Below are 57,671 nucleotides of genomic sequence, written 5' to 3'. Positions count from 1 at the left end.
ACGGCAGCCGGATGTTCTCCCGCACGTCGAGCGTCGGGACGAGGTTGAAGGACTGGAACACGAACCCGAGCCGGCGACGGCGCAGTTCGGTGAGCTCGCGGTCCCCGAGGCCGGTGATGTCGACCCCGTCGATCGTGATCCGCCCGGTGCTCACCGCGTCGAGCCCCGCGGCGACGTGCATGAGCGTCGACTTGCCGGAGCCCGACGGCCCCATCACGGCGGTGAACTCCCCCGCCCCGATGTCGACGCTGACGTCGTCGAGCGCGGTGACGCGGCGGGCGGCGTCGCCGTAGTGCTTGGACACGTGGTCGAGCCGGATGATCGGGGTGTGGTTGGTGGTCATGCTCCGAGCCTGGCGGCCGGGAGGCGCGTCCCGCGTCCGTCGCGCGGCTCCTGTGGATGGTCCGCTCGGCTCGACGTGCTGTGGAGGGGTCATCCTGTCGGATGACGGCGGGTCGCTCCGCCGGTCGACGCCGGGGTCAGTCGGCCCTGGGCACCAGCCCGTGCTCATGCGCGAACACGACGAGCCGGACGCGGTCCCGCAGGTCGAGCTTGCTGAGCACGCGCGAGATGTGCGTCTTCACCGTCGCCTCGCTGACGTACTCGTGCTGGGCGATCTCGCTGTTGCTGTACCCGCGTGCCGCGAGGTCGAAGATCTCCCGCTCACGGGGCGTCAGCTCGGCGAAGGCGGCGGGCACCGCGGCGGCCTGGGCCGCGCCGTCGTCGTACCGGCGGAGGAGCTCGCGGGTGGCGGAGGCGGCGAACACGGCGGTGCCGGCGTGCACGGTCCGGACCGCGGCGAGCAGGAACTCCGGGTCGGCATCCTTGAGCACGAAGCCGCTCGCGCCCGCCCGGATCGCCTTCGCGGCAGCCTCGTCGAAGTCGAAGGTGGTGAGCACGAGCACCTTCGCGGCGTCTGCCCCGCCCTGCTCGACGATCCGTGCGGTCGCGGTGATCCCGTCCATCACGGGCATCCGGACGTCCATGAGCACCACGTCCGCCCCGGTGCGCCGCACGAGCTCGGCGCCCTCGGCCCCGTCACCGGCCTCACCGACGAACTGCAGGTCGGGCTGTGAGTCGATGAGCATCCGGATCCCGGTGCGGAAGAGCGCCTGGTCGTCGACGAGGGCGACCCGGATCGGGCCACCGGTCGGCTGGGACGTGGTCATCTGGTGCGCTCCTGCTCCATCTGGGTGATACGGCCGCGGGGGAACTGGCCGCTCGCGGGGACCGCGGGCATGCGCACGGCCACCACGAAGTCGTCACCGCGGTGCCCAGCCGTCATCGACCCCCCGGTCATCGTGACACGCTCGCGCATGCCGACCAGTCCGTGCCCGGTGCCGGGGCCGCTGGAGCCGTCGTCGGCGCGCCGGTTCACGACGGTGATCTCGACGGTGTCGGGACGGTAGGTCAGCGCGGTGTGGACCGGTGTCCCGCTCTCCCCGTGCTTCCACGCGTTCGTCAGGCTCTCCTGGACGATCCGGTACACGGCGAGCTGGGTCGTCGTGGGCAGACCGGTCGGGTCGCCTTCCCGGTCCACACGGACGTCGAGGCCGACCTCGCGCATCTCGGCCACGAGCACCTCGAGGTCGGCTGCCTCGGGCGTCGGGGCGGTCCCCTGCTCGTGCCGCAGGGCGCCGAGCAGCTCGCGGACGTCACCGAGGGCACTGCGAGCGGTGCTCGAGATGGTCTCGAGCGCCTGGTCCGCGATCGCGGGGTCGGTCTTGGCGGCGTAGCGTGCCCCGTCCGCCTGGGCGATGACGACAGCCAGCGAGTGTGCGACGATGTCGTGCATGTCGCGGGCGATCCGCACCCGCTCCTGCTCGACCGCGACCGCACGGTCGGCGCGTGCGGCATCCCGTTCGGCGACCAGCTGGGCCTCCCGGCTCATGCTCGCGGACCGGCGGGCGCGGCGGACGAGTCCGGCGAGCCACGGCAGCAGGAGCAGCAGCAGGACGCCGGCGAACGTCGCGAGCACGACCTGCAGGGTCTCGAGCGTGGGCGACGAGGCGGTCTCGATGCCGGAGCGGCGCTGGTGGTCGTACAGCCCGACGTACGCCGCCGCGACCGCGGATCCGCCGATGGCCGAGACCAGGCCGGCGATGCGGACGCGCTTGCTGCCGTAGGCGCTCGTGGTGAAGAGCACGCCGGCGAGCAGCGCGTTCGAGTAGTCCGGCACCTGCATGGTCACCATCTCGAAGACGGCGATCACCCACGAGAGTGCGAGCGACAGCCCCGGCGACAGGCGACGGATCGCGAGGGCGATGCTCAGTCCGACCACCGTCACCAGCCAGAGGGACGGCAGGTCGGCGGACGCACGCAGGAGCGTCAGCAGCCCTCCGAGCAGCACCGCTGTGGTGACGTCGGTGACGAGCTGCGCGCGCAGCAGGGGGCGGAACACCACCCCACGGTACGACGCGGCCGGAGGACGCGCGTCCGACCAGGGGATGACCCGGATCAGAAGCCCAGACGGCCGAGCTGCTTCGGGTCGCGCTGCCACTCCTAGGCGACCTTGACACGGATGTTCAGGTAGACGTGGCGACCGCCGAGCAGCGACTCGATCTCCGCGCGCGCCCGGGATCCGACGTCCTTCAGCCGTTCCCCGCCGCGGCCGATGACGATCGCCTTCTGGCTGTCGCGCTCGACGAACAAGTTCGCGAAGATCCGCAGCGGTCCGTCGGGGTCGTCCTCGTCGTCGGGCTCGACGACGTCCTCGATGACGACCGCGAGCGAGTGCGGCAGCTCGTCGCGGACGCCCTCGAGCGCTGCCTCGCGGACGAGCTCGGCTATGCGGTCCTCGTCGGTCTCCTCGGTGACGGTGGAAGCGTCGTACAGCTGCGGCGACTCGGGCAGCAGCTTCGTGATCTCGGCGAGCAGCACCTCGAGCTGCAGGCCCTTCGTCCCCGACGTCGGGATGATCGTGTCCCACTCCCGCAGCTGGGACACCGCGAGGAGCTGCTCGCCGACGCGGTCCTTCGGAGTGCCGTCGATCTTCGTGACGATCGCGATCTTCCGCGCCCGCGGGTACTGGTCGAGCGACTCGTTGATGAACCTGTCGCCCGGCCCGATCGGCTCGTCGGCCGGCACGCAGAAGCCGATCACGTCGACGTCACCGAGCGTCGACTGCACGAGGTCGTTGAGCCGTTCGCCGAGCAGGGTGCGGGGGCGGTGCACGCCGGGGGTGTCGACGATGATGACCTGGCCGTCGGGCCGGTGCACGATGCCCCGGATGGCGCGTCGCGTGGTCTGGGGCTTCGACGAGGTGATCGCGACCTTCTCGCCGACCAGGGCGTTCGTCAGCGTCGACTTGCCGACGTTCGGACGCCCGACGAAGGAGACGAAGCCGGCGCGGTACGGCTGGCCCGGTGTGTCGGTCCCCGTGGTCGCGTCGGTGTCCGTACCCGTGTCGGTGCCGTGGTCGGGTTCGTGATCGGTCATGCGTTCGGGGTTCCCGTCGTGCTCGGAGTGGTCTCGTCGAGGGCGTCCTCGGCGTCCTGCAGGGCGGCGCTCCGCTCGGCCAGGACGGTGATCAGGTGGCGGCGCTTGCCCTCGACACGGTCGGCGGTCAGCGCGACCCCGGAGACGGTGACCTGCTCGCCGCGGACCGGCAGCCGGCCGAGCTCCTTCGTCAGCAGGCCACCGGCGGTGTCGACGTCGTCGTCCTCGAGCTCGACGCCGAAGAGGTCGCCGAGCTCGTCGATCGGCATGCGGGCGGAGATGCGCCAGACGCCCGGGCCGACCTCGGTCCGGTCGACCACGGTGCGGTCGTACTCGTCGGAGATGTCGCCGACGAGTTCCTCGATGAGGTCTTCCATCGTCACGAGCCCGGCGACCCCGCCGTACTCGTCGACCACGAGCACCAGGTGGTTCTTGGCGACCTGCATGTGCCGGAGGGTGTCGTCCGCGGGCTTCGACTCGGGGACGAACTCGGCCGGTCGCAGCAGCGCCGTCACCGGTTCCCGCTCGCTGCCGGGCTGCTCGTACAGGGCGCGGGAGACGTCGCGCAGGTAGAGCACGCCGAGCACGTCGTCGCTGTCCTTGCCGGTGACCGGCATGCGCGAGACGCCGGCGACCAGGAACCGTTCCATCCCCGCGGCCAGGGTGGCCTCGCCGTCGACCGTGAGCATGTCGGTCCGGGGCACCATGACCTCGCGCACCAGGGTGTCGCTGAACTCGAAGACCGAGTGGATGAGCTCGCGGTCGTCCTGTGCGAGCACGTTGCTCTCGGTCGCCTCGTCGACGAGCGAGAGCAGCTGCTCCTCGCTCGACACCGTCGATGCGCTGCGGCCACGGCCGGGGGTCACCCGGTCCCCGATCGCGACGAGGAGCCCGGCGAGCGGACCGAGCACGATCCGGACGGCGCGCACGAGTCCTCCGGTGGCGCCGATGAGGCGCTCGGCGTGTGCGCGTCCGACGCTGCGCGGGCTCGACCCGACGAGCACGAACGACACGGCCGTCATGATCGCAGCGGACACGACCAGGGCCACCCACCAGGTGTCGAACACCGTGACGAGGGCGATCGTGACGAGCACCGCGGCGGCGGTCTCGGCGAGCACGCGGACGAAGTTCAGGGCGTTGACGTGCGCGCCGACGTCGTCGGCCACGGCCTCGATCGCACGACGGTTTCGGCTGCCGCGGGCGATCTCGTCGAGGTCGGCGCGGGACAGCACGGTGAGCGCGGCGTCGGACGCGGCGAGCAGACCGCCGACGACGACCAGGACGAACGCCGCCGCGAGCAGGACGGCGACGAGCACCATCAGGTCACCGCCCGCGTCGCTGTGCCGCGAAGGCGGAGAGGATCTCGCCCTGCAGCCCGAACATCTCGGCCTTCTCCTCCGGCTCGGCGTGGTCGAAGCCGAGCAGGTGGAGGATGCCGTGGCACGTGAGCAGCAGCATCTCGTCGGTGGTGGTGTGCCCCGCGGTCTTCGCCTGCTCGGCGGCGACCTGCGGGCACACGACGATGTCGCCGAGCAGCCCGGCCGGTGTCGGCTCGTCCTCGGTCCCCGGGCGGAGCTCGTCCATCGGGAAGCTCAGGACGTCTGTCGGACCCGGCTCGTCCATCCACCGGACGTGCAGCTGCTCCATCGCGCCCTCGTCGACCAGGACGATCGCGAGCTCCGCGTCCGCGTGGACGTGCAGCGCGTCGAGCGCGAAGGCGGCGAGGCGCTGGACGGCCTGTTCGTCGACCTCGACACCCGACTCGTTGTTGAGCTCGATGCTCACCGGTTGCCTCCTCGGGCGTCGTTCTGGGGGTACGGGGACTGCTGGCGGTCCTGCGGCGGGCGCCCGCGACGCTCGGCTCGGTTCGCTCCGGCGGGGTTGCCCGTCGGCGCGGTCCCCCGGCCGGCGGGGCGGTGCCCGGCCTGCTCCGCCAGACGTTCCTCGTCGTACACGGTGTAGGCGTCGACGATCCGTCCGACCAGGGTGTGGCGGACGACGTCCTCGCTGCCGAGCCGGGCGAAGTGGATGTCGTCGACGTCGCCCAGGATCCGCGTGACGAGCCGGAGACCCGACAGGTTGCCGGGCAGGTCGACCTGCGTGATGTCACCGGTGACGACCATCTTCGAGCCGAAGCCGAGGCGCGTCAGGAACATCTTCATCTGCTCGGGCGTGGTGTTCTGCGCCTCGTCGAGGATCACGAACGAGTCGTTCAGCGTCCGACCGCGCATGTACGCCAGCGGTGCGACCTCGACGGTGCCGGCTGCCAGCAGCTTCGGGACCAGCTCGGGGTCCATCATCTCGTTGAGGGCGTCGTACAGCGGGCGCAGGTAGGGGTCGATCTTGTCGGTCAGCGTGCCCGGCAGGAACCCGAGCCGCTCGCCCGCCTCGACCGCGGGACGGGTCAGGATGATGCGGGTGACCTCGCGCCGCTGCAGTGCCTGGACGGCCTTCGCCATCGCCAGGTAGGTCTTGCCGGTGCCCGCGGGGCCGATGCCGAAGGTGATGGTGTGCTGGTCGATGGCGTCGACGTAGGCGCGCTGCCCGTCGGTCTTCGGCCGCACCGACTTGCCGCGGCTCGCCACGATCGGGGTGCCGAACGTGTCCGAGGGCTTGCGGTCCTCGTCGAGGATCCGCGCCGACGTCGGGATGTCGGCCGGACCGATGTCCTGCCCGCGCTTCACCATGCCGACGAGCTCGTCGACGAGCGCGTGGGCACGGGCGACGTCGCGCTCGGGTCCGGTGAGCGAGACCTCGTTGCCGCGGACGAGCACCCGGACGCCCGGGTACTGCCGCTCGACCGTCTTGAGCAGGCGGTCCTGCGGGCCGAGGAGCTGGACCATCGCGATGCCGTCGACCCGGATGTCGACGACGACGTCGGACGGGTCGGACACGGGTCGGGTCGTGGGTCGGTCCGGTGCGGGCGCGTCGGACGCGGGGTGGACGGAGTCGTCAACCGGCAAGGAGATTCCCTTCGTGCAGATCACCTGCGAGGACGTGCGCGTGCACGTGGAACACGGTCTGACCGGCGGCTTCGCCGGTGTTGAAGACGAGACGGAACTGGCCGCCGGCCCGCTCGTCCGCGATGCGGCGGGCGGTCGCGACGACGTGCGCCAGCAGCTCGGGGTCACCGGCGGCGAGCTCGGTGACGTCGCGGTACTCCTCGGTCTTGGGCACCACGAGCACGTGGACGGGTGCCTTCGGGGCGATGTCCTCGAACGCGATCACCCGGTCGTCCTCGGCCACGATGGTCGCGGGGACCTCGCGCGCGACGATCCTCGAGAAGATGCTCGGCTCGCTGCTGCTCATGGAGACCATCGTAGGACCCGCCTCCGACGCCGCTACCAGCGCCCGAGCATGGTCTGCAGGACGGCCAGGGCGGACGGTCCGGCGGTCGAGGTGCGGAGCACGGTGTCCCCGAGCCGCACGCGGACGGCGCCGGCGGCCTCGAGCCGGTCGAACTCGGGACCGTCGATCCCGCCCTCGGGTCCGACGACCAGGACGATTTCGTCGACGTCGGCCGGCGGCTCCCACGCCGAGAGCCGCACCGCGCCGACCGGGTCCAGCACGACCAGCGCACGCCGCGCCTCCCGGCCGACCGCGGCCAGCTGCGCCGTCGTCACCGGTGCGTCCACCGTCGGGACGCGCGACCGGACCGCCTGCTTCGCGGCCTCCTGCGCGATCGCCGCCCACCGGGCGCGTCCCTTCTCGACCTTCGCGCCGTCCCACCGCGACACGCTGCGCGCTGCCGCCCAGGGGACGATGCGGTCGACGCCGATCTCGGTGGCTGCCTGCACCGCCATCTCGTCACGCCCGCCCTTCGCGAGCGCCTGCACGAGCACCAGCGCCGGACGCGGTTCCGCCTCGACGTCGACGTCGGCGACCGTCAGGGTCAGCGTGTCCTTGCCGGTCGACGCGACCGCGCCCGTGACGACCGTGCCCCGGCCGTCGGAGAGGCGCAGCGTCTCGCCGACGCGGACCCGCGCGACCGAGACGGCGTGTCGGCCCTCCGCGCCGTCGAGCGACACCGCGTCACCGGCGCCGAGGTCGTCGAGGGTCCCCGGACCGACGAGGTAGAGCGATGCCATCAGAAGTTGAAGAAGCGGTCGCGGAGCTTGCCGAACATGCCCTGCTGGAAGCGGGCGAGCTGCGGTCCCGGTGCCTTGTGCGTCTTCGCGAGCTGCTCGACGAGCCCACGTTCCTTGTGCGAGAGCTTGGTCGGGGTCACGACCTGCACGCCGACGCGGAGGTCGCCCCGGCCGGTGCCGCGCAGCTTCGTCACGCCGCGGTCCTTGATGACCAGGACGTCGGCGCTCTGCACGCCCGGACGGATCTCGAGCTCGACCGGCCCGTCGAGCCCGTCGATCGTCGTGTGCGCGCCGAGGATCGCATCGGTCATCTGGACCTCGAGCGTCGCGAGCAGGTCGTCGCCGTCGCGGCTGTAGACGTCGTGGTGGCGCACCTTGACCTCGAGGTACAGGTCGCCGGACGGGCCGCCCGCGGGTCCGACCTCGCCCTGGCCCGGCATCTGCAGGCGCAGCCCGGTCTCGACGCCGGCGGGGACGTCGACGGGGATGGTCCGGCGGGCGCGGACGCGCCCCTGGCCCTGGCACGTCGGGCAGGGGCTCGGGATGACGGTGCCGTAGCCGCGGCACGTCCCGCAGGGCGCGCTGGTCACGACGTTGCCGAGGAGCGAGCGGACCTGGCGCTGGATGTGCCCGGAGCCACCGCAGATGTCGCAGGTGCGGGGGCTGGTCCCCGGCGCACAGCACGAGCCGTGGCACGTGTCGCAGACGACGGCCGTGTCGACCTCGACGTCCTTGTGGGTGCCGAAGACGACCTCGTCGAGGTCGACCTCGATGCGCAGCAGGGCGTCCTGCCCGCGCTCGGCACGGCTGCGCGGACCGTTGCCGCGTCCGCCGCCGCCACCCCCGCCGAAGAAGGCGTCGAAGATGTCGCTGAAGCCACCGGCGGCACCGCCGCCGAAGGGGCTCTCCTGCGGGCCGGCGTCGTAGCGTCGGCGCTGCTCCGGGTCGCTCAGCACGTCGTACGCGTGCGTCACGTCCTTGAAGCGCTCGGCCGCGTCCGGGCTCGGGTTGACGTCCGGGTGGAGCTCGCGCGCCAGCCGTCGGTAGGCCTTCTTGATGTCGGCATCGGAGGCGTCCGGCTGGACGCCGAGGACGTCGTAGTGGTCTGCCACGGTTCCCTCAGTCGGTTTCGGTTCGGTCGGTGGGTCGCGGCGGTCGCCGCGGTCCGGTCTGGAGGCGCGGAGCCGGTCCGCTGGACACCGCGCGTCGGGCGCAGGGTCCGGTCAATGTTCGCCCAGCAGCTTGGACAGGTACCGTGCGACCGCACGGACGGCCGCCATGTTCGTGCCGTAGTCCATGCGGGTGGGGCCGAGGACCCCGAGTCGGGCGACCGCTCCGCCGCCGGCGAGGTAGCCACCGGCGACGATGCTCGTCGCGTCGAGGCCGTACTCGGCGTTCTCGACGCCGATGCTCGCGGCCACGGCCACGTCGTCCACCTGCATCTCGCCGAACAGGCGGAGCAGGGTCACCTGCTCCTCGATCGCCTCGAGCACGGAGAACAGTCCGCCGGAGAAGTCGCGTTCGCTCTTCGCCAGGTTCGCCGCGCCGGCCATGACCAGGCGGTCCTGCCGGTTCGCCGCGACCTGCTCGATGAGCGTCGCGACGACGACGCCGCCGAGGGTCTGCGCGTCCGGACGGAGCTGCTGCGGCACCTCGCGCAGGGCACGCGGGACGTCCTGCAGCAGGAGCCCGACGCTCGCCCCGTTCACGACGGTGCGGAGCTCGGTGAGCGACCCCTCGTCGAGGGGGACGTCCGTCTCGACCACGCGCTGCTCGACCCGGGCGGTGTCGGTGATGAGCACGACCATCAGGCGGGTGTCACCGAGCCGGACGAGCTCGACGTGCTGCACGCGTGCGCGCACCATCGACGGGTACTGCACCAGCGCGACCTGGTTGGTGAGCTGGCTGAGCAGGCGGACCGTGCGACCGAGGACCTCGTCGAGGTCGTTCGGCGTGCCGAGGAAGGTCTCGATGGCGTGGCGCTGCGCGCTCGACAGCGGCCGGGCTGCGGCCAGGTGGTCGACGAAGAGTCGGTACCCCTTGTCGGTCGGCACCCGCCCCGACGAGGTGTGCGGCGCCACGATCAGCTGTTCGTCCTCGAGCTGCGCCATGTCGTTGCGGATCGTCGCGGCGCTGACCCCGAAGGCGTGACGCTCGACGATCGTCTTCGAGCCGACGGGCTCGCGCGAGGCGACGTAGTCCCGCACGATCGCCTTGAGGACCTCGAGGGAGCGTTCGCTGACCATCCGGACCCCTTCCGTTCGATGCTGGCACTCGGACGTGTCGACTGCTGATCCTACGCCCGACCGCCGACCGACCGGGACCGCCGGGGCCCACGCCGGTACGCTCACGGCATGAGCTACGGACAGCAACCGGGCGGCCCGCAGGACGGCCGCTACGGCCAGCAGCAGGGCGGACCCCAGAACCCGCAGGGACCGCAGTACCCGGCCGGCTTCACGCCGCCCCAGCCGATGGCGCCGGAGGACCAGCGACTCTGGGCGACGCTGACGCACGTCGGCGGCATCTTCTTCAGCCTGGTCGTGCCGATCATCGCCTACCTGGTGCTGCGCGACCGCGGGCAGTTCGTGAAGGAGCACACCCGTCAGGCACTGAACTTCCACATCACGATGGCGATCGCCGGGTTCGTGTGCAGCCTGTTGGCGTTCGTCGTCATCGGACTCGTGCTGCTGCCGATCCTGTACGTGATCGTGATCGTCTTCGCGATCATCGCCGCCCTCGCGGCGAACCGCGGTGACTTCTACCGCTACCCGCTCACCATCGAGTTCATCAAGCAGTAGCGCGCGAGCGACCGCCGGCGCGTCAGTCGAGCAGCTCGCGGACGACCGCGTCCGCGAGCAGCCGGCCCTGCAGGGTGAGCTCGATGCGTCCCCGCACCGCGGCCGTACCGTCCACGAGGCCACGCGCGATGAGACCGGCGACCCGGCCACGTGCCTCCCGGCCGAGCTCCGCGGTGGTGAGCTCGCCGCGGACGCGCGCGGCGAGCAGCACCCGTTCGACGTACCGGGTGTCGGCGTCGAGCGTCTCGCGCCCCGCCGCGGGCGACTCGCCTGCCAGCACCCGGTTCGCGTACGCGGCCGGGTGCTTCACGTTCCACCAGCGGGTGCCGGCGACCGCGGAGTGCGCACCCGGGCCGACGCCCCACCAGTCGTGGCCCTTCCAGTAGGACAGGTTGTGCCGGCTCGCGTGGCGCTCCGGACCACCGGCCTCGTCGGTGCGCGCCCAGTTCGAGACCTCGTACCAGGAGTACCCGGCGTCGGCGAGGGTCCGGTCGGCGAGCTCGTACATGTCGGCGGCGAGGTCGTCGTCCGGGGCCGGCAGGTCGCCGCGGGCCACCATGCGCCCCATCGCCGTGCCGTCCTCGACGATGAGCGAGTACGCCGACACGTGGTCGGGCGCGCAGGCCAGCGCGGCCTCGAGCGAGGTGCGCCAGTCGTCGAGCGACTCCCCCGGGGTCGAGTAGATGAGGTCGAGGCTGACGTCGAGGCCCTGCTGCTTCGCGAGGTCCACCACGACCGGAACCCGCTCGGGGTCGTGGGTCCGGTCGAGCGTCGCGAGGACGTGCGGGACGGCCGACTGCATGCCGTAGCTCATCCGGGTGAACCCGCCGCGCTGCAGGGTCGCGATCGCGTCCGCGTCCACGGAGTCCGGATTCGCCTCGGTGGTGACCTCCGCCCCCGGCAGGATGCCCCACGTGTCGTCGATCGCCCGGAGGATCATCACCAGGTCGTCCGCCGGCAGCATCGTCGGCGTGCCACCGCCGAAGAACACCGTCGAGACCGGGCGTCGCGGCACCCCGGAGCGGTCGAGGACCTCGGCCGCCCACCGGATCTCCTGCACCGCGTGGCCGGCGTAGTCGTCACGGCGCACCCCGCGCAGCTCGGACGCCGTGTAGGTGTTGAAGTCGCAGTAGCCGCACCGCACCCGGCAGAACGGCACGTGGACGTAGACGCCGAAGGGGACGTCGCCGGCGCCGGGGCCAGGGGTGAGCAGGCCGTCCGCGGGAGCGGGATCGGCGATCGGGAGCGCACTCGGCATGGACTCCATTCTCGGCCATGATGGAGCCATGGAGCACCACACCGTCCCCACCACGGTGCTGTGGGACATCGACGGCACTCTCGTGCTGAACGCGGCGTCGCCCGGCAACCTGTACCACCTGGCCGTCGAGCGCGCGGTCGGCCGCGACCTCGTGCTGAAGGTCGGACACCAGCACGGCCGGACCGACGCCGGGCTCATCGCGGACCACGTCCGGGCACACGACCTCGACGACGCGCTCATCCCCACGGTCAGCCGGCACCTGCGCGACCTGACCGACGAGCGCTACGGCCGGGGCGAACGCCGCTCCCCCGCCCCCGGAGCCGCCGCGCTCGTCCGCCGGTTCGCCGGACTCGGCTGGCGGAACGGCCTGCTGACCGGCAACTCCGAGCACCGGGCCCGCGTGAAGCTCGGCGGGGCGGGCTTCGACCTCGGCGCCTTCGACTGGGAGCACTCGTACTTCGGGGACGCGGAGGTCGAGCGCACCGGCGTCACCGCACGCGCCGCCGCCGCCCTGTCCGGGGAGCGAGCCGTCATCGTCGGCGACACCCCGCGGGACGGCGAGGCGGCCGACGCGGTGGGGATCCCGTTCGTCGCGGTCGCGACCGGGGTCTACGAGGTCGACGCCCTGCGTGGGACGAGCGCGGTGTGCGTCGCGCGGGACTGCGTGCAGGACGCCCGACTGCTCGAGGAGGCGATCGCCGCGCTGCCGCCGCTGCGCTGAGCGGCGGCGGCGGTGGCGGTCGGTCGGTGCGCCGTACCGAGCACGCGGTCGGACGCCTCGTGTCGACCGGTCAGTCGCCGCGCAGTGCGCTGAGGTACTTCGCTGCCATGACCCGCTGCTGTCGACGGAGCAGCGGCGCCACGAACGCCCACTTCCGGCTCGACGGCTGCGAGAACTGGCGGACCTGCAGCCACACCGAACCGTCGCTCGTGCGCTCGACCACGAAGGACTCCTCGCCGGACAGCGGGTGCCCCTCGAGCGTGCCGTAGGCGAAGCCCTTGCGGTCGGTCTCGTCGATGATCGACACGACGCGGACCGGCGCGTGCACGGTCTGCCCGAACGCGTGCATCTCGAGCGTCGCCGTGGTGCCCGCCGTCAGCAGCGGGGTGCCGTCGGCGGCGAACTTCTCCACCCGGGGCGTGCCGATCGAGGCCGGTGCGATCGGGACACCGTGCTCGTCGAACGTCACCGGGTTGTAGCGGACCTCGTCGTCGTCGGGATGGTCCTCGACCTGCACCCGGATGCCGCTGCGCTCCTGGATCTGCCAGGTCAACGCCTGCGTCACCGCGGTCTCGAACCGGGCGTCGCCGTGGCCGATGCGCGCCCGCGACTCCGCCGGGGTGAAGCCCTCCGGCGGGTAGGTCATGAGGTCCGCCGCCTGCGTGGCACCGACGGCACCGTAGGTCAGGGCGGTCCGGTAGCTGCCGCGGGAACTCATGGAGCCATCGTACCGGGGCCGCTCGGCCCGACCTGTGTCAGCGTGGCGTGACGGCGAGGTTCCGCCACTCGGCCTCGGTGCCCTGCTCGCGGATCCCGACCGCGCCGCTCGTCGACGAGCAGGCACCGAAGGACACGCGACCCTGGACGGGTGTCCCGCCGTCGGCCGGTGACGCGGTGGCCGTGATCGTGCAGCCGACCGCCTCGACGGTGAGGTGCCACCACTCCTCGGCCTGCACCGTCCGACCGAAGGACACGAACGACCCGACGAACCCGGGCGACCGGTGCTCGCCGATGGTCATCCCGGTCGCGGTGATGCCGACGGAGTAGGCGCGCATCGAGTCGATCCCCGTGGACGGGTCGTTCACCCGGACGACGAGACCCGCGTCGCTGCCCGACCTCGGGGTGCGCATCAGGCGCACGTCGCCCGTCAGGGTCATGTCGCCCCAGACCCGGTTCAGGACCTGCTTGTCCCCGGTGTTCGCGTAGGCCGTGCTGCGGATCCGTTCCTCCTGCTGGTCGATCGCCCACGTGCCCCCGAACACCCGCGCGGGCGCTCCGTCCTCGAACCGGCCCGTGGCGAGGGTCGAGTTGTACGGGTCCGCCGCGAGCGAGGGTGCGAGGGCACCCGCTGTGGCCGTCACGAAGCGGTAGCCGGCTGCGCTGCCGTTGCCGCGCAGCCCGATCGCGCCCGACGTCAGGCAGTCGGCCGACGACTCCGAGACGCTCGCCCGCGTCCAGTCGTTCGCGCCGACGGTGGTCGACCAGGCGGTGATGCCGCACCCGGCGGCCTGCACGACCACGTGGTAGAACTGTCCGTTCGCGAGCCTGCCGGGGATCGTCGCGGACGCCAGTCGGTTCGTCGCACCGTGCTTCGTCCGGCTGATCGACAGCGTGTTGTCCGTCCGGTCCAGACCGATCGAGTACCCCGTGAACGCATCGGCACCCGGAGCGGGATCCGTGACGCGGACCAGGAGCCCGGCGTTCGTCCCGCTGTTCACCTGGACGTCCGCCTGCATCGTGTAGTCCGTCCACGACGGGTCACCCGTGACGGCCTTGGGCCCGTCGGAGGAGCCTGCCGTCTCGGTGAACGTGCCGTAGCCGAACTGCGTCCGGGTCGTCCAGGAGCCGCCGTAGGTCCTCCACGCCCCCTGCCCTCCGGCGAAGGAGTCACGGAACGGCAGGCCCGTCAGGGCGTAGTCACCGACCGTGCTCGCGGTGCTCCGGTTCGACGACGCCGCCGTGTACGCGGCGAGGGTGGGATCGGCCGTCGTGGTGACACCGGTCGCCACGGTGAGCGCCACGACGAGCGCCCCGGTGAGCACGCCCGCCGTCCTGGCACTCACGACGACACCGCCGGGAGGTCCGTCGCAGGGTCCTCCGTGTGCCCGGGATCGGGGACACGGAGGCTCTGCGACCGGGCCAGGAGGGCCCCGACGACGAGGGGTGCGGCGCAGAGCAGGGCGAGCACCGCCCAACCGAGCGGGGAGAGGTCGAGTCGAGCGGCGAGCGCGACCGCGCCGTCCGACCCCGGAGGCAGGGGCACCTGACCGACGGCACCGCTGACGAGCCGGTCGGACGCACCGGACGGTCCGACCACCCGGATCGGCAGCAGACCGGTCGAGACCACGTGTGCCACCGGCCGCGTCCCCGGGTCGACGCCGGTCACGACGAGGGCGGCGAACGGTCGGAAGACCGTCACCACGCCGGCCAGCACCGCGGCCGAGCCGAGCAGGCGAGCGGCGGTCCGCGGAGCGCCCGCGCCGAGGAGCCCGGTCAGGAGCCAGACGAGACCGACCCCGCCGACGGACCACGGCAGCATGCGGAGCGCCCACCCCGCACCGGGCAGGACTGCGACGACCCTGCCGACCACGTCAGCGCGGCTGACGGTCCAGCCGTCGGCAGCACCGTTCGCGTCGCCCTTGGTGGTGAACGCGCCGTCCTCCACCGCGCTGATGCGGTGCGTGTAGGGCAGTCGAGGCGCCGTCCCCCCGCCCTCGGCGACCGGTGGGACGAAGGTGATGACGTCGCCGACGGCCAGCCGGTCCGGTCCGGGCGGCAGGGTGACGACGAGCGAGCCGACGGGTGCCGTGCGGCCCATCGACGGCGTCCGGACGTCGAACGTCCGGACGCCCGCGGCCGTCGCGGCCCCGACACCGAGCAGCACGAGCAGGACGACGGCGGCGGTGGCGACGAGCCGCACCCGCACCGCGCGGCCGGGAGCACGCCGGCGACCAGTCGCGGGGACGCCGATCGCGTCCCCGGTCTCCGCCACCGTCATGCGGTGAACGTCCACACGAGCGACTGGCTCATGCTCTGCGCCTGCGAGTCGTTCGGAGCCGCCGGGTCGAGGGCGACCGACACGACGGCGGTACCGCCCTGACCGGCCGCAGGCGCCGGGCTGACGGGGAAGGTCCGCCCGCCGACCGCCGCGGCGCTCTCCCCCGAGACCACGGTCGTGGTCCCCGTCGGCGTCGTCCACGTCACGGTGACGCGCAACCAGGAGCAGATGCTGTTCGACGTCGAGACGGTGCCGATGCAGGTGCCGGGGGTGAGCGAGAAGGCGGACGCGGCGACCCCTCCGGTGTTCCTGATCACCGTGGAGGTGCCGCGCGTCGTGTCCCCCGGCCGGAGGTCCTTGCCCGCGTAGAGGTCGGTCGAGCAGGTCGTGGTGGCCGTGGCGGTGCTCCTGCACGCCACGGTCGAGGCGTCAGGGCCCTGCGTCATCTCGATCGAGACGGTGTTGGCGGTGTTCGTGGTGTTCGAGATCGACGCCGTGTACGCCGACGTCGTGCCGGTCGCCGTCAGTGCGAGGGCGACCGAGGCGACGAGTCCCGCCGCCGTGAGGAGCCAGCCCGTGCGCACCGAAGCCCGCGGGACGATCGTCGAGTGCCTTCCCACGACGGCACCGTCAGGCCGAGAACGTGAACGTGAGGGCCTGTGAGAGGGTCACACCCGACGTCGGCGCGGTCGCCCCGTCCGGGAGCGAGACCTGCACGGCCAGCGGGTAGCGCTCGCCTGCGGCGGGTGGGTAGGGCAGCGTGATCGCGTTCGCCGCGAGGTACGCGGGCGTCGTGGACGCGGGCAGCACGTCGGCGCCGCGCCAGGTCATCTTCACGACGAGCTGGCGGCACAGGTCCGACCCGCTCTCGGGCGTGGTCGCGCACGGTCCGCCGGTCAGCCGGAAGCCGGTGGGCGTCGCCGTCCCGGTGTTCTCGAAGAAGATCGTCTGGGGTTCCGACCGGCCCCCTGGTCGCAGGGACTGGCCGCCGTAGAGGTCCGGGTCGGTGCAGCTCGCCGTGCCGTCGGCCGCGGTCGTGCACGCACCCGGCGAACCGTCCGCCGTCGTCTCCACGATCTGGATGGTCGAGGTCGCGACCGTGTTGGTGCCGTGCAGGAAGGCCTGCGTGAAGACCGACAGCGTGCCGCTGAAGCTCATGGCGAGCACCACCGCAGCAGCGACGCCGGCGGCGACCAGGACGAGTTCGGACCGTCGGCGCCGTGCGCGGGGGACGGTCGTTGCGTGACGGGACATCGTGGTTCGCACCTCCGTGTGCACCCCGGGTCCTCGAGCGCCGTGGCGCAGGAGCACGCACGGTCCGGGCGGCCGGGTCCACCCTGAACTGAGGGGTCTTCAGTCGCCCTCGGTACAGATGCGACCGTACAGATCGGGTGACCTGCCCGGTCCCCCAGAGTGCGGGCAGACTGCCCGGTCCACCCACCGCATCCGCGGAGGACCAGGCCGGCCGCCCCCGAACCCCCGGCGGACTGCGCCCCGATCTCGTCCGCTTCGCGCACCGGGACGAGCGGATCCGGGAACGACGGAGCCCCGCTCGTGGCGGGGCTCCGTCGTGCTGCTCGTGCTCGCTGCGGCTACTTCTTCTTCTCTTCGACGTCGCCCGAGAGCGCTGCGATGAAGGCTTCCTGCGGGACCTCGACGCGACCCACCATCTTCATGCGCTTCTTGCCCTCCTTCTGCTTCTCGAGGAGCTTGCGCTTGCGGGTGATGTCACCGCCGTAGCACTTCGCCAGGACGTCCTTGCGCATCGCACGGATGCTCTCGCGGGCGATGATCCGCGCACCGATCGCGGCCTGGATCGGCACTTCGAACTGCTGCCGCGGGATGAGCTTGCGGAGACGCTCGGTCATCAGCGTGCCGTACGCGTACGCCTTGTCGCGGTGGACGATCGCGCTGAACGCGTCGACCCGCTCGCCCTGCAGCAGGATGTCGACCTTGACGAGGTCAGCGGCCTGGTCGCCGGTCGGCTCGTAGTCGAGCGAGGCGTAGCCCTGCGTCTTGCTCTTCAGCTGGTCGAAGAAGTCGAACACGATCTCGCCGAGGGGCATCTCGTACCGGATCTCGACGCGGTCCTCGCCCAGGTACTCCATACCGAGCAGGGACCCGCGTCGCGACTGGCAGAGCTCCATGATCGCGCCGACGTAGTCCTTCGGCGCGAGGATCGCCGCGCGGACCATCGGCTCGCGGACCTCGACGATGCGACCGCCCGGGAACTCGGAGGGGTTCGTGACCTCGGTCACGGTCGTGTCCTCGTTCGTGACCTCGTAGATCACGCTCGGGGCCGTCGTGATGAGGTCGAGGCCGAACTCCCGCGACAGGCGCTCGGTGATGATCTCGAGGTGCAGCAGGCCGAGGAAGCCGCAGCGGAAGCCGAAGCCGAGCGCCACCGAGGTCTCGGGCTCGTACACGAGGGCCGCGTCCGACAGCTTGAGCTTGTCGAGCGCCTCGCGCAGGTCCGGGTAGTCGGAACCGTCGATCGGGTACAGCCCCGAGAACACCATCGGCTTCGGGTCCGTGTACCCGGGCAGTGCCTCGGTCGCCGGCTTCTGCGCCGTCGTGACCGTGTCACCGACCTTCGACTGCCGGACGTCCTTCACACCGGTGATCAGGTAGCCGACCTCGCCGACCGACAGTCCCTTCGTCGGCTTCGGCTCGGGCGACGACACACCGATCTCGAGGATCTCGTGCGTCGACCGGGTCGACATCATCTGGACCTTCTCGCGCGGGTGGATCGTGCCGTCGATCATCCGGACGTACGTCACCACGCCGCGGTAGCTGTCGTAGACCGAGTCGAAGATCATCGCGCGGGGGGCCGCCTCGACGTCGCCGACCGGCGCCGGCACGGTCCGGACCACGCGGTCGAGGAGCTCGGCGACACCGACACCGGTCTTGCCCGAGACGCGGAGGACGTCCTCCGGCTTGCCACCGATGAGCTGCGCGAGCTCGGCGGCGTACTTGTCGGGGTCGGCCGCCGGCAGGTCGATCTTGTTGAGGACCGGGATGATCTCGAGGTCGTTCTCGAGCGCCAGGTACAGGTTGGCGAGCGTCTGGGCCTCGATGCCCTGCGCCGCATCGACGAGCAGGATCGCGCCCTCGCACGCCGCGAGCGAGCGCGAGACCTCGTACGAGAAGTCGACGTGCCCGGGGGTGTCGATCATGTTCAGGGCGAAGGTCTGTCCGTCGAGCTCCCACGGCATGCGGACGGCCTGCGACTTGATCGTGATGCCGCGCTCGCGCTCGATGTCCATGCGGTCGAGGTACTGCGCACGCATCGCCCGCTCCTCGACGATGCCGGTGATCTGCAGCATGCGGTCGGCCAGCGTGGACTTGCCGTGGTCGATGTGCGCGATGATGCAGAAGTTGCGGATCGCCTCGGCCGGGGTCGCGGCGGGCTCGAGCGGCGCGGATGCTTGTGGGCTCACGGTTCCTCAGGGGGTCGGTGCGGTCGAACGATTGTCCCACGGTTGCACACGGGCAGCGCGCACCACAGGCCGACCTGTGGAGGCGCGCCGGGGCCCTGGACGGTGTGCAGGACGGACCGGAGGCGCGTGGTCGTGCCCGTCACGGGCCTCCCGTCCGTCAGACGGTCACGCTGGCGGGCGCCGGCAGCGCTCCCAGGCCGCGACGGAGGTCGTCGACGGTCGCGGCCAGGCAGACCCGGATCCACCCCTCACCGGACCGACCGAAGGCGCTGCCCGGCGCGACCGCGACGTGCTCGCGGTGCAGGAACGCCAGCGCCCACTCAGCGACGTCGCCCTGCGACGCGTGCGAGACGTCGATCCACAGGTAGAAGGCGCCGCGCGGGTCGAGGTAGCGGATGCCCGCTGTGTCGAGGACCTCCTTCGCGACGGCGAGGTTCGCTCGGTAGTGCTCGCGTGCGTCCTGCACCGCCTGGTGGTCGCCCACGATCGCCGCCAGCGCCGCCCACTGGTCCGGCTCCGCGACGCAGCTGATCATCGCCTCCTGCGTCGTGCGCATCGTGGGCCCCATGCCCTTCGGCGTCACCAGGTAGCCGACCCGGACACCGGTCATCGCGTACGTCTTGCTCAGCGAGAAGGCGGTGAAGACCCGGTCGTCGTCGTCGAGGGCCGCGATGCTCACGTGACGCGTGCCGTGGGTGAAGTACTCGTAGACCTCGTCGCTGATCACCCACAGGTCGTGCCGCTTCGCCAGGGCCAGGAGCGCGCGCAGGGTGTCCTCGCCGAACACCGAGCCGAGCGGGTTCGACGGCGAGTTCACCACGATCGCACGGGTGTGCTCGGTGACGCTCGCCTCGAGTGCCGCGAGGTCGGGTTCGAAGTCGTGCTGCGGCTCGAGCCGGTACGGCACGGGGGTGGCACCGATGATGTGCGCGTTCATCGTGAAGGTCGTGTAGCCGGGGTCGGGCACCAGGACCTCGTCCCCGGGGCTCAGCACGAGGGTCATCGCCTGGAACAGCGCCTGGGTCGCGCCGATCGTCGTCCAGACCTGCTCGACGTCGACCTCGATGCGGTTCTCGCGACGGAGCTTGTCGCGGATCGCCGCACGGAGCGGTGCGATGCCGCCGTTCGGCGTGTAGTCCGTGCGGTCCTCGGTCCACGCGCGGCGCGCGGCCTCGCCGATGTGCGGCGCGACCGGGACGTCGGGCTCACCGATCACGAGCATCGCGACGTCGGTGTCGTCGGCTCGCAGCAGGGCCGCCTGCTCGTAGACGCGACGGATGCCGGAGGCGGGGACGGAGTCGATGCGTGGAGCGAGGGATGGCACCTCGTCACGGTAGCCCGTCCGTGTTGCGAGGGCGTTTCCGCCGTGGGGCCCTGCGAGGAAGCGCGGCGCGTCGGGGCTTTGGCGGTCCGTGGGTCTGCTGGTAGGGTTGGTGGCTGGCTTCCGCGTTCCCCGCCCACGGGTGGAACGCGATGCGACAGAGGGCCCCTCTACCCGACGTCGCGACCACCCGTAGCAGACGAACAAGGAGCAACACGCATGGCGAACATCAAGTCGCAGATGAAGCGCATCAAGACCAACCTCAAGGCCCAGGAGCGCAACAAGGCCTACCGCTCGGAGCTCAAGACGGTCATCCGCCACACGAACGAGGCCGTCGTCGCCGGCGACAAGGACAAGGCCGTCGCAGCGCTTGCCCTCGCGTCGAAGAAGCTCGACAAGGCCGTGAGCAAGGGCGTCATCCACAAGAACCAGGCGGCGAACCGCAAGTCGGCCATCGCCAAGAAGGTCTCCGCGCTCTGAGCGTCTGACACCTGCACGAGAGCCCCGCACCGATGGTGCGGGGCTCTCGTCGTTGCGGGGCGTGTCCGGGCGGGGCGGTGTGGTGGCCGCGCGGCGCGCTCGTGGCGCCGCGGCGGCAGCGGCGCCGCGCTCGTGGCGGCAGCGCGGCGGCAGCGCCTGGTCGGCCGCGGCGCGACTCGCTCGAGAACAACCGGAAGCACCTCGCGCCACGGAGATCCGTGGCGCGAGGTGCTTCTCGTTGTGCCGCAGCCTCGTCGCCGCGCGCGGTACCCCGTGCGGATCGAACCACGGATCCGACATCGAACCAGCCGATGGTGCTGGTTCGATGTCGGATCCGTGGTTCGTCCCGTGCGAGAACGAGCGGGCGCGTGCACGGGCGCCGCACCGGCACGAGCGGGCACGGGCTTGGCGGCCGCGGCTCGGCGCCCGGGTGCGGCCTGGAGGCGCGTCCCGCCTCAGCGCTCCTCGCCGCGACGGGCGATGGTGCGGACCATGACCTCGAGCGCGTATTGCGCGTCGCGCGAGCCGCCCTTCACCGCCGTGTCCGCCGCCGCGATGCTCGTGATCGCGTTCGCCAACCCGGCCTCGCTCCACCCGGCGACGTCGCGCTGCGCGCGCTGCACCTGCCACGGCGCCATGCCGAGTGCGGATGCTGCCTGGCCGCTCGGCCCTCGGAAGGCGCTGACCTTGGCCATCGTGCGGATCTTGCTCGCGAACGCCGCGACGATCGGCACCGGCGCCTCCCCCGTCGCGAGGGCGTGCCGCAGCTCGACGATCGCCGGAGCCGAGCGTCCTGCGAGCGCGATGTCCGCGACCTTGAACGCGTTGGTCTCGACGCGACCGCCGTAGTACTTGTCGACGGTGCGGTCCGTGATCTCCTCGGCCTCGTCGGCCAGCAGCTGCCGGCACGCCGCCGCGAGCTCCGCGAGGTCGTCGGAGAACGCCGCGACGAGCGTGCGGACTGCCGAGGGCGCGATCTTCCGCCGGGCGGCCCGGAACTCGGCGTTGACGAAGTCGATCTTGTCGGTGTCGCGCTTGAGCTCGTCGCACTGGACCTCGACGCCGCCGCCGACCCCGCTGCGGATGGTGTCGAGCAGCTTCTTGCCGCGCATGCCCCCACCGTGTCGCAGGACCAGCGTGACGTCGTCCGCGGGCGCCTGCAGGTAGGAGATCGTCTCGGTGATGAAGGCGTCGGTGCACTTCTCGACGTTCGTCACCCGCACGAGCCGCGGTTCGCCGAAGAGCGACGGGCTCGCGAGCGTCGCCAGGAGGCCGGGGGCGTACTGGTCTGCCTCGAGGTCGTGCACCTCGAGCGCCGGGTCCTCGCCGACGAGCAGGTCACGGAGGACGCTGCTCGCCCGCTCCGCCAGGAACTGCTCGGGACCGGTGACCAGCACGACGGGCGCCGGCCGGACACCGGACCACGGCACCTGGTCGATCTTCGCGGCGGCGCGCGTGGGCTTCTTGGCGGGCATACGTTCCTTCCGTCGGCCCCGGAGCGAGCTGGTCGGGGCCTGTTCCGATCCTACGGGCCGCCACAGACGGACCGCCCGCCGGACGGACCCCCGTCGTCGTGGCCGGCGCCGTCCGCTCGGTCCAGACCTGCAACGACCCGTCCGCCGATCGCGAGACCACGACGGTGCCCTGCTCGTCGGTGCGGAACGCGGTCGTCCCCGCGGCACGGAGGGCGTCGAGCGCCGACGCCGTCGGGTGCCCGTAGGTGTTGTCGGCGCCGACGCCGATGAGTCCGATCGGCGCCGCGAGCTGTCGGTACAACGCCGGGTCCTGGTCGGCCGATCCGTGGTGGGCGACCTTGACGACGTCCGGGTGCGCCTCGACCAACGGTCGGAGCCGGCGCTGGGCCTGTTCCCCGAGGTCGCCGAGGAACACCCCGGACACACAGGTCGGGCAGGGTCCGTCGGCGGTGGTCTCGAGGACGACACTCGCGTCGTTGCCCGATGCTGACGATCCCGCGCGCGGCCACACCACCCGCCAGCGCAACGCGCCGAGGGTGCCCGACGTGCCGTCGTCCGCGGTCCGGACCTCGACCCCGGCCCGCTCGAGCGTCCCGACGACCCGCTCGTCCTCGGGCCGTCCGACGGGACCGACGAGCGCCCTCGCCACCCGGTCCGCCACCGCCCCGACCGCGCCGACGTGGTCACGGTCGAAGTGGGTCAGCACGAGCAGGTCGACCCGGTCGACACCGACCAGGTCGAGGCACCGCAGCAGCAGTTCCTCGTCGTCCCCGGTGTCGACGAGGGCGACCGGACCGGCGCCGTCGCGCACCAGGACGGCGTCACCCTGCCCGACGTCGCACGCCACCACCGACCAGTCCCCCGGCACGGTCGAGCGCACCACGAGCCGCGGGACGGCCACGAGTCCGAGCCCGATCGCGACGACGGTCCCCGCCGCGACCAGCGCCCACGTCCGTCGCGGAGGATCCACGAGGACGGCACCGGCGACCGCCAGGCTGACCAGCCCCGCCGTCGCGGCTCCGACCGGTCCGGCGGGCCAGTCGAGCGTCGCCGCCGGCAGTGCGGCCGCCCCGTGCGCGACGGCACCGATGACCGCCGCGGGAGCCCAGGCCACGTGCGCGACGACCGCGGCGCCCCAGGGCCAGACGGGAGCGAGCACGCACGCGGCGAGCCCGCCGACGGTGACGACGGGCGAGAGGGGCTCCGTCAGCATGTTCGCCGGGACCGCGTAGGTCGGGAGGGTCGGGGCGAGCACGACCGTCACGGGCCAGCAGGCGAGCTGTGCGGCGACGGGGATCGCGACCGCCGCAGCGAGGGGCTGCCACCACCGCCGCGCGAGCAGGGCGGTCAGGCGCGGTGCCAGCACGATGATGCCGCCGGTAGCCAGGACCGACAGCGCGAACGCGGGCGCCCGGGCGTACCAGGGGTCCACCACGAGCATGCCGAGGACGGTGAGCGCCAGGAGCGGCACCCCGCGGAGCGGTCGGCCCGACAGACGGACCGCCAGGACCACCACCGCCATCACCGCGGCACGCACGATCGACGGGTCCGGTCGCACGAGCACCACGAAGGCCACCAGGAACCCGACGGCCGCGACCGCCCGGAGGACCCGAGGGAGCCCGAGCGCCCGGCACCCGGCAACGACGAGCGCGACGACGACGGCGCAGTTCGAGCCGGAGACCGCCGTGAGGTGGGTCAGCGCGGTCGTCTCCATCGCGGACTCCGTCGCCGGGTCGAGTCCGCTGCGGTCCCCGATCGCCAGCCCGCGCAGCAGCGCGCCGCCGGGTTCGGGCAGGTCGCGCGTCACCGCCGTGAAGTCCTGCCGCACGCGCTCCGACGCTGCCAGCAGACCGGTCGGCGGCAGGTTCGTCGGACGTCCGCGCAGGAACACCACCGCCGCGGTCGGTGCGCCGCCGTCGTCGGTCTGCACCGTCGCCCGGGCGTGCAGCACTGCTCCGGCCGACGCACGGAGACGCCCGGCCGGGACCACGCGCACGGGGACCTCGAGCCCGCCCACGTCACCGATCGACCGCAGCGTGCCCGTGGTCGACCGATCGGAGGCGGCGAGGTCCCGGGTCAGCACGACCTCGACGGCCACGGTCCGTCCGGCACGGTCGGCGAGCGCCTGCGGCGACCGCGCCGCCGCGCCCACACCGACCGCCACCGCGACGAGCAGGCAGCACGCTGCCGCGACGAGCACGCCGCCCAGCACGCCACCCGGCACGCCACCCAGCACGCCGCCCAGCAGACCACCGCTACCGCCGGACAGCGCTGCACGCCCACGCCGGCCCCGCACCACGATCGCCAGGACGACCACGGTGCCGGCGGTCGCCGCGGTCGTCGCGCACCACCACGCGAGCCCCGGCGCCCCGACGAGCAGTGCCGCCTCGACCCACGCGACGGCCACCGGTCCCGCCAGGCGCAGGTCGACGAGGCTCGGCTGCACCTCCACGACTCAGACCCGGACCCGGTCCCGCAGCTCGGCGAGGCGGGTGTCGCCGATGCCGCTGACCTCGAGCAGGTCGTCCACCGACGTGAACCCGCCGTGCTCCTCGCGCCACGCCAGGATGCGGGCAGCCAGTGCCGGGCCGATGCCGGGCAGGGTCTCGAGCGTCGGCTGGTCGGCGGTGTTGAGGTCGACGACGGCCGCGCCCGTGTCGTCCGCGCCGCCGGCACCACCCCCGACGGCGGCACTCCCGCCCCCGGCACCCGGCGCGTCCGGCCGGAGCGCCTCGGGCACCTCGGTCTCCCCGACCCGCGGCACGTACAGGCGTTCTCCGTCCACCACCGGACGGGCGAGGTTGAGCCGGGCGAGGTCGGCGTCGGCCGTGGCTCCCCCCGCTCGCTGCAGCGCGCCGTCCACGCGGGTCCCGGCGGGGACCTCGACGACCCCGGCCCGGACCACCGCGCCGAGCACGTACACGGTGACCGCCGCGGCACTCGCCGATCCCGAGCGCGATCCGGACCCGGGAGCGCCGCCCGTGGCGTCCGTGCTCGGACCCGGATCCGGTCGGCCGGGCGCCGTCGAGGGTGCGCTCGTCACCGTCACCCCGGCCGTCGATCGCGTCCCGAGGGTCCCGATCGCGACCACCACGAGCGCGAGCCCGACCACCACGGCGGCCAGCACCACGGCCGCCCGGGGCGAGAGCGCGAACCGGGACGCCCAGGACCCGTCGGCACCGGGTCCTCCAGGAGACGAAGCAGTCATGCCCGGCACGGTAGGTCCCGCCACGGGGACGACGACGGCCCGGCGGCCCCTCCTGTGGAGGGACCGGCCGGGCCGGTCAGGTGGGGAGGACTCCGGGAGCCGTCAGCCCTTGATCGCGATGTTCACGAGCTTCGGCGCCCGCACGATGACCTTGACGATCTCGCGGTCACCGATGTACCGCTGCACGTTCGCCGAGGCCCGCGCGAGCTGCTCGAGTTCGTCCGCCTCGATCGACTTCGACACCTCGAACGAGTCGCGCACCTTGCCGTTGACCTGCACGACCGCGGTGAGCGTCTCCTGCACGAGCAGCGTCGGGTCCGCCTTCCGCCAGCCGTACGTGGCGACCGTGGCCTCGTAGCCCAGCTTCTCCCACATCTCCTCACCGGTGTACGGGGCGAAGACGGCGAGGGCGAGGGCGATCGTCTCGACGGCCTCGCGCACGGCGGGGTCACCGGCGCCGGGGCCGCTGTCGATCGCCTTGCGGGTGACGTTCACCAGGTCCATCAGTCGCGCGATCACGACGTTGAACTTGAAGGCCTCCATCATCCCCGGCGCGTCGGCCAGGAAGCGGTGCGTCACCTGGCGCAGGGCACGGTCACCGTCGGCCCAGACGGCGTCCGGTGCCGAGGTGACGTCGAGCGCCAGGCGGTAGGCGCGGGCGAGGAAGCGTGCCGACGCCGACGGCGACACGTCCTCCCAGTTGATGTCGTCCTCCGGCGGCCCGGCGAAGCCCATCACGAGGCGGATCGCGTCGACGCCGTTCGCGTCGAGCTCGTCGCCGAGCGAGACGCCGCCCTTCGACTTCGACATCTTCGAGCCGCCGGAGAGCACCATGCCCTGGTTGAGCAGCGCCGAGAACGGCTCGGTGAAGTCGAGGTAGCCGAGGTCGAACAGGACCTTCGTGACGAAGCGCGCGTAGAGCAGGTGCAGGATCGCGTGCTCGATGCCACCGATGTACTGGTCGACCGGCGCCCACCTCCGAGCGGCCTCGGGGTCGAACGCCTGCGTGTCGTCCTGGGCCGACAGGAAGCGCAGGAAGTACCACGACGAGTCGACGAAGGTGTCCATCGTGTCCGTGTCGCGGAGCGCCGGGGTGCCGTCCACCGGGTTCGGCACGTTCACCCAGTCGGTCGCTCCACCGAGCGGCGAGGTGCCCTTCGGCTTGAGGTCGAGGCCCTCGGTCGACGGCAGGCGCACCGGCAGCTGGTCCATCGGGACCGGGTGCTCGGTGCCGTCGGCGCCGTGGATGATCGGGATCGGGGTGCCCCAGAAGCGCTGACGGGAGATGAGCCAGTCGCGCAGGCGGTAGGTCTTCGCGGCCCGGCCGGTCCCGCGCTCCTCGAGCAGGGAGATCGCCGCGGTGATGGCGTGCTGCTTCGACATGCCGTCGAGCGGCCCGGAGTTGATCATCCGGCCCTGGCCGGTGAGCGCCTCGCCGGTCGAGACGGGGTCGAGCGCGGGCAGGTCCTCGAGCGTCGCCCCCTCGGGGATGACCGGGATCGCACCGGTGACCGGCTGGTTCGTGTCGACGACGACCTTGACGGGCAGGTCGAAGGCCCGGGCGAAGTCGAGGTCGCGCTGGTCGTGCGCCGGGACCGCCATCACGGCGCCGTGGCCGTAGTCGGCGAGCACGTAGTCGGCGGCCCAGATCGGCAGGCGCTCCCCCGTGAGCGGGTGGATCGCGGAGCGGCCGAGCGGCACGCCGGTCTTCGGCCGGTCGGCGTTCTGCCGGTCGATCTCCGAGGTCTTCTGCGTCGCGGTCAGGTACGCGTCGAAGTCGGCACGCACGTCGTCAGGGGCGGCGGAGACCAGCGACGCCGCCAGGTCCGAGTCCGGCGCCACGACGAGGAACGTCACCCCGTGGATGGTGTCCGGACGTGTGGTGAACACGGTGACGGGCTCGTCGTGCCCCTCGATGACGAAGTCGACGTCGGCGCCGACCGAACGGCCGATCCAGTTGCGCTGCTGCGCGATCACCTTCGCCGGCCAGCGACCCTCGAGCTGGTTGAGGTCGTCGAGCAGCCGGTCCGCGTACTTCGTGATCGCGAAGTACCACTGCGTCAGCTTCTTCTTGACGACGACGGCGCCGGAACGGTCCGAGGTGCCGTCGGGCAGCACCTGCTCGTTCGCGAGCACGGTCTGGTCCACCGGGTCCCAGTTGACCCAGCTGTCCTTCCGGTAGGCCAGGCCCTTCTCGTACATCTTGAGGAACAGCCACTGGTTCCACTTGTAGTACTCGGGGTCCGACGTGTGGATCTCCGTCGTCCAGTCGAACGACGGCGCGTAGCGCTTGAACGAGGCCTTCTGCTGCTCGATGTTCGCGTAGGTCCACTGCGCCGGGTCGACCCCGCGCTTGATCGCCGCGTTCTCGGCGGGCAGGCCGAAGGAGTCCCAGCCGATGGGGTGCAGGACGTTGAAACCCTGCTGCCGCCAGTAGCGGGCCACGAAGTCGCCGAGTGCCCAGTTCTCGGCGTGCCCCATGTGCAGGTCGCCGGACGGGTACGGGAACATCTCGAGGATGTACTTGCGCGGGCGCGAGTCGTCGAGGTCGGTCGTGAAGAGGCCGAGCTCCTCCCAGCGGGGCTGCCACTTCTCCTGGATGCGGCGGAAGTCGTAGGCGTCGGGATCGACGGCTGCGGGTCCGGCGGGGTGCTCGGTTGCGTTCGCAGTGGAGTGCTCGGTGGTCACGATCACCAAGGGTACAAGGCCTGGAGGCCCGCCCCGGTCCCGCCGACGCATCCTCCGTCCGGCAGGCGGTCACCCCTCGGCGAGGCGCCCGTCACGCATCCGCAGGGTCCTGTCCACCAGGTCGGCCGGGACCGGCACGTGGGACACGACCAGCACGGTGCGTCCGGCCCGCCGCGCCGCACCGACGAGGTCGCGGAGCACCGCGTCGCCGAGGTCGGGGTCGACGTCCGCGGTCGGCTCGTCGAGCACCAGCACCGGGAACGCGTGCAGCAGCGCCCGGGCGAGCGCGAGGCGGTGCGCCTGCCCGCCGGAGAGCAGCCCGCCGCGCTCCCCCACCGGGGCGTCGAGCCCACCGCGCCCCGCGACCCACGGGCCGAGCCCGACCCGGTCGAGCACGTCGCTGAGCTCGGCGTCCGTCGCGGTGTCCCGCGCGAAGAGCAGGTTCTGCCGCACCGACTGGTCGAACATGAACGGGTCCTGCTCCACGAGCCCGACCCGTGCGCGCACCGCGTCCGGGTGCATCGACCGCGTCCCGACCCCGTCGAGCGTGTACGACCCCTCGTGGTCGACGAACCGCACCAGGGCGTCCACGAGGGTGGACTTCCCGGCGCCGCTCGGCCCCTCGAGCACGACGACCTCACCCGGGTCCAGGTCGAACGACACCCGGTCCACCGCGGGCGTCGACGCGCCGGGCCACCGCACGGTCAGGTCCCGCAGCGCCACCCGCACCGGCCCGCCGACGACGAGGTCCGACGGGTCGGCCGGCACGTCGGGCTCCGGCACGATGCCGGCCGGGAGCTCCGCGGGGACGACCCCCTCGACCCGTTCCGCGGCGGCGCGGACCCGACGCAGCGTCAGGACGGCGAGCGGGACCCCGCCGACGACCTCGAAGAGTGCGAGCGGCACGAAGACGGCGAGCGCCCAGAGCGGTCCGTCCAGCGCGCCCGAGACGACCGCGGGAGCACCGACCGCGAGCACCCCGACGACGGCGCCGCCACCGACCAGGCCGACGAGGGCCCCGACGAGCGACTCGACGGTCGCACGACGCCGGACGGCGCGGGTCACACGGGCGTCGAGCGCGGCGATGCCGGCGAGGCGGTCGGGCAGCGTGCCGTACGCGGCGAATACGTCGAGGGTCCGGACGGTGTCGAGCACCAGGTCCGCGACCCGTCCGCGCTCGGCCGCCGTCTCGCGGTCCGATCGCCGCGCGACGGACAGGGTCGTGACCGTCCCGAGCAGCGCGGCGACGGCGAGGGCGACGACGAGCACCACCGCCGCGGGCCACCAGACCACCGCGACCGCGACGACGGAGAGCAGGGCGACGACCCCGGCCGACACGAGCGGGCCGACGACGCGGATCGGCAGGTCCTGCAGCCGGTCGGTGTCCGTGACGAGCCGGGTGAGCAGGTCGCCGCGCCCGGTCGCCCCGAGCCCGGCCGGCGCGACCGATGCGAGCCGTCGGTACATCTCGGTCCGGACGACGGCGAGCTGCCGGAACGACGCGTCGTGCCCGGCGAGCCGGTCGACGTAGCGCAGTGCGGCCCGGCCGAGGGCGAACGCACGCACCCCGACCATGACGAGCGTCAGGTAGAGGATCGGCGGCTGCTCGGCCGCGCGGGTGATGAGGTAGCCGCTCGCCGCCAGGAGCGCCACCGCACAGACCGCACTGAGCGTGCCGGCGGCGACCGCCTTCGCCCAGCCGGCCCCGTGCGGGAGCGCCAGCCGCAGGACGGGGGTGGGACGGGCCTCCCGGCTCACGAGCGTGCCTCCTGTCGGTGCGTCACGGTCACCGCTCCGCCGGGGCGGAGGTCGACGCGGACGTCGGCGGCGGCCAGCACGGCGGGGCGGTGGCTCGCCACGACGACGACCGCGCCGTCGGCGGCGAGCGACCGGACGGCGTCGACGACGATCTGCTCCGCGTCGGCGTCGAGGGCCGACGTCGGCTCGTCGAGCAGGACGAGCGGGGTGCGGGCGCGACGCGCCCGGTACAGGGCCCGGGCGACCGCGACGCGCTGCGCCTGACCGCCCGAGAGACCGGCTCCCCCGGGTCCGACCGGGAGGCTCGGCTCGACACCCAGCCCCGCCTCGCCCAGGGCGCGGCGCACGTCGTGGTCGTCGGGTCGCGTGTGCAGGGCGACGTTCTCGGCGACCGTGCCGCGCACCAGGCGCGGACGCTGGTCACCCCAGGTCGTGCGGTCGGCGCGGGTGGCGTCGGCCGGACCGGGCACCGTCACCGTGCCGTCGTGGGCGAGGACACCCCGGATCGCCGCGATGAGACTGGACTTACCGGACCCGCTGGGCCCGGCGAGGGCGACGACGGTGCCGGGCGCGACGCGCAGGTCGAGCGGTCCGACGACGACGTCGGGGCGACGGACCACCACGCCCTCGAGCACCAGGTCGGTGGCCGCGGCGGCCGGGGCGCCGGGCGCGGGTGCGCTGGTCGACGTGTCGCGTCCCCGGTCGTCGAGGACGTCGAGCACGGCGCCGGACGCCTCGACGCCGTCCTGGGCGGCGTGGAAGTCGGCGCCGACCTGGCGGAGGGGTGCGAACGCCTCCGGGGCGAGCACCAGGACGAACATCGCGGCGCCGAGGCCGAGCGAGCCGTCGACGAGTCGGACGCCGATCGACACCGCGACGAGGGCGACGGACAGGCTCGCGGCGAGTTCGAGGGCGAAGCCGCTGACGAAGGACAGGCGCAGGACGCCGATGGTGCCGCGCCGGTACTCGTCGGTGACGGTGCCGATGCGGTCGACCTGGCGGCGGGCACGTCCGAACACCTTGAGGGTGGCGAGGCCCTCGACCGCCTCGGTGAAGGCGCCGCCGAGGCGGGTGAGCGCGTCGGCCTGCCGCCGCTGCTGCGCCTGGGTCGCCAGACCGATGAGCACCATGAACACGGGGATCACCGGCATCGCGAGCACGATGACGACCGCGCTCGTCAGGTCACCGAGCCCGATCGCGACGAGGAGCACCGGGGTCGCGACGGCGGTGAGCGCGAGCTGTGGGACGTACCGCCCGAAGTACGCGTCGAGGGCGTCGAGCCCGGGGCCGAGCGCCGTGGCGAAGCCGGCGCTCGACCGGGCGGCGAGCCAGGACGGTCCGCGCTCGGCCGCCCGGGAGAGGACGGTCGCACGGAGCTCGCTCTTCACCGTCGCCCCGGCCCGCGCCGCCAGGTCGTCCGTCGCCCACGCGGCGACGGCACGGACGACGAACGCACCGGCCAGCAGCGCCAGCGTCGGGACGAACGTCTCCGGGAGCCGGCCGTCGCGCACCGCGTCGACGCCGAGCGTGACGGCCGCCGCGATCCCCCACGCGACACCGATCGTCGCGAGTGTGCGGACCAGGCCCGTCCCCGCGGACGCGACGACGGACCAGCGCGCGGCACGCGACAGGCGCAGCAGACGAGGATCGAGCGGCTTCACCGGGAGCCCCTAGTGCGCGGCCTGGTCGATGTGGGCCCGCGAGACGCGCTTGCGGAACACCCAGTAGGTCCAGGCCTGGTAGGCCAGCACGAGCGGGACGAAGATCAGCGCGACCCAGCTCATCACCGTCAGCGTGTACTGCCCGCTCGACGCGTTGACCACGGTCAGGCTGTTGGCCGGGTCGTTCGACGCCGGCATGACGTCGGGGAAGATCGCGGTGAACATCGCCAGGACCACGGCGGCGATCGTGACCGCCATCAGCGTGAACGCCCGCCCCTCCTTGCCCCACGCGGTGCAGAGCACGGCGAGGACGAGCGCGAGTGCCGCGACGACCGAGAGCACCAGGCTCGCCGGCGTCGCCCGCACGAACGCCATCGCCACCAGGAACGCGGCACCGACGACGATCGTCAGCACGCCCGCCCGGGTCGCCAGGCGCTTCGCCCGCACGCGGATCTCACCCTCGGTCTTCAGTGCGACGAACACGACGCCGTGCGTGAAGAACACCATCAGGGTCGCGAGGCCGGTCAGCAGCGCGAACGGGTTGAGCAGGTCGAGGAACGTGCCCGTGAAGTTGTGCCCGGCGTCCATCGGGATCCCGCGGACGACGTTGCCGAACGCGACGCCCCACAGGAACGACGGCACGGCGCTGCCGACGATGATCATCAGGTCGAACCGGCGCTTCCACTCCGGGTGCTTCCGCTGGTGCCGGTACTCGAACGAGACCCCGCGGGCGATGAGCGCCACGAGGATGAGCAGCAGGGCGAGGTAGAAGCCGGAGAACATCGTCGCGTACCACTCCGGGAACGCCGCGAACAGGCAGGCCCCGGCGACGATGACCCAGGTCTCGTTGAGGTCCCACACCGGGCCGATCGTGTTGATGAGCACACGGCGGTCGGTGTCGTCCTTGCCGAGGAACGGCAGGGACATCCCGACACCGAAGTCGAACCCGTCGAGGACGAAGTACCCGACGAAGAACAGTCCGACGATCGCGAACCACAGGACTGGCAGATCCATCTCAGTACACCGTCACTTCGTGCTCGACCTCGCCGGTGACCTCGTCGACCTTCGCAGGGGCGGCGGGGCCCTCCTGCGCGACCTTCTTGATGAGCCGGAACTCGACGACCGCGAGCGCGCCGTAGATCAGCGTGAACACGACCAGGGAGATGAGGACCTCGACCCCGGTGACGTTCGGCGAGACGCCGTCCGCCGTGCGGAGCAGCCCGAACACGAGCCACGGCTGGCGGCCCATCTCGGTGAAGACCCAGCCCATGATCATCGCGGCCATCGGCAGCGGGACCGACCAGGTGGCGATGCGCCACACCCAGCGCTGCGTCGGGAACCGGCCCTTGCGGGTCAGCCACAGGCCGACGACCGACACGAGCACCGCGCCGACACCGAGGGCGATCATCCAGCGGAACGACCAGTAGGTCACCCAGATGATCGGCTTGTAGTCGCCGGGGCCGTACACCTGCGTGTACTGCGCCTGCAGGTCGTTGATGCCCTCGACCGTGCCGGTGAAGGTGTGCGTCGACAGGAACGAGAGCAGGTACGGGATGCGGATCGAGAACAGTTCGTGCACACCGTCCGGGGTGCCGAGCGTGAAGATCGAGAACGAGGCGTCCTTGCCCGTCGAGGTGTTGTAGAGCGCCTCGGCCGCGGCCATCTTCATCGGCTGGGTGTCGACCATCGTGAGCCCGAGCTGGTCGCCGGACAGCACGGTCAGCGCGCCGGACGCCAGCATCGTCCACATGCCGAACTTGAGCGCCGGCATCATCGTCTCGAGGTTCTGGTTGCGTGCGAGGTGCCACGCCGCGACCGCGATGATCACCGAGGCGGCGACCATGAAGGCCCCGAAGAGCGTGTGCGGGAAGGCGGCCAGCGCGACCTTGTTGGTCAGGACGGCCCAGATGTCGGTGAGCTCGGCGCGGCCCTTCGCCTCGTTGATCGCGAAGCCGACGGGGTGCTGCATGAAGGCGTTCGCCGCCAGGATGAAGTACGCCGACATCATCGTGCCGACGCTGACGCACCAGATGCTCGCCAGGTGCAGCGCCCGCGGCAGGCGGTCCCACCCGAAGATCCAGATGCCGATGAACGCCGCCTCGAAGAAGAACGCGAGGATGCCCTCGAGCGCGAGCGGGGCACCGAAGACGTCGCCCACGAACCGCGAGTAGTTCGACCAGTTCATGCCGAACTGGAACTCCTGGACGATTCCGGTGACGACGCCCATCGCGAAGTTGATGAGGAAGATGCGCCCGAAGAAACGGGTCAGCTGGAGGTAGTGAGCGCGCCCGGTCCGCACCCACGCCGACTGGAAGACGGCAACGACGAGCGCCATGCCGATCGTCAGCGGGACGAAGAGGAAGTGGTAGATCGTCGTCAGACCGAACTGCCACCGCGACAGGATCAGGGGATCGAGGATGTCGTTCATGCGGCGTGTCCGAGCCGGTCCGCCGCGCGCTGTTCGTGCACGAGAGATGCCTCTTCCGGGAGGAGGAACTGGTACTTGTCACCCCATCGGGACACCTCCACGCTACCGCCGGGACACCTGCTTCGACAAGTTGTAGAGGGGCACTCTGCACGAACGTGCACGAGCAGTGGTCGGCACAACCGTGCGGAACGACGGTGCCCGAGTGCCCTCCGCGTGAACGACGACAGGTGCCGGGCCGAAGCCCGACACCTGTCGTTCAGTGCTGATCGGCGCCGAGCGCCGACCGACTAGAGCAGACCCTCGTCCTGGAGGAACTGCTTCGCGATCTGCGAGGCCTTCTCCTTGTCCGTGACGCTCTTCTCGTTGAGCTCGATGAGCTTGTCGGTGGTGAGCTTCTCGTTCACCTCGTCGATGGCGTCCGCAGCCTTCTCGTCGACCTTGTCGGAGACCACCGGGATGACGTTCTGCGGCAGGATCAGGTTCTCCGGGTCCTTGAGCGAGACGAAGTCGTTCGCCTTGATGCTCGGGTCCGCGCTGTAGATGTCGGCGAGCTGGACGGTGCCGTCCTTGAGCGCCTTCACCGTCAGGGCGCCGCCGGAGTCCTCGACCGCCTTGAAGTCGACGTCCACGCCGTAGACCGACTTCAGGCCCTCGGGGCCGTACGGGCGGGTCTGGAACTCGGAGTTCGCGCCGACGGTCAGCTTCTCCTTGACGTCCTTCAGGTCGGCCAGGCTCGTGACGTCGTTCTCCTCGGAGAACTGCTTCGTCACGGTGTAGCTGTCCTGGTCGGTGGCGTCGGCCTCGTCGAGGACCCGCAGACCCTTCGGCAGGGCCTTCTCGAGCGCCTCGTCGATCTGGTCCGCGCTCTTGGCCGTCGACTCCTTGTCGAAGTACTGCAGCAGGTTGCCGCTGTACTCGGGCATGACGTCGATCGCGCCCTTCTCGAGCTGCGGGATGTAGACCTCGCGCTGCCCGATGTTGAAGTTGCGCTCGACGGTGAAGCCGTCCTTCTCGAGCACCTGCGCGTAGAGCTCGGCGATGATCTCGTTCGAGTAGTACTGCTGCGAGCCGATGACGATCGTCTTCGAGTCGGACGAGGCGCTGGAGCCGCTGCTGAGCGGGTCACCAGAGGAGCAGCCGGTCAGGGCTGCGGCGACGCCGAGTGCCGTTGCGGCGGCGAGGGCGACGCGGATCCGTGCTGTGATCACGATGGGTTTCCTTCCGGGATGGGATTGCGGGCTCGCTCGCGCGATCCCTGGCGCTGCCGCGCGGACGGGTCGAGGGTGCCCTTCGGCACCGACGCCCGCTGCAGCGCGGCGAACACGATCTCGAACGCGATCGCGAGCGCGATCACGAGGACGGACGCACCGAGCATCTCGGCGTAGTCCTGGGTCTTGAGGCCGAGGAAGAAGTAGCCGCCCAGTCCCCCGGCGCCGACGTAGGCAGCCAGGGTGGCGGTGGCGACGACCTGGAGCACGGCCGAACGGACGCCGCCGATCAGCAGCGGCAGCCCGAGCGGGATCTCGACCTTCCAGAGCACCTGCCACCCGGTCATGCCCTGGGCCTTCGCCGCGTCGATCGTGACCGGGTCGACGGACTCGATCCCCGCGTAGGCACCGGCGAGCACCGACGGGACGGCCAGGACCACGAGCGCCAGCAGCGGTGCCTCGAGCCCGATGCCGAGCAGCAGGCCGAAGAGCGACAGCACGCCGAGCGTCGGCAGGGCCCTGATGCCGCCGGACAGCGCGATGGAGAACCCGCGTGCCCGGCCCGTGTGCCCGATCGCGTACCCGATCGGAACCGCGATCACGGCCGCGATCACCACGGCGAGCAGGGTGATCCAGACGTGCTCCCACAGCCGCTCGGGGATCGCGTTGACGCCGGTGTAGTTGGCCGGGTCGAACACCCAGCCGAACGCCTGTCCGATGATCACGAGGCGACCTCCGCTCGCTGCAGGACCCGACGCGCGGCGCGACGGCTCCGCGGCGCCCGCCGTGTCCACGGCATGACGAGCCGTCCGAGCAGCACGAGCAGGCCGTCGAGGGCGAAGGCGAGCACGAGCACCATGACGATGCCCGAGAGGATCTCCTCGTAGATGCCGCGCGCGAGTCCGTCGGTGAACAGCGAACCGAGGCTCTGGATGCCGAGCACCGCACCGACGGTCGTCAGCGAGATCGTCGACACCGCGATCACCCGCAGGCCGGCGAGCAGCACGGGACCGGCGAGCGGGAGCTCGACGCGGAAGAAGCGCTGTACGCCCGAGTACCCCATGGCGGTCGAGGCTGCCTTCGTGCCGGCGTCGACCGAGGAGAGGCCGTCCACCGTCGACCGGACCATGAGCGCGAGACCGTAGATCGTCAGGCTGATGATCACGTTGACCGGGCTCTGCAGGCTCGTCCCGATGATGCCGGGCAGGGCGACGAACAGCGCCAGCGACGGGATCGCGTAGAGGAGACCCGCGAAGGTCACGATGCCGCTGCCCAGACCGGCGGCGAAGCGGGATCCGCCCGTGCGCTGCAGTCGGACCACCACCCAGCCGATCGGGATGGAGAGCAGGAAGCTGATGATGATCGGTGGGATCGCGATCGCGAGGTGCGCGATCGTGGCGTCACTGATCGTGTCGAGGTTCGACAGGATCCAGTTCACCGCGGTCCCCCACCCTGCGCCGGAGCACCCGGGGCGGTGTCACGCGCCCCGGCCTCTGCTGCCTGTGGCACCGCGGCTGCGGCGTCGACCACCTGGACCGGACCGGTGAGCACTCCGGCTGCCCGGCCGTCGCCGTCGACGACGATCGGGCCGGTCGGCGTCTGCTCGACGCGCAGGGCACGCCGACCGCGGCCGGCACCGATGAAGTTCGCGACGAAGTCGTCCGCCGGTTCGGCGAGGATCTCGGCGGGGGTCCCGAGCTGCGCGATCTCGCCGCCCTTCTTGAGGATGACGACCTGGTCGCCGAGCTTGAACGCCTCGTCGATGTCGTGGGTCACGAAGACGACGGTCTTGCCGAGCTCGCGCTGCAACCGGATCAGCTCGTCCTGCAGGTCGTTGCGGACGAGCGGGTCGACGGCGCCGAACGGCTCGTCCATGAGCAGGACGTTCGGGTCGACGGCGAGGCCGCGGGCCACGCCGACGCGCTGCTGCTGTCCGCCGGAGAGCTGCGAGGGGTACCGGTCCGCGAACGCCCGGTCGAGACCGACGGTGTCCATCAGTTCGAGCGCCCGGGCACGGGCCTCGCCCTTCGGGACACCCGTCAGGAGCGGCACGGTCGCGATGTTGTCGGCGACCTTGCGGTGCGGCAGCAGGCCGGCGTTCTGCATGACGTAGCCGATGCGGCGACGGAGCTGCACGGGGTCGACCCCGGCGACGTCCTCACCGTCGATCTCGACGGTCCCCGACGACGGGTCGACCATCCGGTTGATCATGCGGAGCAGGGTGGTCTTGCCGCAGCCGCTGGAGCCGACGAAGACCGTGGTGGTCCGCGACGGGATGACGAGGCTGAAGTCGTCGACCGCGTTGGTGCCGTCCGGGTACGTCTTGCGCACCGAGCGGAACCCGATCATGTGGGTGCCCTTCTGTTCGGAGGTAGCCCGACTCCGCACGAGCGTACCCGCGCATCGAGGACAGCGTTCCACCGTGACCGGTCATGACGGCTCGCGGACAACGACGCCCGCACTCCCTGTTCGGGAGCACGGGCGTCGGTGGATGGTCCGGTGCGCCGGTCGGGCGCGTCGCGCGTCCGGCCGATCGCGGTTCAGGCGGCTGCGGCGACCGCTTCGAGGTGCGCCCGGCTCATCGTGCGGTACTCCTCGATGAGCGCGGTGTCGGGAGCGGTCCGGTCGCGGAGCGCCCGGGCGATCACGGCGTGCGCGGACTCGGCCAGGACGACCCAGGCGCGCTCCGCACGCTCGCCCAGCGGGTAGCCGAAGCGGTCGTGCAGGACCTGCGCGACGGCTGCCCCCAGCGCAGCCATGCGGTCCTCGGCGTCACCGGTGCCGGTGTCCGCGGGGTCACCGAAGCGGATCGCGCGGAAGCCCGGCTCCGCGCGGTACATCTCGACGGTCGCGTCGATGAGCGCGTCGTGCGCGTCCTGCCAGGTCGTGGCGTCGCTCTCGTCGAGGGCGGTGAGGAAGCGCTCGGCGAGCCGCTGGGTGCTCCGGATCGCCAGCGCCTCGACCACGGCGATGCGGTCCGGGAAGTACCGGTAGACCGTGCCGATCGACGCCCCCGCGCGCTCGGCCACCATCGCGGTGGTCAGTCGCTCGAACCCGATCTCGTCGATCACGGCAGCCGCGGCGTCGAGGAGTCCCGCGAGGCGCGCCGAACTGCGGGCTTGGACCGGCTCGTTCCTGAGCAGTGATGATCCCCCCGGCAGTGCGTTCGATACCTCGGTGACGAGCACGTGTTCTCCTCTTGCGCTCCCGGCGGAGCGCGGTCATGTGGGATGTGACGGGAAGGACTCTCGCACAGACCGGCTGGATCATCGCTGCGACTCACCCCGTCGTGGTCGTCCACCGCCCGCCGTCGGGGTCCCGCGCGTGGGAGGATGGGGCCATGCCCGACCCGACGCCCCACGAGCCGTCGTTGGCCGAACCGATCCTCCACCGGGCCGCTCGGATCGAGGACGCCGTCCAGGAGTTCCGCGAGCACCGGGCCCGGCGTCGCGGGCTCGTGCCGACCGTGATCCCCTACACGGGCTACGGCGCACCGGGCTGGATCCGCGTGCTCTGCCGTGTCCTGCTGACGCGACGCGGCCTGGCGTCCGACGCCTCCTACTACGGCGTGCGTGGCTGGCGGAGCTTCACGAGTGTCGCCGTCGACGACGCCGAGGTCACCGTGACGGCCGGCGGCACGACCCACGTGGTGCAGTCCGACCGTGGCGGCGTGGTCGACGTGAAGGTCCCGATCGACCTCGAACCCGGATGGCAGACGGTGCGCCTTTCGGCCGGTGGGATGCGCGACGTCGAGGCCGACGTCTTCATCGTGGACCCGGACACGCGCTTCGGTCTGCTGTCCGACATCGACGACACGGTGATGGTGACGTCGCTCCCCCGCCCGATGCTCGCGGCGTGGAACTCCTTCGTCCTGACCGAGCACGCCCGTCGCCCGGTCCCGGGCATGTCCGTGCTGTACGAACGCGTGCTCGCGCAGCACCCCGGCGCTCCGACCGTGTACCTCTCGACCGGGGCGTGGAACGTGGCGCCGACGCTGCAACGCTTCCTGACCCGGAACATGTACCCGACCGGCACGCTCCTGCTGACGGACTGGGGGCCGACCCACGACCGCTTCTTCCGGAGCGGCCAGCTGCACAAGCAGCAGAACCTCCGGCGACTCGCGAGCGACTTCCCGGACGTGCAGTGGCTCCTGGTCGGCGACGACGGGCAGCACGACGAGACGCTCTACGGCGAGTTCGCCCGGGAGCACCCCGAGAACGTCGCCGGTGTCGCCGTCCGGCAGCTGTCCACGAGCGAGGCGGTCCTGGCCGGTGGTCGGTCGCGCGCGCAGGAACGGACGCGCGCCGGGTCCGCACCGTGGGTGTACGCCCCGGACGGTGCCGGCATGTGGTCGGAGCTCGCTCGCGTGGGCCTCGTCGACGCCGACCCGTCAGCCCCGCTCTGATCCCTGCACAGGGAGCTCCGACGGCTCCGCTGTGCACACCTTCAGCGCTGCCGGGCCGCACGGCGGCGGCCGGTGCCAGGATCGAGCCATGAGCACCGTCACCCCGCCGAACCGCATCGAGGACCACGCCCTCATCGGGGACACCCACACGGCCGCACTCGTCGGCCGCGACGGGACGATCGACTGGGCGTGCCTGCCGCGCTTCGACAGCCCGTCGACCTTCGCCTCACTGCTCGGGACCGAGGACCACGGGCACTGGTCGCTCCGCCCGACGGACCCGGACGCCACGAGCACCCGGCACCACCACCCGGACACGCTCGTGCTCTCCACCGTGTGGACGACGTCGACCGGCGTCGTCGAGGTCACCGACCTCATGCCGATCGGCGCCCATCGCGCGGCGATCATCCGACGGGTCCGCGGCCTGCAGGGCTCGGTCGAGGTCGAGCAGACGCTCCGCATCCGGTTCGACTACGCCCGAGCGCTCCCCTGGGTCCGGCAGATCGGCGGTGACGAGGACCCGGCGCTCCTCGCGACCGCCGGCCCGGGCTCGGTGGTGGTCCGTGGCGTGCGCTTCCGGGCCGACGACCACCGGCACACGCACACCGTCACGGTGCACGACGGCGACGTCGTCGACACCGTGCTCACCTGGTACCCGTCGCACCGCGAGCCACCGGAGCCGCTCGACGTCGACGCCGCACTGCAGGCGACGGAGCGCTGGTGGCGCGACTGGATGGCGACCGCGCACACCGAGGGCCCCTACGCCGAGGCGAGCCGACGGTCCCTGCTGCTGCTCCGTGCGATGACCCACGGCCAGACCGGCGGCGTCGTGGCGGCCGCGACCACGAGCCTCCCGGAGGACCCGGGTGGCGAACGCAACTGGGACTACCGGTACGTCTGGCTCCGCGACGCGTCCCTGGCGCTCGCGTCGCTCATCGCCCACGGCTACCGGGACGAGGCGATGCACTGGCGCGGGTGGCTGCTCCGTGCGATCGCGGGTGACCCTGCCGACGTGCAGATCATGTACGGCATCGCCGGCGAACGCGAACTGCCCGAGCGCACGCTCGACGAGCTCCCCGGCTACCTCGACTCGACGCCGGTCCGGCTCGGCAACGGCGCGTCGACCCAGTACCAGGGGGACGTCTTCGGCGAGGTGCTGGCCGCCCTGCACGACGCGCGCGAGCTCGGTGTCGAGGAGAACGCGGACTCGTGGGCCCTGCAGCGTGCCCTGCTCGGCTACGTCGAGGAGCACTGGCAGCACCCGGACAACGGCATCTGGGAGATGCGCGGACCGCGGCGGCACTTCACGCACTCCCGGGCGATGATCTGGGCCGCCTTCGACCGCGGGGTGGCGGCCGTCGAGGAGTTCGGCCTCGAGGGCCCCGTCGACCGGTGGCGCAGCCTGCGCGACGAGGTCCGCGCGGAGATCGAGGAGCACGGCTGGAACGCCGAACGCGGCTGCTACCGGCAGCACTACGACACCGACGAGGTCGACGCGAGTCTGCTCGTCCTGCCGCAGATCGGGTACCTGCACGCCGACGACCCGCGCATGACGGGGACGGTCGCGGCGATCGAGCAGGACCTCCGCGTCGGCGAGCACGGCCTGGTCCTGCGGTACCGGACCACCGCGGGCTTCGACGGGCTGTCCGGCTCCGAGCACCCGTTCCTGGCGTGCTCGTTCTGGCTCGTCGAGCAGTACGCCGCCTCCGGGCGCATCGCCGACGCCGAGCGGCTGATGGACGTCCTGGTCGGTTACGCGAACGACGTCGGCATGCTCTCCGAGGAGATCGACGTGGCGACCGGTCACCACATCGGCAACACGCCGCAGGTGCTGTCGCACCTGACGCTCGTGTCCGCGGCCGACGCGATCGCCCGTGCACGCGGAACCACGTCGGGCCACCGGACGCGGCTCGCCGTGCACGACGGCGGGACGCGGTCGTCGACCGGCGGTGGGCGGCGGGCCGGCGCACCGTCCTGACCGGCCGGCGGCGCTCCGCGCCGCGTCGTGCTGGGCGCACCTGGTCGTTCCGGGCGCACCTGGTCCATCCGGGCGTACCTGGTCCATCCGCGCGTACCTGGTCCTCCTGATCCGGCAGGTACGCCCGGTTCCGCACGGCACGTCACGCGTTCCGGGGAGGAACGGGCAGACGAACGGACGGGAGGCACGGTGCCAGCCGGCACCGCGCCTCCCGTCCGTCAGGTGGCTCCGTCAGGAGACGGCGTCGGTCAGGACGACGACTCCCAGTCCGCGGGACCGCGCGAGCCCGCGCGGTACTCCTCGAGCGGCACGTCGCCCGACTTCCAGGCGTCCACGACCGGCTCGACGATCTCCCAGCACCGCTCCGCGACGTCGCCGCGGATCGAGAGCAGCGGGTCGTCGTGGAAGATGCCGTTGAGCACCTCGCCGTAGGGGGTGAGCTCGCCGTCGTCGAACGACGAGGACAGGGTGACCTGCCCCATCTCGAACGGGTTGCCGCCGCCGTTCGCCGACACGCTCAGCTCGATCTCGTCCGGGTTGAGGACGATGCGCAGCGTGTCCGCCTTCGGTCGACCGGACAGGCCGGAGGGCAGGCGCGTCACGGGCTTGAAGGTGATGAGGACCTCCTTGCGGCTGGCGCCGAGCGCCTTGCCGGAGCGGAGCGTGAAGGGGACGCCCTTCCAGCGCGCGGTGTCGACCTCGACCTGGATCTCGGCGAGGGTCTCGGTACCACGCGACTTGTCCACGCCGTCCTCGTCCTGGTACGACGGCAGCTCCTTGCCGTCGATGGTGCCGGCCGTGTACACGGCGCGGCGCGAGGCGATCTTCGCGTCGTCGCCCTTGAGGCGGGTCGACCGGAGGACACGCGCGAGCGACGACCGGAACTCGACCGCGTCGATCGCGGACGGGGCGTCCATCGTGACCAGGCCGAGGATCTGCAACAGGTGCGACTGGATCATGTCGACCAGGGCGCCGGCCTCGTCGTAGTACTGCGCCCGGTTCTCGAGCCCGAGGGTCTCGTCGTAGAAGACGTCGACCTTCTCGATGTTGTCCGCGTTCCAGATCGGCTCGAACAGGCGGTTCGCGAAGCGCAGTCCGATGATGTTGAGGACCGTGGTGCGACCGAGGAAGTGGTCCGTGCGGTGCACGCGCTCCTCGGGGACGAGCTCGAGCACGGTCTTGTTGAGGGCCTCGGCGCTGGCGACGTCGGTGCCGAAGGGCTTCTCGAACGCGAGGGTCGTGCCCTCCGGGAGTTCGACGCCCTGCAGCGCCTCGCAGATGTCCGAGGCGATCTGCGGCGGGAGCGCGAAGTAGAGGATGGGCTCGGCCTCGGCCGCGTCGAGCAGCGCCTTGAGGTGCTCGGGGTCGGTCGGGTCGCCCTGGATGAAGGTCGTGGACTCGAGGGTCGCGTCGACCTCGGGACCCTTGACGTCCTGCGACGCGAAGGACTTCGTGACGACGTCCTTCCACTGCTCCGAGCTGCGGGCGCTGCGGCCCGTGCCGATCAGCTGGACGGGGACCGCTCGACCGCTCTGCAGGAACGTGCCGAGTCCCGGGAGCAGCAGGCGGGAGGCGAGGTCGCCCGTCGCGCCGAAGATGATGAGGGTGCGCTTGTCGGTCACCGGAGGTGAGTCCTTTCGCTGTGGTTGCGGGGTCCGCACGGGTCAAGCCGCGCGCGGGCCGGTTGATTCCCTGTGACTTCCGGGATACCCGCTCCGGGCCGAGAGCTCGGGCCGGGTGGGGTACGGGCCCCGGACGCACCACGGGCGGCACCGGATGTGGTGCCGCCCGAGGTGTCAGGTGGATCGGATCAGTGTCCGAAGTTGCCGCGGTAGTACTCGTAGACCCAGCCCACGAGGGTGACCGTCACGAGCGCGAGCCCGATCGGCACGATCCAGAGGCCGGCCGCGAGACCGAGGAAGCAGATCGCGGTCGAACCGGCGAGCAGGATCGGCCACCACGACCACGGGCTGAAGTGCCCGAGTTCGGCGTCGCCGTCCTCGATGTTCGCGTCGGGGCGGTCCTCGGGGAGGACACCGCCCTGCGAGGACATGACCTTCCCGAGGTAGAACGCGATGAACGCGGACATGATCCCGGTGAGGCCGATCGCCACGGTGCCGACCCACTCGGGCCGCCCGTAGTAGATGAGCGCCCAGATGGTGTACGCCGCGTCCGCGAGGACGAAGAAGACGAACAGGATCCAGAACAGGTTGGTGTTGGCGCGCATGGCGTTACTTCACCTCGCCCTTCGCGGCGTCGTAGGTCGGGGCGTCCGGAGCGTCCTTCGCCGGACCCACACCGATCGGCACACCGGCCTCCGGGTGGTTCAGGTCGAACGCCGGGGACTCGGAACGGATCCGCGGGATCGACGTGAAGTTGTGCCGCGGCGGCGGGCAGCTGGTCGCCCACTCGAGCGAGCGGCCGTAGCCCCACGGGTCGTTCACGGCCACCTTCGGAGCGTTCCGTGCGGTCACGTAGACGTTGAAGATGAACGGCAGGAACGAGATCGCGAGGATCATCGAGCCGATCGTCGACAGCTGGTTCATCCAGGTGAACCCGTCGTTCGGCAGGTAGGTCGCGTAACGACGCGGCATGCCGATGACGCCCAGCCAGTGCTGGATGAGGAACGTCGTGTGGAAGCCGATGAACAGCAGCCAGAAGTGGATCTTGCCGAGGCGCTCGTTGAGCATGCGACCCGTCCACTTCGGCCACCAGAAGTAGAAGCCGGAGAACATCGCGAACACGACGGTGCCGAAGACCACGTAGTGGAAGTGCGCGACGACGAAGTACGAGTCGGACACGTGGAAGTCGAGCGGCGGCGACGCCAGGATCACACCGGTGAGACCACCGAACGTGAAGGTGATGAGGAAGCCGACGGCCCACAGCAGGGGGGTCTCGAAGGTGACCGAACCGCGCCACATCGTGCCGACCCAGTTGAAGATCTTCACGCCGGTCGGGACCGCGATGAGCATCGTCATGAGCGAGAACCACGGGAGCAGGACGCCACCGGTGACGTACATGTGGTGCGCCCACACCGTGACCGAGAGGGCCGCGATGGAGATGGTCGCGTACACGAGGGTCTTGTAGCCGAAGATCGGCTTGCGGCTGAAGACCGGGAAGACCTCGGAGACGATGCCGAAGAACGGCAGCGCGATGATGTACACCTCGGGGTGGCCGAAGAACCAGAAGAGGTGCTGCCAGAGCAGGGCACCGCCGTTGGCCGGGTTGTAGATCTGCGCGTCGAACACGCGGTCGAGACCGAGGCCGAACAGCGCGGCGGCGAGCACCGGGAAGGCCATCAGCACGAGCAGCGAGGTCACGAGGGTGTTCCACGTGAAGATCGACATGCGGAACATCGTCATGCCCGGGGCGCGCATCGTGATGATCGTCGTGATGAAGTTCACCGCGCCGAGGATCGTCGAGAAGCCGGTCATGCCGAGGCCGAAGACCCAGAGCGTCCCACCGAGACCCGGTGTGAACGTCGTGTCACTCAGTGGCGCGTAGGCGAACCAGCCGAAGGACGCGGCGCCCTGCGGGGTGAGGAAGCCGCCGACCGCGATGAGCGAGCCGAAGAGGTAGAGCCAGAAGGCGAACCCGTTCAGACGCGGGAACGCGACGTCCGGCGCACCGATCTGCAGCGGCATGATCGCGTTCGCGAAGCCCGAGAAGAGCGGCGTCGCGAACATCAGCAGCATGATCGTGCCGTGCATCGTGAAGAGCTGGTTGTACTGCTCCTTCGTCTCGACCACGTGCAGGCCGGGCTCGAAGAGCTGCGCACGGATCACGAGCGCCATGACGCCCGCGAGCAGGAAGAAGACGAACGAGGCGATCAGGTACATGTACCCGATGGTCTTGTGGTCGGTGGAGGTGATCCACCGGACGATGATGTTGCCCTTCCGACCGACCTTGGACGCCTGGAAGTCCGGCGTCGTCGGCGCTGTCGGCTGGCCGACGAGTGACGTTGTCATCTGACGGACCCCTACTTGTTCTCGCTCGACGCCTCGACCGGCGCCTGGTTGTTCGGTTCGTTCGTGTTGGTGTCGTACTCGTTGCCGAGCAGACCGACCTTGCCCTGCTCGCGCAGCGTGTCGAGGTACTGCTGGTACTCGGAGTCGGAGACGACCTTCACCTGGAAGAGCATCAGGGAGTGGTACTCACCGCAGAGCTCGGCGCACTTGCCCTGGTACGTGCCTTCCTTCTGCGGGATGAAGTACTCGTAGTTGGTCTTGCCCGGGAGCATGTCCTTCTTGTACAGGAAGTCGATGACCCAGAAGGAGTGGTCGACGTCGCGCGAGGAGAGCTCGATCTCGACCTTCTTGCCGACCGGCAGGTACAGCGTCGGGAGCTGCGACTCGTCGATCGCGCCGTCGCCGTTCTCCTCTTCCTGGGCCTGGATGCCCTGGTAGTAGACGCTGTCCTTCGGGTTGTCCTTGTCGATGTAGTTGAAGTCCCAGGCCCAGCGCTTGCCGTACACGTGGATCGTGGCGTCCGGGTCGTCGAAGGGCTTCTCGATCGCGGACTGGTCCTTCGCGGTGAACGCGAAGAAGCCGAGCACGAGGATGAGCGGCACGATCGTGTAGAAGATCTCGAGCGGCATGTTGTACCGCATCTGCACCGGCAGGCCGGTCTGGCCCTTGCGACGGCGGTAGACGATCGCCGCCCAGATGATCAGGCCCCACACGATGAGCCCCACCGCGAGCAGGACGATCCAGCTGGTGGTCCACAGGCCGACGATGCGGCTCGTGTGGTTCGTGACGTCCTTCGTCTCCTCCGTGCCGGGGAGCCATCCGTTCATCTGCTGCTGCGTGCAGCCAGCCAGTGCGATGACCAGACCGACGGCCACCGGGACGGCCGCCCAACGTATACGGCGATTCGAACGCACTGTTACCTCTCGGAAGACGTTGCTGAGGCACCGGCGGTGCGACCGTGCCGAGCACGGAGGCCGCTCATTGCTGGTTCCCAGCTTGATTGGAACACTCCTAGCTTACTCGCAGCCGGTGACGTCTCGCGCACACCGGGCGCGGTCCGGCGCGGCATCGTCGACCCCGGCGCACCGCTTTCCCCCGGTCGGGCGGGCTCGGGCAGCGCGGGGGACGACGAACGGGGAGCGACCAGATCGGTCACTCCCCGCTCGCGTGTCGGTTCGGTCGGCGGACAACCGCCCGCCGTGGCGTCAGTGGAAGCTGTCGCCGCACGCGCAGCTGCCCTGCGCGTTGGGGTTGTCGATGGTGAAGCCCTGCTTCTGGATGGTGTCCTCGAAGTCGATGGTGGCGCCGTCGAGGTACGGGACGCTCATCTTGTCGACGACGACCTCGACACCGCTGCCGAACTCGGTCGTGGCGTCCCCGTCGAGCAGGCGCTCGTCGAAGTACAGCTGGTAGATCAGGCCCGAGCAGCCACCGGGCTGGACCGCGAGGCGCAGGCGGAGATCGTCGCGCCCCTCCTGCTCCAGCAGGCTCGCCACCTTCGCCGCCGCAGCGTCGCTGAGCGCGACCCCGTGGGCACGTGCGTCCGTCGCCGGTGCGTTGTCGGTGATGGTGTCGCTCATCCGCGCGTCTCCCTCCGGGCGGTGTCGGTCACCGCGCCTGAGGTCGATTGTAAGCACGCGAGCCGACAGGACGGGCCGTCCGTCCACAGGGCGGGACCGGACGACGGACGGGAGGCCCGTGGCGGCGTCGCCACGGGCCTCCCGTCCGGCACTCCCCCGGTCCCCACCAGCGGTGGGGACGCGTCAGGCGCGCGTCGCCAGGCGCGCCAGCAGGATCGTCTCCGACGCGATCGCGCGGTGCAGGACCCCGAGGTGCTGCGACTCGTTCGGGCTGTGCGCCCGGGTGTCGGGGTCCTCGACACCCGTCACCAGGATCTGCGCCTCCGGGAACTCGGCGGCCAGGTCCGAGACGAACGGGATGGATCCGCCGATGCCCTGCTCGACGGCGGGCGCGCCCCAGCCCTCGTGCATGGCAGTGCGGGCCTCCTGCACCGCCCAGCCGGCGGTGTCCACGAGGAAGCCGTCGCCGGTGTCCACCTCGGTGACGTCGAGCTTCGCGCCGAACGGCACGTGGGCGCGGAGGTGGCGTTCGACGGCCGCGTACGCGTCGGTCGCCGACTGTCCGGGGGCCACGCGGACCGAGACGCGGGCGGCAACGGTCGGCAGCAGGGTGTTCGACGCGTTCGCCACGCTCGGCACGTCCATGCCCGTCACGGTGATCGACGGCTGGAACCACATCCGGGACAGCACCGGACCCGTCCCCACCGGTCGGACGCCCTCGAGCAGGGCCGCGTCGGTGGCGAGCTCGGCCTCGGAGCGCTCGGGCACGTCGGCGTCGTACGCCGTGAGCCCCTCGACGGCGACCGAGCCGTCGTCGTCGTGCAGCGAGGCGAGCAGCCGGACCATGGGGATCATCGCGTCCGGGGCCGCACCGCCGAACATGCCGCTGTGGCTCGCGTGCTCGAGGGTCGTCAGCGTCGCGCGGAACGTCACGTTGCCGCGGAGCGAGACGGTGATCGACGGGACGTCGACCGACCAGTTGTCGCTGTCGGCCACGACGATGACGTCGGCCGCCAGGTGCTCCTTCTGCTCGCGGAGGAAGGTGCGGAACGAGCGGGAGCCGAACTCCTCCTCGCCCTCGACGAAGAGCACGACACCGAGCTCGAGGTCGTCGCCGAACTGCGCGTGCAGCGCGCGGAGCGAGGCGACGTGGGTCATCACGCCGGCCTTGTCGTCCGAGGCGCCGCGACCGTACAGGCGGTCGCCGCGGAGGGTCGGCTCGAAGGGCGGGGTCTCCCACAGGGCGTCGTCGCCCTGTGGCTGCACGTCGTGGTGCGCGTAGAGCATGACGGTCGGCTTCCCGTTCCGCGCAGGACGCACCGCCAGGACGGCGGGCTGCCCGAGCTCGCGGCCGGCCTCCTCCGCGCCCGCGGTCTCCCCCTCGACCGCGGAACGGACGATGCGGACGGCGTCGTCGGCGAAGACCCCCGTCGACCGGGCCAGGTCCGCGACCGCCTCGGCACTCGCCTGCACGTGCGCCGGGTCGAACGCCGACCAGGACACCGACGGCAGCCGGACCAGCGCGGACAGGTCGGCGATCGTCGTCGGCAGGCCTCCCTGCACGTGTTCGCGGAGGGCGTCGAGGAGCGCGGGGTCGGTCGCGGGGCTGTGCTGGTCGGTGTCGGTCATGTCCCGTAATCTAGAGGAGATCCAGCACGCAACCGCAGTCAGGAACGCACCGTGGCGAAGGCAGCCCCCAAGACCAACACGACCGTCAACCCGTCGGAGGAAGAACTCCTCGAGTCCGGCAAGGGTCGTCCGACGCCGTCGCGTCGTGAGCGCGAGGCAGCCAACCGTCGCCCGCTCGTCGGCAACAGCCCGCAGGACAAGAAGGCCGCTCGCGCGCGGCTCAACACGGAGCGCGAGAAGGCCCGTGTCGGCATGGCGAACGGCGAGGAACGCTACCTCCCGGTGAAGGACAAGGGCGAGCAGCGCAAGTTCGTCCGCGACTGGATCGACGCGCGCTGGAACGTGGGCGAGGTCATGATGCCCGTGCTCGTGCTGTTCCTCATCGTCGGGTTCGCCGCAGCGCAGACCGTCCTGGCGTCGTACTCGCTCCTGCTGGTGTGGGCGTTCGTCGCGCTGTTCGTCCTCGACTGCATCGTGCTGTGGCTGTCGCTGCGCAAGAAGATCACCGCGAAGTTCGGCGACATGCAGCGCGGGACGTTCTTCTACATCCTGACGCGGGCGTGGCAGCTCCGCTTCCTGCGCCTGCCGAAGCCGCAGGTGCGCCGCGGGGAGTACCCCTCGCTGTAGGCGCAGTGCCACGAGCGCCGTCCGGCCGAGCCGGGCGGCGCTTCGTCGTTCCGGGTTGCTCCGGGGTGTTCCGGGGTCGCGCGGTGCCTGACGGTGGTCGTCGACCGGGCCAGATCCGTCTCGGTCGGCGTCGCGCGCCGACGGATCACGCCCGAACGCCGAACGCGAGCGGCGTGTCCTGCTCGGTCGGCTCGGTGCCCTCCGGACGGCTGGCCTTCCGGTGCTCCGGGGTCCCGGTCCCGGGGTCCCGATCCCGCGGTGCTCCGGTCGCTCCGACGCTCGGCGGTCCCGGTCCTGGTCCCGGTCCTGCGGTCTTCCAGTCGCAGGACATGCCGCACCGAGCGAACATGAGCGGCAGGTCGTGCGACGAGAGCGGCAGCGGGCGGCGGGTCCTGCGACGAGAGTGGGCGAACCGGCGAACCGGCGAACCGGCGGACCGGCGAACAGCCCGACGGCAGTGGGCCGTGTGCGGAGCACGACACCACGGTCGGCGCAGAGCGAGTGCCGCCTGCCGCTACCGCGCTGCGCGCCGCAGCCGCCGACGCCGCAGCCGGTTGATGCGCATCGCCCAGGTCGGCCCCTCGTAGAGGAACGCCGTGTACCCCTGCACGAGCGTGGCGCCCGCGTCGATGCGGTCCTGCACGTCCTGCTCGCTCGTGACTCCCCCGACGGCGACGACGCAGAAGTCCTGCGGCACCGCGGCGCGGACCCGACGCAGCACCTCGAGCGACCGGGCGGCGATCGGGGCACCCGACAGGCCGCCGGCACCCATGGCCTCGACCTCGGCGTCCGGCGTGGTCAGCCCGGTGCGGGCGATCGTCGTGTTGTTGGCGATGATGCCGGCGAGTCCGAGGTCCACCGCGAGCCCGGCGATCGCATCGATCTGCTCGTCGGTCAGGTCCGGGGCGATCTTCACGAGCACCGGGGTCCGCCCCGCAGCGTCGCGGACGGCCGTCAGCAGGGGTCGGAGCTGGTCGGCCTCCTGCAGCCCGCGGAGACCGGGCGTGTTCGGCGAGCTGACGTTGACCGCGAGGTAGTCCGCGAACGGGGCGAGCAGGCGCGTCGACTCGAGGTAGTCGTCGACCGCGTCCTCGACCGCGACGACCCGGCTCTTGCCGATGTTGACACCGATGACCGGGCGACCCGGGTGCCGTCGTGCCCGTTCGAGCCGCCGTGCAGCCCTGGCGGCACCGTGGTTGTTGAACCCCATCCGGTTGACGAGCGCCCTGTCGCGGATGAGCCGGAAGAGCCGGGGCTTGTCGTTGCCGGGCTGCGCCTTCGCGGTGATCGTGCCGACCTCGACGTGCCCGAACCCGAGCAGCCCGAGTCCGGCGATGCCCTTGGCGTCCTTGTCGAACCCGGCCGCGAGACCGAAGCGCGAGGGGAAGTGGATCCCCATCGTCGTGATCCCGTCGGCAGCTGCTGGCCTGGCGTAGCGCTCCACCGTGCCGTTCAGGAACGGCACCCTCGGCAGTGCGCGGATGACGGCGAACGCGACGTGGTGTGCGCGCTCCGGGTCCATGTTGGCGAACACCGTCCGGAAGACGACCGCGTACCCGTTCCGGACGAGGCGCTCCGCGACCCCGCTCACGCGCTGCTGCCCGAGCCGGCACCGCCGGACGCTGCGGCCCCGGCTGCGTGGTGGTCACGGCGCAGCTGTGCGATCGCGTCCTCGAAGTCCTCGAGCGTGTCGAAGGCCTGGTAGACGCTCGCGAACCGCAGGAACGCCACCTCGTCGAGCTCGCGCAGCGGCGGCAGGATGGCGAGACCGATGTCGTTCGCGTCGATCTGGCTGGACCCCGACGAGCGCACGGTCTCCTCGACGCGCTGTGCGAGCACGGCGAGGTCACCGTCGGTCACCGGGCGTCCCTGGCACGCCTTGCGCACACCGGAGACGATCTTGTCGCGGCTGAACGGCTCGGTCACGCCGTTGCGCTTCACGACGTTCAACGACGCGGTCTCCGTCGTCGAGAACCGGCGCCCGCAGTTCGGGCACTGGCGTCGGCGACGGATCGAGGTGCCGTCGTCGCTCGTGCGGGAGTCGACGACGCGGGAGTCCGGGTGGCGGCAGAAGGGGCAGAACATGTCGTGTCCCAGGCTATCGGCTCGACGACGCCCACAGGGCGCGGTGACGACCCTGTGGACGATCGGCGGCGCTCAGGACCGCCCGGTGCGTTCCGTCACCGCGGCACCGTGACCGGGCAGCTGTTCCTCGGTCGCGAGCGCCACGATGTGCGGCGCGACCTCGGCCAGCGCGGCGGGCGTGTAGCGGATGACCTGCTGCGGTCGGAGGAACGTCGAGGCCGACAGTCCGGACCCGAACCGTGCCTGTCCGCCGGTCGGCAGCACGTGGTTCGACCCGGCGAGGTAGTCGCCGAGGCTCACCGGGGTGCTCGGCCCCACGAAGACGGCTCCCGCCGCGTCGATGTCCGCCAGCACGGCATCGTCGTCCGCCGTCTGGATCTCCAGGTGCTCAGGCCCGTACGCATTGCTGACGGTCGCCGCGTCGGCCAGGGAGTCGACGAGCACGATCGCGGACTGCGGGCCGTCGAGTGCGGTCTGGAGGCGCGCAGCCGTCCCCAGCGCCGCCACCCGTTCCGGGATCGCGGCCTCGACCGCGTCGGCGAACGCGGCCGAGGTGGTCACCAGGACGCTGCCGGCCTGCTCGTCGTGCTCGGCCTGGCTCACCAGGTCGGCGGCGACGTAGCCGGGGTCCGCGGTGTCGTCGGCGATGACGAGGATCTCGGTCGCGCCGGCCTCGGAGTCGATGCCCACGACCCCGCGCACCAGGCGCTTGGCCGCTGCGACGAAGTTGTTGCCCGGACCGGTGACCAGGTCGACCGGCTCGAGGCCGATCTCGGCGACGCCGTACGCCAGCGCACCGACCGCACCGGCCCCGCCCATCGCGTAGACCTCGTCGATGCCGAGCAGTCCGGCCGCGGCGAGGATCGTCGGGTGCACGCGCCCGCCGTGGTCGCGCTGCGGCGGCGAGACGAGGGCGATCGACCCGACGCCCGCGACCTGCGCGGGGACCACGTTCATCACGACGCTCGAGGGGTAGACGGCCTTGCCGCCCGGCACGTAGAGCCCGACGCGACGCATCGGCTGCCATCGCTGGTGGACCTCGGCGCCGTCGGCCAGGCACGTGACCGACGCAGCCGGGACCTGAGCAGCGCTCGCAGCACGGACGCGGCGGATGGCCTCGTCCAGGGCCTCGCGCAGCTCCGGCGTCAGGCCGGCGACGGCCGCGGCGATCTCGGCGGCGGGGACCCGGACGTGCTCGGGGGCGCCTCCGTCGAACCGCTCCGCCTGCTCGCGGAGCGCGGCTGCCCCGTCTTGCCGGACCGCGTCCACGAGGTCGCGGGCGGCGTCGACGGCGTGCGAGACGTCACCGACGGCGCGGGGCATCAGGCGGAGGAGGTCGGCACGGGCGGGCAGTCCGCCGCGGAGGTCGATTCGCTGCATCATCAGGCGTCAAGCGTACCGGCGGCACCCGACAGGATCGCCGTCGCGAGGGGGCGGTGCCGCTCGGCGTGGTCGTCGTCCCACACCCCGAGCACGTGCAGGACGAGGACGCGGAACGCCAGCGCCCGGACGAGCAGCTGTGGCCAGTCGGACACCCCGGCGAGCTGCCCGAGCGCCGGCAGCCGCTCGACGGGGACCCCGTTCCAGCAGACCGCGTCGACGACGGCGATCGCAGAGGCGTACCCGGCCGGGCGCCACGAGGGTGCCCAGTCGAAGACGGCTGGTGGCTCCCCGGCGGCGAAGAGCACGTTGCCGAGCAGGTCGCGGTGCACGACCTGCGACGGCGCTCGGACCGGCCGGAACGCCGCAGCGAGCCGGTCGAGCAGCGGCCCTGACGGCCGCAGCGTCCCGGCCCAGACCATCCGGTCCGCCCGACTCCACGGGTCGTCGACGAGGTCGAGGAACGCCGGGCGGGGCAGGTGGGCGACCGCTCGGTGGAAGGCATCGCCGGCGGCGAGGACCTCGTCGACGCGGCTCGGGTCGGTCGCGCCCGGCAGCCACTCCCATGCCTCCCACCCGTCGACGAGCCAGGACCCGTCGGCCGAGGCCACGGGACGCGGCGCGCGGAAGCGGTCGGAGTGCGCGAGGCGGGCCAGCGTGGCGGACCGCCACCGAGCCTCCCGGGCGTCCCCGTGCGGCCGCAGGACGATCCCGCCCGCGCGCCACGTCGTGCCCTGCCCGCCGGGCAGCAGCAGCGGGCGCCGCTCCCCCGCTCCGAACGCCCGGAGCACCACGGCCGACGGCCGCGGTGCTCCGGGAACGATCACGTCGACCGCCTCAGACCAGGCAGCGCGGTCCGAGCAGGCTCTTCAGCTCGCCGAACAGGTCGGGCGTCAGGCTGACCGGGAACGGCAGCTCGAAGGTCCGCGCGACGTCGTCCTTGAGCAGCTTGAGGCGGACCTCGGTCTCCCCCTGGTGCCGGCCGAGCACCGCGGCCAGCTCGGTCACCGTCGAGGTCGTCGCCCGGCGTTCCGGCAGGGACAGGGTCAACGGGCCGGACCCCATCGCGTCGCCGACGTTCGGCTGGAACATGCTCACGGCGTGCAGCGCCTTGCCGTCGTCACGCACGTTGACCCGGCCGCGCAGGACGACGATCGAGTCCGCCACCAGGGACGGACCGAACTCCTGGTACGTCTTGCCGAGGAACATGACGCCGATCTCGCCGCCGAAGTCCTCGATCTGGACGATGCCGTACGGGTTGCCGCTCGACTTCGCGACCCGGTGCTGCACGCTCGTCAGGAGCCCGGCGACCGTGACCGTCTCGCCCTCGATGCCGTCGTCGGCGGCGATGAGGTCGGCGATGGTGATCGACTGGTGCTTCGCGAGCTCGATCTCGAGACCGGCGAGCGGGTGGTCCGACACGTACAGCCCGAGCATGTCCCGCTCGAAGGCGAGCTTGTCGCGCTTCGCCCACTCCGGGCGGTCCGGCACCTGGGACACCGGCGCTGCAGCGGGGGTCTCCTCGGCCACCTCGGCGAAGAGCGAGTCGAAGTCGAAACCGATGTTGCCGTTGGCCTCGTCGCGCTTGACCTTCACCGCGCCCTCGACCGCGCCCTCGTGGATCTCGACGAGCGCACGCCGGGTGTCACCGAACTCGTCGAAGGCACCCGCCTTGATGAGCGACTCGACCGTCCGCTTGTTGGCCGACGAGATCGGGATCTTCCGGAGGAAGTCGTGGAACGACTCGAACGCGCCCTTCTCGGTGCGCGCCTTCACGATGTCGTCGACCACGTTGAAGCCGACGTTGCGGATGGCGCCCATGCCGAAGCGGATGTCGTCACCGACGGCGGCGAAGAAGCCGATCGACTCGTTGACGTCCGGCGGCATCACCCGGATGCCCATGCGGCGGCACTCGTTCAGGTACAGCGCGAGCTTGTCGCGGGCGTCGCCGACGCTGGTCAGCAGCGCCGCCATGTACTCCGCCGGGTAGTGGGCCTTGAGGTAGGCGGTCCAGAACGACACCACGCCGTACGCCGCCGAGTGCGCCTTGTTGAAGGCGTAGTCGGAGAACGGCAGCAGGATGTCCCACAGCGTCTTGATCGCCGCGGCCGAGTAGCCGTTGTCCTGCATGCCCTTCTCGAAGCCGGCGTACTGCTTGTCCAGCTCGGACTTCTTCTTCTTGCCCATCGCGCGGCGGAGGATGTCCGCCTGTCCGAGCGAGAAGCCCGCGACCTTCTGCGCGATGGCCATGACCTGCTCCTGGTAGATGATCAGGCCGTAGGTCGTGCCGATGATGTCCTGCAGGGGCTCCTCGAGCTCCGGGTGGATCGGCGTGATCGGTTGCTCGCCGTTCTTGCGGAGCGCGTAGTTCGTGTGCGAGTTCGCACCCATGGGGCCGGGGCGGTACAGGGCGATGAGCGCGGAGATGTCCTCGAAGTTGTCCGGCTTCATGAGCCGGAGCAGGCCGCGCATCGGGCCGCCGTCGAGCTGGAAGACGCCGAGGGTGTCGCCGCGCTGCAGGAGCTGGTACGCGGCGTCGTCCTCGAGGCCCATGGTCTCGAGGTCGAGCTCGATCCCACGGTTCGTCTTGATGTTGTCGAGGGCGTCGCTGATGATCGTCAGGTTCCGGAGGCCCAGGAAGTCCATCTTGATCAGGCCGAGCGACTCCGCTGCCGGGTAGTCGAACTGCGTGACGATCTGGCCGTCCTGCTCGCGCTTCATCACCGGGATGATGTCGATGAGCGGTTCGCTCGACATGATCACACCGGCGGCGTGCACGCCCCACTGCCGCTTCAGGCCCTCGAGCCCGAGCGCCGTGTCGAAGACGGTCTTCGCCTCGGGATCGGTCTCGACGACCGTCCGGACGTCGACCGCTTCCTTGTACCGCGGGTGGTCCTTGTCGAAGATCCCGGTGAGCGGGATGTCCTTGCCCATCACGGGCGGCGGCATCGCCTTGGTGAGCTTCTCGCCCATGCCGAACGGGAAGCCGAGGACCCGCGAGGAGTCCTTGAGCGCCTGCTTCGCCTTGATCGTGCCGTAGGTGACGATCTGCGCGACGCGCTCGGACCCGTACTTCTCGGTGACGTACTTGATCGCCTCACCGCGGCGCCGGTCGTCGAAGTCGACGTCGAAGTCGGGCATGGAGACGCGGTCCGGGTTGAGGAAGCGCTCGAAGATCAGGCCGTGCCGGATCGGGTCGAGGTCGGTGATGCGCATCGCGTACGCCACCATCGAGCCGGCACCGGACCCTCGGCCCGGACCGACGCGGATGCCGTTGTTCTTCGACCAGTTGATGAAGTCCGCGACCACCAGGAAGTAGCCCGGGAAGCCCATCTGGTTGATGATCCCGACCTCGTAGTCGGCACGGTCCTGGACCTCCTTCGAGATGCCGCCCGGGTACCGGTACTGCAGCCCCTTCGCGACCTCCTTCTCGAACCAGGAGTGCTCGGTCTCACCCTCGGGCACCGGGAACTTCGGCATGTAGTTCGCGGCGGTGTCGAACTCGACGTTGCACCGCTCGGCGATGAGGAGGGTGTTGTCGCAGGCCTCGGGGTGGTCGCGGAAGACGTGGCGCATCTGCTGCGGCGTCTTGAGGTAGAACTCGTCGGCGTCGAACTTGAAGCGGTTCGGGTCGTTGAGCGTCGACCCGGACTGCACGCAGAGCAACGCTGCGTGCGACTTCGCGTCGTGGGAGTGCGTGTAGTGCAGGTCGTTCGTGCCGACCAGCGGGATGCCGAGGTCCTTCGAGATGCGGACGACGTCCTCGATGACCCGGCGTTCGATCTCGAGGCCGTGGTCCATGATCTCGGCGAAGTAGTTGTCCTTGCCGAAGATGTCGCGGTAGTCCGCCGCCGCCTTGAGCGCCTCGTCGTACTGCCCGAGGCGCAGGCGCGTCTGGATCTCGCCCGAGGGGCAGCCCGTCGTCGCGATGATCCCCTCGTGGTACTGGTCGAGGAGCTCGATGTCCATGCGGGGCTTGAAGTAGTACCCCTCGATCGACGCCCGGCTCGACAGGCGGAACAGGTTGTGCATGCCCGTCGTGTTCTCGGCGAACATCGTCATGTGGGTGTACGCACCCGAGCCGGACACGTCGTCACCGCCGCCGTCACCCCAGCGGATGCGGGTCTTGTCCGACCGGTGGGTCCGCGGCGTGATGTACGCCTCGGTGCCGATGATCGGCTTGACGCCACCGGCCTTCGCGGCCTTCCAGAACTCGAACGCGCCGAACATGTTGCCGTGGTCGGTGACCGCGACGGCCGGCATGCCCTGCGCGGCGGTCTCGGCGACCAGGTCGCTCAGCCGGGCGGCACCGTCGAGCATCGAGTACTCGCTGTGCACGTGCAGGTGGACGAAGGAGTCGGAATCCGACACGGGACCTCCGGTTTCGACGGGGACTGCTGCGGGGCGGGACAACTCTAACCGCCGGCACCGACGTCCCCCGCGTGTCCGGCGTGCCCGCCGACCGGCGTCCGGCGGTGCCGCACCGCGAGCGGGCAGGACACGCCGCGTGCGGCGTGCCAAGCGGGCGGAACACGTCGGGTGGTTCCGCCGAGCGTGACGGATACTGCCCGTTCGGCACCCGACGCGGGACGCCACCCGACGGCGGACGGGAGGCTTGCGGCGGGCCCGCCACGCGCCTCCAGTCCCGACGTGCGCCGCTCCAGGCCCGAACGGGCGGGCAGGACACGCCGCGCGTGTTCCGCCGAGCGGGCGGAACACGTCGGGCGAGGGCACCGAGCGCGACAGATCTGGCCCGCTCGGAACCCGACGCGGGATGCCACCCGACGGCGGACGGGAGGAACGTGGCGGGCCCCGCCACGCGCCTCCCGTCCCGACGTGCTCCGCGCTGGCCCCGGACGAGCGGGCGGGACACGCCGCGCGTGTTCCGCCGAGCGGGCCGAACACGTCGGGCGAGGGCACCGAGCGCGACAGATCTGGCCCGCTCGGAACCCGACGCGGCACGCCACCCGAAGGCGGACGGGAGGCACGCGGCGGGCCCGCCACGCGCCTCCCGGCCCGACGCGCGCCGCGCTGGCCCCGCCCGGTCGCTTATA

At 71.5% G+C, this 57,671-nt stretch carries 49 protein-coding genes (1 of these 49 running past the window's edge); 6 read left to right on the top strand and 43 right to left on the bottom strand.

From position 1 onward, the window contains the following. The 11 genes from ACH0A8_RS08240 to hrcA all read right to left on the bottom strand — a co-directional run. A protein-coding gene (locus tag ACH0A8_RS08240; protein ID WP_251154955.1) for an ABC transporter ATP-binding protein crosses the window boundary here: on the bottom strand, nt 1-343 show its start. The gene continues 410 nt to the left of window position 1, outside the view; the window shows 343 of its 753 coding nt (coding positions 1-343); its start codon is at nt 341-343; its stop codon lies off the left edge, out of view. 136 nt (nt 344-479) lie between these two features. After that, nucleotides 480-1,169: a response regulator gene (locus tag ACH0A8_RS08235; protein WP_066653881.1), complete on the bottom strand. Its 690-nt coding sequence runs from the start codon at nt 1,167-1,169 to the stop codon at nt 480-482. Then, nucleotides 1,166-2,401 (bottom strand): sensor histidine kinase, encoded by a 1,236-nt coding sequence (locus tag ACH0A8_RS08230; RefSeq protein WP_144411283.1) that lies wholly within the window; start codon nt 2,399-2,401, stop codon nt 1,166-1,168. The genes ACH0A8_RS08235 and ACH0A8_RS08230 overlap by 4 nt, the downstream gene beginning before the upstream one ends. 101 nt (nt 2,402-2,502) lie before the next feature. Further along, entirely contained in the window at nt 2,503-3,438 is a 936-nt protein-coding gene (gene era, locus ACH0A8_RS08225; protein ID WP_406906973.1) for a GTPase Era, read from the bottom strand. Continuing rightward, the gene (locus tag ACH0A8_RS08220; RefSeq protein ID WP_066653872.1) at nt 3,435-4,757 is read right to left on the bottom strand and encodes a hemolysin family protein; all 1,323 of its coding nucleotides are present in this window, start codon (nt 4,755-4,757) and stop codon (nt 3,435-3,437) included. Before ACH0A8_RS08220 ends, era begins: the two co-directional genes overlap by 4 nt. A gap of 4 nt (nt 4,758-4,761) precedes the next feature. Continuing rightward, nucleotides 4,762-5,223, bottom strand: coding sequence for an rRNA maturation RNase YbeY (gene ybeY / locus ACH0A8_RS08215; RefSeq protein ID WP_066653869.1), 462 nt, complete (start codon nt 5,221-5,223; stop codon nt 4,762-4,764). Further along, entirely contained in the window at nt 5,220-6,281 is a 1,062-nt protein-coding gene (locus tag ACH0A8_RS08210) for a PhoH family protein (RefSeq protein WP_235426623.1), read from the bottom strand. The genes ybeY and ACH0A8_RS08210 overlap by 4 nt, the downstream gene beginning before the upstream one ends. 109 nt (nt 6,282-6,390) lie before the next feature. Beyond that, nucleotides 6,391-6,747, bottom strand: coding sequence for a histidine triad nucleotide-binding protein (locus ACH0A8_RS08205; protein WP_066653863.1), 357 nt, complete (start codon nt 6,745-6,747; stop codon nt 6,391-6,393). Between the two features lie 32 nt (nt 6,748-6,779). Next, a complete protein-coding gene (locus ACH0A8_RS08200) occupies nt 6,780-7,526 on the bottom strand; it encodes a 16S rRNA (uracil(1498)-N(3))-methyltransferase (RefSeq protein WP_251154952.1) in 747 nt (248 codons plus the stop codon). Next, entirely contained in the window at nt 7,526-8,638 is a 1,113-nt protein-coding gene (gene dnaJ, locus ACH0A8_RS08195) for a molecular chaperone DnaJ (RefSeq protein ID WP_066653858.1), read from the bottom strand. Before dnaJ ends, ACH0A8_RS08200 begins: the two co-directional genes overlap by 1 nt. A 111-nt stretch (nt 8,639-8,749) precedes the next feature. Then, entirely contained in the window at nt 8,750-9,772 is a 1,023-nt protein-coding gene (gene hrcA / locus ACH0A8_RS08190; RefSeq protein WP_209683023.1) for a heat-inducible transcriptional repressor HrcA, read from the bottom strand. A 108-nt stretch (nt 9,773-9,880) separates the two neighbouring features. Here hrcA and ACH0A8_RS08185 point away from each other — a divergent pair, with 108 nt between their 5' ends. Continuing rightward, nucleotides 9,881-10,324, top strand: a complete 444-nt coding sequence (locus ACH0A8_RS08185) for a DUF4870 domain-containing protein (RefSeq protein WP_406906972.1) — start codon at nt 9,881-9,883, stop codon at nt 10,322-10,324. A 22-nt stretch (nt 10,325-10,346) separates the two neighbouring features. Here ACH0A8_RS08185 and hemW read toward each other — a convergent pair whose 3' ends face one another. After that, nucleotides 10,347-11,582 (bottom strand): radical SAM family heme chaperone HemW, encoded by a 1,236-nt coding sequence (gene hemW, locus ACH0A8_RS08180; RefSeq protein ID WP_066658103.1) that lies wholly within the window; start codon nt 11,580-11,582, stop codon nt 10,347-10,349. Nucleotides 11,583-11,610: 28 nt separating this feature from the next. On the opposite strand from hemW, the gene ACH0A8_RS08175 reads away from it, so the two are divergent. Then, entirely contained in the window at nt 11,611-12,303 is a 693-nt protein-coding gene (locus ACH0A8_RS08175; protein ID WP_066653854.1) for an HAD family hydrolase, read from the top strand. A 70-nt stretch (nt 12,304-12,373) separates the two neighbouring features. Here the strand turns inward: ACH0A8_RS08175 and ACH0A8_RS08170 are convergent, their stop codons facing one another. From ACH0A8_RS08170 to ACH0A8_RS08140, 7 genes are all read right to left on the bottom strand, one after another. Continuing rightward, nucleotides 12,374-13,021 (bottom strand): DUF1990 family protein, encoded by a 648-nt coding sequence (locus tag ACH0A8_RS08170; RefSeq protein ID WP_066653852.1) that lies wholly within the window; start codon nt 13,019-13,021, stop codon nt 12,374-12,376. Nucleotides 13,022-13,058: 37 nt separating this feature from the next. Continuing rightward, nucleotides 13,059-14,366, bottom strand: a complete 1,308-nt coding sequence (locus tag ACH0A8_RS08165; protein ID WP_209683026.1) for a family 16 glycoside hydrolase — start codon at nt 14,364-14,366, stop codon at nt 13,059-13,061. Then, a complete protein-coding gene (locus tag ACH0A8_RS08160) occupies nt 14,363-15,301 on the bottom strand; it encodes a S26 family signal peptidase (protein WP_406906971.1) in 939 nt (312 codons plus the stop codon). Before ACH0A8_RS08160 ends, ACH0A8_RS08165 begins: the two co-directional genes overlap by 4 nt. Beyond that, a complete protein-coding gene (locus tag ACH0A8_RS08155) occupies nt 15,298-15,921 on the bottom strand; it encodes a hypothetical protein (RefSeq protein WP_209683031.1) in 624 nt (207 codons plus the stop codon). Before ACH0A8_RS08155 ends, ACH0A8_RS08160 begins: the two co-directional genes overlap by 4 nt. 10 nt (nt 15,922-15,931) lie before the next feature. Beyond that, the gene (locus tag ACH0A8_RS08150) at nt 15,932-16,555 is read right to left on the bottom strand and encodes a hypothetical protein (RefSeq protein ID WP_144411281.1); all 624 of its coding nucleotides are present in this window, start codon (nt 16,553-16,555) and stop codon (nt 15,932-15,934) included. Nucleotides 16,556-16,893: 338 nt separating this feature from the next. Continuing rightward, entirely contained in the window at nt 16,894-18,741 is a 1,848-nt protein-coding gene (lepA, locus tag ACH0A8_RS08145; RefSeq protein ID WP_406906970.1) for a translation elongation factor 4, read from the bottom strand. Between the two features lie 157 nt (nt 18,742-18,898). After that, entirely contained in the window at nt 18,899-20,065 is a 1,167-nt protein-coding gene (locus tag ACH0A8_RS08140; RefSeq protein WP_209683034.1) for an aminotransferase class I/II-fold pyridoxal phosphate-dependent enzyme, read from the bottom strand. A gap of 216 nt (nt 20,066-20,281) precedes the next feature. On the opposite strand from ACH0A8_RS08140, the gene rpsT reads away from it, so the two are divergent. Next, nucleotides 20,282-20,542: a 30S ribosomal protein S20 gene (rpsT, locus tag ACH0A8_RS08135; protein WP_058729393.1), complete on the top strand. Its 261-nt coding sequence runs from the start codon at nt 20,282-20,284 to the stop codon at nt 20,540-20,542. 455 nt (nt 20,543-20,997) lie between these two features. Here rpsT and holA read toward each other — a convergent pair whose 3' ends face one another. From holA to ACH0A8_RS08070, 13 genes are all read right to left on the bottom strand, one after another. Next, complete coding sequence (gene holA / locus ACH0A8_RS08130; protein WP_406906995.1) at nt 20,998-21,972, bottom strand: DNA polymerase III subunit delta; 975 nt, start codon at nt 21,970-21,972, stop codon at nt 20,998-21,000. Continuing rightward, on the bottom strand, nt 21,881-24,469 hold the full coding sequence (locus tag ACH0A8_RS08125; RefSeq protein WP_406906969.1) for a ComEC/Rec2 family competence protein: 2,589 nt from the start codon (nt 24,467-24,469) through the stop codon (nt 21,881-21,883). Before ACH0A8_RS08125 ends, holA begins: the two co-directional genes overlap by 92 nt. Nucleotides 24,470-24,472: 3 nt before the next feature. Further along, nucleotides 24,473-25,225: a ComEA family DNA-binding protein gene (locus tag ACH0A8_RS08120; protein WP_209683039.1), complete on the bottom strand. Its 753-nt coding sequence runs from the start codon at nt 25,223-25,225 to the stop codon at nt 24,473-24,475. Nucleotides 25,226-25,327: 102 nt separating this feature from the next. After that, nucleotides 25,328-27,919 (bottom strand): leucine--tRNA ligase, encoded by a 2,592-nt coding sequence (gene leuS / locus ACH0A8_RS08115; RefSeq protein WP_400337837.1) that lies wholly within the window; start codon nt 27,917-27,919, stop codon nt 25,328-25,330. Between the two features lie 63 nt (nt 27,920-27,982). Then, nucleotides 27,983-29,671 (bottom strand): thiol reductant ABC exporter subunit CydC, encoded by a 1,689-nt coding sequence (gene cydC / locus ACH0A8_RS08110; protein WP_406906968.1) that lies wholly within the window; start codon nt 29,669-29,671, stop codon nt 27,983-27,985. After that, nucleotides 29,668-31,332 (bottom strand): thiol reductant ABC exporter subunit CydD, encoded by a 1,665-nt coding sequence (cydD, locus tag ACH0A8_RS08105; RefSeq protein WP_406906967.1) that lies wholly within the window; start codon nt 31,330-31,332, stop codon nt 29,668-29,670. The genes cydC and cydD overlap by 4 nt, the downstream gene beginning before the upstream one ends. 9 nt (nt 31,333-31,341) lie before the next feature. After that, nucleotides 31,342-32,346 carry a cytochrome d ubiquinol oxidase subunit II gene (cydB, locus tag ACH0A8_RS08100; protein ID WP_066653819.1) on the bottom strand — a complete coding sequence of 335 codons (1,005 nt, stop codon included), beginning with the start codon at nt 32,344-32,346 and terminating at the stop codon, nt 31,342-31,344. A gap of 1 nt (nt 32,347) precedes the next feature. Beyond that, a complete protein-coding gene (locus ACH0A8_RS08095; protein ID WP_209683048.1) occupies nt 32,348-33,760 on the bottom strand; it encodes a cytochrome ubiquinol oxidase subunit I in 1,413 nt (470 codons plus the stop codon). Between the two features lie 287 nt (nt 33,761-34,047). After that, a complete protein-coding gene (locus ACH0A8_RS08090) occupies nt 34,048-34,968 on the bottom strand; it encodes an ABC transporter substrate-binding protein (protein WP_209683050.1) in 921 nt (306 codons plus the stop codon). Then, complete coding sequence (locus tag ACH0A8_RS08085; RefSeq protein ID WP_209683052.1) at nt 34,965-35,693, bottom strand: ABC transporter permease; 729 nt, start codon at nt 35,691-35,693, stop codon at nt 34,965-34,967. The genes ACH0A8_RS08090 and ACH0A8_RS08085 overlap by 4 nt, the downstream gene beginning before the upstream one ends. Next, on the bottom strand, nt 35,690-36,406 hold the full coding sequence (locus tag ACH0A8_RS08080; protein ID WP_066653814.1) for an ABC transporter permease: 717 nt from the start codon (nt 36,404-36,406) through the stop codon (nt 35,690-35,692). Before ACH0A8_RS08080 ends, ACH0A8_RS08085 begins: the two co-directional genes overlap by 4 nt. Next, nucleotides 36,403-37,317 carry an ABC transporter ATP-binding protein gene (locus tag ACH0A8_RS08075; RefSeq protein ID WP_406906966.1) on the bottom strand — a complete coding sequence of 305 codons (915 nt, stop codon included), beginning with the start codon at nt 37,315-37,317 and terminating at the stop codon, nt 36,403-36,405. The genes ACH0A8_RS08080 and ACH0A8_RS08075 overlap by 4 nt, the downstream gene beginning before the upstream one ends. Nucleotides 37,318-37,508: 191 nt before the next feature. Beyond that, entirely contained in the window at nt 37,509-38,156 is a 648-nt protein-coding gene (locus ACH0A8_RS08070; protein ID WP_066653809.1) for a TetR/AcrR family transcriptional regulator, read from the bottom strand. Nucleotides 38,157-38,308: 152 nt separating this feature from the next. Here ACH0A8_RS08070 and ACH0A8_RS08065 point away from each other — a divergent pair, with 152 nt between their 5' ends. Beyond that, nucleotides 38,309-39,373 carry an App1 family protein gene (locus ACH0A8_RS08065; protein WP_066653808.1) on the top strand — a complete coding sequence of 355 codons (1,065 nt, stop codon included), beginning with the start codon at nt 38,309-38,311 and terminating at the stop codon, nt 39,371-39,373. An 88-nt stretch (nt 39,374-39,461) separates the two neighbouring features. Beyond that, on the top strand, nt 39,462-41,348 hold the full coding sequence (locus ACH0A8_RS08060; protein WP_406906965.1) for a glycoside hydrolase family 15 protein: 1,887 nt from the start codon (nt 39,462-39,464) through the stop codon (nt 41,346-41,348). Nucleotides 41,349-41,596: 248 nt separating this feature from the next. On the opposite strand, the gene ACH0A8_RS08055 is transcribed toward ACH0A8_RS08060, so the two are convergent. From ACH0A8_RS08055 to ACH0A8_RS08030, 6 genes are all read right to left on the bottom strand, one after another. After that, on the bottom strand, nt 41,597-42,970 hold the full coding sequence (locus ACH0A8_RS08055; protein ID WP_400429445.1) for a glucose-6-phosphate dehydrogenase: 1,374 nt from the start codon (nt 42,968-42,970) through the stop codon (nt 41,597-41,599). A gap of 188 nt (nt 42,971-43,158) precedes the next feature. Further along, nucleotides 43,159-43,575 (bottom strand): cytochrome c oxidase subunit 4, encoded by a 417-nt coding sequence (locus tag ACH0A8_RS08050; RefSeq protein ID WP_066653799.1) that lies wholly within the window; start codon nt 43,573-43,575, stop codon nt 43,159-43,161. A 4-nt stretch (nt 43,576-43,579) separates the two neighbouring features. Then, nucleotides 43,580-45,316 carry a cytochrome c oxidase subunit I gene (gene ctaD / locus ACH0A8_RS08045; protein ID WP_066653797.1) on the bottom strand — a complete coding sequence of 579 codons (1,737 nt, stop codon included), beginning with the start codon at nt 45,314-45,316 and terminating at the stop codon, nt 43,580-43,582. A gap of 11 nt (nt 45,317-45,327) precedes the next feature. Further along, nucleotides 45,328-46,230: a cytochrome c oxidase subunit II gene (gene coxB, locus ACH0A8_RS08040; RefSeq protein WP_066653795.1), complete on the bottom strand. Its 903-nt coding sequence runs from the start codon at nt 46,228-46,230 to the stop codon at nt 45,328-45,330. A 291-nt stretch (nt 46,231-46,521) separates the two neighbouring features. After that, nucleotides 46,522-46,896: an iron-sulfur cluster assembly accessory protein gene (locus ACH0A8_RS08035; RefSeq protein WP_066653793.1), complete on the bottom strand. Its 375-nt coding sequence runs from the start codon at nt 46,894-46,896 to the stop codon at nt 46,522-46,524. A gap of 183 nt (nt 46,897-47,079) precedes the next feature. Next, nucleotides 47,080-48,525: a dipeptidase gene (locus ACH0A8_RS08030; protein WP_400429448.1), complete on the bottom strand. Its 1,446-nt coding sequence runs from the start codon at nt 48,523-48,525 to the stop codon at nt 47,080-47,082. Between the two features lie 51 nt (nt 48,526-48,576). On the opposite strand from ACH0A8_RS08030, the gene ACH0A8_RS08025 reads away from it, so the two are divergent. Then, on the top strand, nt 48,577-49,152 hold the full coding sequence (locus tag ACH0A8_RS08025) for a DUF3043 domain-containing protein (protein ID WP_066653782.1): 576 nt from the start codon (nt 48,577-48,579) through the stop codon (nt 49,150-49,152). Between the two features lie 514 nt (nt 49,153-49,666). On the opposite strand, the gene ACH0A8_RS08020 is transcribed toward ACH0A8_RS08025, so the two are convergent. From ACH0A8_RS08020 to dnaE, 5 genes are all read right to left on the bottom strand, one after another. Beyond that, on the bottom strand, nt 49,667-50,674 hold the full coding sequence (locus tag ACH0A8_RS08020) for a quinone-dependent dihydroorotate dehydrogenase (RefSeq protein ID WP_245171478.1): 1,008 nt from the start codon (nt 50,672-50,674) through the stop codon (nt 49,667-49,669). A gap of 65 nt (nt 50,675-50,739) precedes the next feature. Then, entirely contained in the window at nt 50,740-51,237 is a 498-nt protein-coding gene (gene nrdR / locus ACH0A8_RS08015; RefSeq protein ID WP_066653777.1) for a transcriptional regulator NrdR, read from the bottom strand. A 72-nt stretch (nt 51,238-51,309) separates the two neighbouring features. Further along, nucleotides 51,310-52,620: a histidinol dehydrogenase gene (gene hisD, locus ACH0A8_RS08010; RefSeq protein WP_209683068.1), complete on the bottom strand. Its 1,311-nt coding sequence runs from the start codon at nt 52,618-52,620 to the stop codon at nt 51,310-51,312. After that, complete coding sequence (locus ACH0A8_RS08005) at nt 52,620-53,444, bottom strand: hypothetical protein (protein ID WP_406906964.1); 825 nt, start codon at nt 53,442-53,444, stop codon at nt 52,620-52,622. The genes hisD and ACH0A8_RS08005 overlap by 1 nt, the downstream gene beginning before the upstream one ends. A 10-nt stretch (nt 53,445-53,454) precedes the next feature. Then, on the bottom strand, nt 53,455-56,937 hold the full coding sequence (gene dnaE, locus ACH0A8_RS08000; RefSeq protein ID WP_066658059.1) for a DNA polymerase III subunit alpha: 3,483 nt from the start codon (nt 56,935-56,937) through the stop codon (nt 53,455-53,457). Nucleotides 56,938-57,671 lie beyond the last annotated feature (734 nt).

It is taken from the genome of Curtobacterium sp. 179-B 9B NHS (assembly GCF_045370965.1).
Taxonomy (GTDB): Bacteria; Actinomycetota; Actinomycetes; order Actinomycetales; family Microbacteriaceae; genus Curtobacterium.
Note: the sequence above shows the minus strand (reverse complement) of the source record. Positions and strands in the feature narration are given on the sequence as shown.

Bases quoted from the DNA above. Each gene is read 5' to 3' on its own strand.
- ACH0A8_RS08210 (WP_235426623.1), bottom strand. From the start codon at position 6,281: ATGGTCCAGCTCCTCGGCCCGCAGGACCGCCTGCTCAAGACGGTCGAG.
- hrcA (WP_209683023.1), bottom strand. From the start codon at position 9,772: ATGGTCAGCGAACGCTCCCTCGAGGTCCTCAAGGCGATCGTGCGGGAC.
- ACH0A8_RS08065 (WP_066653808.1), top strand. From the start codon at position 38,309: ATGCCCGACCCGACGCCCCACGAGCCGTCGTTGGCCGAACCGATCCTC.
- ACH0A8_RS08160 (WP_406906971.1), bottom strand. From the start codon at position 15,301: ATGACGGTGGCGGAGACCGGGGACGCGATCGGCGTCCCCGCGACTGGT.
- ACH0A8_RS08185 (WP_406906972.1), top strand. From the start codon at position 9,881: ATGAGCTACGGACAGCAACCGGGCGGCCCGCAGGACGGCCGCTACGGC.
- ctaD (WP_066653797.1), bottom strand. From the start codon at position 45,316: ATGACAACGTCACTCGTCGGCCAGCCGACAGCGCCGACGACGCCGGAC.
- nrdR (WP_066653777.1), bottom strand. From the start codon at position 51,237: ATGTTCTGCCCCTTCTGCCGCCACCCGGACTCCCGCGTCGTCGACTCC.
- ACH0A8_RS08020 (WP_245171478.1), bottom strand. From the start codon at position 50,674: ATGGACCCGGAGCGCGCACACCACGTCGCGTTCGCCGTCATCCGCGCA.
- ACH0A8_RS08205 (WP_066653863.1), bottom strand. From the start codon at position 6,747: ATGAGCAGCAGCGAGCCGAGCATCTTCTCGAGGATCGTCGCGCGCGAG.
- cydB (WP_066653819.1), bottom strand. From the start codon at position 32,346: ATGGATCTGCCAGTCCTGTGGTTCGCGATCGTCGGACTGTTCTTCGTC.
- era (WP_406906973.1), bottom strand. From the start codon at position 3,438: ATGACCGATCACGAACCCGACCACGGCACCGACACGGGTACGGACACC.
- hisD (WP_209683068.1), bottom strand. From the start codon at position 52,620: ATGATGCAGCGAATCGACCTCCGCGGCGGACTGCCCGCCCGTGCCGAC.
- ACH0A8_RS08060 (WP_406906965.1), top strand. From the start codon at position 39,462: ATGAGCACCGTCACCCCGCCGAACCGCATCGAGGACCACGCCCTCATC.
- ACH0A8_RS08175 (WP_066653854.1), top strand. From the start codon at position 11,611: ATGGAGCACCACACCGTCCCCACCACGGTGCTGTGGGACATCGACGGC.
- rpsT (WP_058729393.1), top strand. From the start codon at position 20,282: ATGGCGAACATCAAGTCGCAGATGAAGCGCATCAAGACCAACCTCAAG.
- dnaE (WP_066658059.1), bottom strand. From the start codon at position 56,937: ATGCTCGACGGTGCCGCCCGGCTGAGCGACCTGGTCGCCGAGACCGCC.
- ACH0A8_RS08150 (WP_144411281.1), bottom strand. From the start codon at position 16,555: ATGTCCCGTCACGCAACGACCGTCCCCCGCGCACGGCGCCGACGGTCC.
- ACH0A8_RS08050 (WP_066653799.1), bottom strand. From the start codon at position 43,575: ATGCGCGCCAACACCAACCTGTTCTGGATCCTGTTCGTCTTCTTCGTC.
- ACH0A8_RS08200 (WP_251154952.1), bottom strand. From the start codon at position 7,526: ATGGCATCGCTCTACCTCGTCGGTCCGGGGACCCTCGACGACCTCGGC.
- ACH0A8_RS08235 (WP_066653881.1), bottom strand. From the start codon at position 1,169: ATGACCACGTCCCAGCCGACCGGTGGCCCGATCCGGGTCGCCCTCGTC.
- ACH0A8_RS08220 (WP_066653872.1), bottom strand. From the start codon at position 4,757: ATGGTGCTCGTCGCCGTCCTGCTCGCGGCGGCGTTCGTCCTGGTCGTC.
- ACH0A8_RS08035 (WP_066653793.1), bottom strand. From the start codon at position 46,896: ATGAGCGACACCATCACCGACAACGCACCGGCGACGGACGCACGTGCC.
- ACH0A8_RS08120 (WP_209683039.1), bottom strand. From the start codon at position 25,225: ATGACTGCTTCGTCTCCTGGAGGACCCGGTGCCGACGGGTCCTGGGCG.
- ACH0A8_RS08075 (WP_406906966.1), bottom strand. From the start codon at position 37,317: ATGATCGGGTTCCGCTCGGTGCGCAAGACGTACCCGGACGGCACCAAC.
- ACH0A8_RS08030 (WP_400429448.1), bottom strand. From the start codon at position 48,525: ATGACCGACACCGACCAGCACAGCCCCGCGACCGACCCCGCGCTCCTC.
- hemW (WP_066658103.1), bottom strand. From the start codon at position 11,582: ATGCCGAGTGCGCTCCCGATCGCCGATCCCGCTCCCGCGGACGGCCTG.
- ACH0A8_RS08095 (WP_209683048.1), bottom strand. From the start codon at position 33,760: ATGAACGACATCCTCGATCCCCTGATCCTGTCGCGGTGGCAGTTCGGT.
- ACH0A8_RS08170 (WP_066653852.1), bottom strand. From the start codon at position 13,021: ATGAGTTCCCGCGGCAGCTACCGGACCGCCCTGACCTACGGTGCCGTC.